The organism is Nonomuraea sp. NPDC049421 (genome assembly GCF_040677005.1).
GTDB lineage: Bacteria > Actinomycetota > Actinomycetes > Streptosporangiales > Streptosporangiaceae > Nonomuraea > Nonomuraea salmonea.
This window is the reverse complement of the sequence record NZ_JBFAQA010000036.1, coordinates 1-56,453: the sequence shown is the minus strand read 5'-3', so window position 1 is coordinate 56,453 and position 56,453 is coordinate 1. Positions and strand designations below refer to the sequence as shown.

The 56,453-nt window shown below is 68.5% G+C and carries 56 protein-coding genes and 1 pseudogene; 23 read left to right on the top strand and 34 right to left on the bottom strand.

What is annotated here, in order from left to right:
* Nucleotides 1-757: 757 nt before the first annotated feature.
* Entirely contained in the window at nt 758-1,255 is a 498-nt protein-coding gene (locus tag AB0K18_RS42340) for a DUF402 domain-containing protein (RefSeq protein ID WP_364926505.1), read from the top strand.
* Nucleotides 1,256-1,317: 62 nt separating this feature from the next.
* Here AB0K18_RS42340 and AB0K18_RS42335 read toward each other — a convergent pair whose 3' ends face one another.
* Nucleotides 1,318-1,959 (bottom strand): response regulator transcription factor, encoded by a 642-nt coding sequence (locus AB0K18_RS42335; protein ID WP_364926503.1) that lies wholly within the window; start codon nt 1,957-1,959, stop codon nt 1,318-1,320.
* Nucleotides 1,956-3,401 carry a histidine kinase gene (locus AB0K18_RS42330; RefSeq protein ID WP_364926501.1) on the bottom strand — a complete coding sequence of 482 codons (1,446 nt, stop codon included), beginning with the start codon at nt 3,399-3,401 and terminating at the stop codon, nt 1,956-1,958. Before AB0K18_RS42330 ends, AB0K18_RS42335 begins: the two co-directional genes overlap by 4 nt.
* Before the next feature lie 112 nt (nt 3,402-3,513).
* Here AB0K18_RS42330 and AB0K18_RS42325 point away from each other — a divergent pair.
* From AB0K18_RS42325 to AB0K18_RS42315, 3 genes and pseudogenes are all read left to right on the top strand, one after another.
* Nucleotides 3,514-4,152, top strand: a pseudogene (locus AB0K18_RS42325) (ATP-binding cassette domain-containing protein); the annotation flags it as partial.
* 77 nt (nt 4,153-4,229) lie between these two features.
* Nucleotides 4,230-4,994: an ABC transporter permease gene (locus AB0K18_RS42320; protein ID WP_364926499.1), complete on the top strand. Its 765-nt coding sequence runs from the start codon at nt 4,230-4,232 to the stop codon at nt 4,992-4,994.
* 393 nt (nt 4,995-5,387) lie between these two features.
* Nucleotides 5,388-6,164: an ABC transporter permease subunit gene (locus AB0K18_RS42315; RefSeq protein ID WP_364926497.1), complete on the top strand. Its 777-nt coding sequence runs from the start codon at nt 5,388-5,390 to the stop codon at nt 6,162-6,164.
* Between the two features lie 85 nt (nt 6,165-6,249).
* On the opposite strand, the gene AB0K18_RS42310 is transcribed toward AB0K18_RS42315, so the two are convergent.
* Together AB0K18_RS42310 and dapA are read right to left on the bottom strand one after the other, a co-directional pair.
* Complete coding sequence (locus AB0K18_RS42310; RefSeq protein ID WP_364926495.1) at nt 6,250-7,935, bottom strand: ribonuclease J; 1,686 nt, start codon at nt 7,933-7,935, stop codon at nt 6,250-6,252.
* A 54-nt stretch (nt 7,936-7,989) separates the two neighbouring features.
* Nucleotides 7,990-8,907: a 4-hydroxy-tetrahydrodipicolinate synthase gene (gene dapA, locus AB0K18_RS42305; RefSeq protein ID WP_364926493.1), complete on the bottom strand. Its 918-nt coding sequence runs from the start codon at nt 8,905-8,907 to the stop codon at nt 7,990-7,992.
* Between the two features lie 819 nt (nt 8,908-9,726).
* On the opposite strand from dapA, the gene AB0K18_RS42300 reads away from it, so the two are divergent.
* The 4 genes from AB0K18_RS42300 (at nt 9,727) to AB0K18_RS42285 (ending at nt 15,058) form a co-directional block, all read left to right on the top strand.
* Nucleotides 9,727-10,443, top strand: coding sequence for a GntR family transcriptional regulator (locus tag AB0K18_RS42300; protein WP_355430012.1), 717 nt, complete (start codon nt 9,727-9,729; stop codon nt 10,441-10,443).
* 1,685 nt (nt 10,444-12,128) lie between these two features.
* Nucleotides 12,129-12,785: a DNA repair protein RadC gene (radC, locus tag AB0K18_RS42295; protein ID WP_355430009.1), complete on the top strand. Its 657-nt coding sequence runs from the start codon at nt 12,129-12,131 to the stop codon at nt 12,783-12,785.
* Nucleotides 12,786-14,070: 1,285 nt separating this feature from the next.
* Nucleotides 14,071-14,526, top strand: coding sequence for a GntR family transcriptional regulator (locus AB0K18_RS42290; RefSeq protein ID WP_364926491.1), 456 nt, complete (start codon nt 14,071-14,073; stop codon nt 14,524-14,526).
* Between the two features lie 40 nt (nt 14,527-14,566).
* On the top strand, nt 14,567-15,058 hold the full coding sequence (locus AB0K18_RS42285; protein WP_364926489.1) for a winged helix-turn-helix domain-containing protein: 492 nt from the start codon (nt 14,567-14,569) through the stop codon (nt 15,056-15,058).
* 471 nt (nt 15,059-15,529) lie between these two features.
* Here the strand turns inward: AB0K18_RS42285 and AB0K18_RS42280 are convergent, their stop codons facing one another.
* Together AB0K18_RS42280 and AB0K18_RS42275 are read right to left on the bottom strand one after the other, a co-directional pair.
* The gene (locus AB0K18_RS42280) at nt 15,530-15,922 is read right to left on the bottom strand and encodes an ASCH domain-containing protein (protein ID WP_364926487.1); all 393 of its coding nucleotides are present in this window, start codon (nt 15,920-15,922) and stop codon (nt 15,530-15,532) included.
* Nucleotides 15,923-15,932: 10 nt separating this feature from the next.
* On the bottom strand, nt 15,933-16,955 hold the full coding sequence (locus AB0K18_RS42275) for a hypothetical protein (protein ID WP_364926485.1): 1,023 nt from the start codon (nt 16,953-16,955) through the stop codon (nt 15,933-15,935).
* Nucleotides 16,956-17,049: 94 nt separating this feature from the next.
* On the opposite strand from AB0K18_RS42275, the gene AB0K18_RS42270 reads away from it, so the two are divergent.
* Genes AB0K18_RS42270 through AB0K18_RS42250 form a run of 5 tightly spaced genes read left to right on the top strand, consistent with a single transcriptional unit; the run spans nt 17,050 to nt 20,877 of the window.
* Nucleotides 17,050-17,565: a CGNR zinc finger domain-containing protein gene (locus AB0K18_RS42270; protein WP_364926484.1), complete on the top strand. Its 516-nt coding sequence runs from the start codon at nt 17,050-17,052 to the stop codon at nt 17,563-17,565.
* Nucleotides 17,566-17,609: 44 nt separating this feature from the next.
* A complete protein-coding gene (locus AB0K18_RS42265) occupies nt 17,610-18,218 on the top strand; it encodes a GNAT family N-acetyltransferase (protein WP_364926482.1) in 609 nt (202 codons plus the stop codon).
* Between the two features lie 16 nt (nt 18,219-18,234).
* Nucleotides 18,235-19,110, top strand: coding sequence for a 1,4-dihydroxy-2-naphthoate polyprenyltransferase (locus AB0K18_RS42260; protein WP_364926480.1), 876 nt, complete (start codon nt 18,235-18,237; stop codon nt 19,108-19,110).
* Between the two features lie 9 nt (nt 19,111-19,119).
* On the top strand, nt 19,120-20,118 hold the full coding sequence (locus AB0K18_RS42255) for an adenosine deaminase (protein WP_364926478.1): 999 nt from the start codon (nt 19,120-19,122) through the stop codon (nt 20,116-20,118).
* 45 nt (nt 20,119-20,163) lie between these two features.
* Nucleotides 20,164-20,877 carry a GAF and ANTAR domain-containing protein gene (locus tag AB0K18_RS42250; RefSeq protein ID WP_364926477.1) on the top strand — a complete coding sequence of 238 codons (714 nt, stop codon included), beginning with the start codon at nt 20,164-20,166 and terminating at the stop codon, nt 20,875-20,877.
* A gap of 101 nt (nt 20,878-20,978) precedes the next feature.
* Here the strand turns inward: AB0K18_RS42250 and AB0K18_RS42245 are convergent, their stop codons facing one another.
* The 6 genes from AB0K18_RS42245 to AB0K18_RS42220 all read right to left on the bottom strand — a co-directional run bounded on the left by AB0K18_RS42245 (nt 20,979) and on the right by AB0K18_RS42220 (nt 27,717).
* On the bottom strand, nt 20,979-21,458 hold the full coding sequence (locus tag AB0K18_RS42245; protein WP_364926475.1) for a GNAT family N-acetyltransferase: 480 nt from the start codon (nt 21,456-21,458) through the stop codon (nt 20,979-20,981).
* Between the two features lie 146 nt (nt 21,459-21,604).
* Nucleotides 21,605-22,342: a 4-hydroxy-tetrahydrodipicolinate reductase gene (dapB, locus tag AB0K18_RS42240; RefSeq protein WP_364569233.1), complete on the bottom strand. Its 738-nt coding sequence runs from the start codon at nt 22,340-22,342 to the stop codon at nt 21,605-21,607.
* Between the two features lie 61 nt (nt 22,343-22,403).
* Nucleotides 22,404-23,714 carry a pitrilysin family protein gene (locus tag AB0K18_RS42235; RefSeq protein ID WP_364926473.1) on the bottom strand — a complete coding sequence of 437 codons (1,311 nt, stop codon included), beginning with the start codon at nt 23,712-23,714 and terminating at the stop codon, nt 22,404-22,406.
* Nucleotides 23,711-26,044: a polyribonucleotide nucleotidyltransferase gene (locus tag AB0K18_RS42230; RefSeq protein ID WP_364926471.1), complete on the bottom strand. Its 2,334-nt coding sequence runs from the start codon at nt 26,042-26,044 to the stop codon at nt 23,711-23,713. Before AB0K18_RS42230 ends, AB0K18_RS42235 begins: the two co-directional genes overlap by 4 nt.
* A 295-nt stretch (nt 26,045-26,339) precedes the next feature.
* The gene (gene rpsO / locus AB0K18_RS42225; protein WP_345398667.1) at nt 26,340-26,609 is read right to left on the bottom strand and encodes a 30S ribosomal protein S15; all 270 of its coding nucleotides are present in this window, start codon (nt 26,607-26,609) and stop codon (nt 26,340-26,342) included.
* Nucleotides 26,610-26,790: 181 nt separating this feature from the next.
* Nucleotides 26,791-27,717, bottom strand: a complete 927-nt coding sequence (locus tag AB0K18_RS42220; RefSeq protein WP_364926469.1) for a bifunctional riboflavin kinase/FAD synthetase — start codon at nt 27,715-27,717, stop codon at nt 26,791-26,793.
* An 82-nt stretch (nt 27,718-27,799) separates the two neighbouring features.
* On the opposite strand from AB0K18_RS42220, the gene AB0K18_RS42215 reads away from it, so the two are divergent.
* Nucleotides 27,800-28,819 (top strand): SAM-dependent methyltransferase, encoded by a 1,020-nt coding sequence (locus AB0K18_RS42215; RefSeq protein WP_364926467.1) that lies wholly within the window; start codon nt 27,800-27,802, stop codon nt 28,817-28,819.
* Nucleotides 28,820-28,826: 7 nt separating this feature from the next.
* On the opposite strand, the gene truB is transcribed toward AB0K18_RS42215, so the two are convergent.
* The 8 genes from truB to rimP form a co-directional block, all read right to left on the bottom strand.
* Entirely contained in the window at nt 28,827-29,702 is an 876-nt protein-coding gene (gene truB, locus AB0K18_RS42210) for a tRNA pseudouridine(55) synthase TruB (RefSeq protein WP_364926466.1), read from the bottom strand.
* Nucleotides 29,703-30,743, bottom strand: coding sequence for a DHH family phosphoesterase (locus AB0K18_RS42205; RefSeq protein ID WP_364926465.1), 1,041 nt, complete (start codon nt 30,741-30,743; stop codon nt 29,703-29,705).
* A complete protein-coding gene (gene rbfA / locus AB0K18_RS42200; RefSeq protein WP_364383058.1) occupies nt 30,740-31,237 on the bottom strand; it encodes a 30S ribosome-binding factor RbfA in 498 nt (165 codons plus the stop codon). The genes AB0K18_RS42205 and rbfA overlap by 4 nt, the downstream gene beginning before the upstream one ends.
* Nucleotides 31,238-31,276: 39 nt before the next feature.
* Nucleotides 31,277-31,573, bottom strand: coding sequence for a DUF503 domain-containing protein (locus AB0K18_RS42195; RefSeq protein WP_345398649.1), 297 nt, complete (start codon nt 31,571-31,573; stop codon nt 31,277-31,279).
* A 120-nt stretch (nt 31,574-31,693) separates the two neighbouring features.
* Nucleotides 31,694-34,807 (bottom strand): translation initiation factor IF-2, encoded by a 3,114-nt coding sequence (gene infB, locus AB0K18_RS42190; protein ID WP_364926464.1) that lies wholly within the window; start codon nt 34,805-34,807, stop codon nt 31,694-31,696.
* Nucleotides 34,808-34,919: 112 nt separating this feature from the next.
* Nucleotides 34,920-35,231 carry a YlxR family protein gene (locus AB0K18_RS42185; RefSeq protein ID WP_364926462.1) on the bottom strand — a complete coding sequence of 104 codons (312 nt, stop codon included), beginning with the start codon at nt 35,229-35,231 and terminating at the stop codon, nt 34,920-34,922.
* Nucleotides 35,215-36,207: a transcription termination factor NusA gene (nusA, locus tag AB0K18_RS42180; RefSeq protein WP_345409614.1), complete on the bottom strand. Its 993-nt coding sequence runs from the start codon at nt 36,205-36,207 to the stop codon at nt 35,215-35,217. The genes AB0K18_RS42185 and nusA overlap by 17 nt, the downstream gene beginning before the upstream one ends.
* Before the next feature lie 24 nt (nt 36,208-36,231).
* Nucleotides 36,232-36,717, bottom strand: a complete 486-nt coding sequence (gene rimP / locus AB0K18_RS42175) for a ribosome maturation factor RimP (protein WP_364926461.1) — start codon at nt 36,715-36,717, stop codon at nt 36,232-36,234.
* A gap of 244 nt (nt 36,718-36,961) precedes the next feature.
* Here rimP and AB0K18_RS42170 point away from each other — a divergent pair, with 244 nt between their 5' ends.
* On the top strand, nt 36,962-37,435 hold the full coding sequence (locus tag AB0K18_RS42170; protein ID WP_364926459.1) for a hypothetical protein: 474 nt from the start codon (nt 36,962-36,964) through the stop codon (nt 37,433-37,435).
* Complete coding sequence (locus tag AB0K18_RS42165) at nt 37,432-37,893, top strand: ferritin-like domain-containing protein (RefSeq protein WP_364926457.1); 462 nt, start codon at nt 37,432-37,434, stop codon at nt 37,891-37,893. Before AB0K18_RS42170 ends, AB0K18_RS42165 begins: the two co-directional genes overlap by 4 nt.
* Nucleotides 37,894-38,040: 147 nt before the next feature.
* Here the strand turns inward: AB0K18_RS42165 and AB0K18_RS42160 are convergent, their stop codons facing one another.
* Nucleotides 38,041-39,786, bottom strand: coding sequence for a proline--tRNA ligase (locus AB0K18_RS42160; protein WP_364926455.1), 1,746 nt, complete (start codon nt 39,784-39,786; stop codon nt 38,041-38,043).
* Between the two features lie 93 nt (nt 39,787-39,879).
* A complete protein-coding gene (locus AB0K18_RS42155) occupies nt 39,880-40,551 on the bottom strand; it encodes a hypothetical protein (protein ID WP_364926453.1) in 672 nt (223 codons plus the stop codon).
* A 133-nt stretch (nt 40,552-40,684) separates the two neighbouring features.
* On the opposite strand from AB0K18_RS42155, the gene AB0K18_RS42150 reads away from it, so the two are divergent.
* Nucleotides 40,685-41,626: an acyl-CoA dehydrogenase family protein gene (locus AB0K18_RS42150; protein ID WP_364926452.1), complete on the top strand. Its 942-nt coding sequence runs from the start codon at nt 40,685-40,687 to the stop codon at nt 41,624-41,626.
* Here AB0K18_RS42150 and AB0K18_RS42145 read toward each other — a convergent pair.
* The gene (locus AB0K18_RS42145) at nt 41,623-42,093 is read right to left on the bottom strand and encodes a hypothetical protein (RefSeq protein ID WP_364926450.1); all 471 of its coding nucleotides are present in this window, start codon (nt 42,091-42,093) and stop codon (nt 41,623-41,625) included. The two genes, AB0K18_RS42150 and AB0K18_RS42145, sit on opposite strands and share 4 nt — an antisense overlap.
* A 100-nt stretch (nt 42,094-42,193) precedes the next feature.
* Here AB0K18_RS42145 and AB0K18_RS42140 point away from each other — a divergent pair, with 100 nt between their 5' ends.
* The 5 genes from AB0K18_RS42140 to AB0K18_RS42120 all read left to right on the top strand — a co-directional run bounded on the left by AB0K18_RS42140 (nt 42,194) and on the right by AB0K18_RS42120 (nt 48,364).
* Entirely contained in the window at nt 42,194-43,261 is a 1,068-nt protein-coding gene (locus AB0K18_RS42140) for an LLM class flavin-dependent oxidoreductase (protein WP_364926448.1), read from the top strand.
* A gap of 52 nt (nt 43,262-43,313) precedes the next feature.
* Nucleotides 43,314-44,330 carry a hypothetical protein gene (locus tag AB0K18_RS42135; RefSeq protein WP_364926446.1) on the top strand — a complete coding sequence of 339 codons (1,017 nt, stop codon included), beginning with the start codon at nt 43,314-43,316 and terminating at the stop codon, nt 44,328-44,330.
* Between the two features lie 16 nt (nt 44,331-44,346).
* Nucleotides 44,347-45,846, top strand: a complete 1,500-nt coding sequence (locus AB0K18_RS42130; RefSeq protein ID WP_364926444.1) for an AMP-binding protein — start codon at nt 44,347-44,349, stop codon at nt 45,844-45,846.
* Nucleotides 45,847-45,933: 87 nt separating this feature from the next.
* Nucleotides 45,934-47,235, top strand: coding sequence for an FAD-dependent oxidoreductase (locus AB0K18_RS42125; protein ID WP_364926442.1), 1,302 nt, complete (start codon nt 45,934-45,936; stop codon nt 47,233-47,235).
* Between the two features lie 85 nt (nt 47,236-47,320).
* Nucleotides 47,321-48,364 carry an aldolase gene (locus tag AB0K18_RS42120; RefSeq protein WP_364926441.1) on the top strand — a complete coding sequence of 348 codons (1,044 nt, stop codon included), beginning with the start codon at nt 47,321-47,323 and terminating at the stop codon, nt 48,362-48,364.
* A gap of 10 nt (nt 48,365-48,374) precedes the next feature.
* Here AB0K18_RS42120 and AB0K18_RS42115 read toward each other — a convergent pair whose 3' ends face one another.
* From AB0K18_RS42115 to AB0K18_RS42085, 7 genes are all read right to left on the bottom strand, one after another.
* Nucleotides 48,375-49,055 carry a copper homeostasis protein CutC gene (locus tag AB0K18_RS42115; protein WP_364926440.1) on the bottom strand — a complete coding sequence of 227 codons (681 nt, stop codon included), beginning with the start codon at nt 49,053-49,055 and terminating at the stop codon, nt 48,375-48,377.
* A gap of 63 nt (nt 49,056-49,118) precedes the next feature.
* Nucleotides 49,119-49,841 carry a hypothetical protein gene (locus AB0K18_RS42110; RefSeq protein WP_364926438.1) on the bottom strand — a complete coding sequence of 241 codons (723 nt, stop codon included), beginning with the start codon at nt 49,839-49,841 and terminating at the stop codon, nt 49,119-49,121.
* 91 nt (nt 49,842-49,932) lie between these two features.
* A complete protein-coding gene (locus tag AB0K18_RS42105) occupies nt 49,933-50,286 on the bottom strand; it encodes a hypothetical protein (protein WP_364926436.1) in 354 nt (117 codons plus the stop codon).
* 336 nt (nt 50,287-50,622) lie between these two features.
* A complete protein-coding gene (locus AB0K18_RS42100; RefSeq protein WP_364926434.1) occupies nt 50,623-51,399 on the bottom strand; it encodes a barstar family protein in 777 nt (258 codons plus the stop codon).
* Nucleotides 51,392-51,853: an SUKH-3 domain-containing protein gene (locus tag AB0K18_RS42095; RefSeq protein WP_364926433.1), complete on the bottom strand. Its 462-nt coding sequence runs from the start codon at nt 51,851-51,853 to the stop codon at nt 51,392-51,394. The genes AB0K18_RS42100 and AB0K18_RS42095 overlap by 8 nt, the downstream gene beginning before the upstream one ends.
* A gap of 24 nt (nt 51,854-51,877) precedes the next feature.
* Nucleotides 51,878-52,210, bottom strand: coding sequence for a hypothetical protein (locus AB0K18_RS42090; RefSeq protein ID WP_364926431.1), 333 nt, complete (start codon nt 52,208-52,210; stop codon nt 51,878-51,880).
* Between the two features lie 62 nt (nt 52,211-52,272).
* Entirely contained in the window at nt 52,273-52,644 is a 372-nt protein-coding gene (locus tag AB0K18_RS42085; RefSeq protein WP_364926430.1) for a hypothetical protein, read from the bottom strand.
* Nucleotides 52,645-52,921: 277 nt separating this feature from the next.
* On the opposite strand from AB0K18_RS42085, the gene AB0K18_RS42080 reads away from it, so the two are divergent.
* A complete protein-coding gene (locus tag AB0K18_RS42080; RefSeq protein ID WP_364926429.1) occupies nt 52,922-53,401 on the top strand; it encodes a hypothetical protein in 480 nt (159 codons plus the stop codon).
* A 200-nt stretch (nt 53,402-53,601) separates the two neighbouring features.
* Here AB0K18_RS42080 and AB0K18_RS42075 read toward each other — a convergent pair whose 3' ends face one another.
* The 4 genes from AB0K18_RS42075 to AB0K18_RS42060 all read right to left on the bottom strand — a co-directional run.
* On the bottom strand, nt 53,602-54,090 hold the full coding sequence (locus tag AB0K18_RS42075; protein WP_364926427.1) for a hypothetical protein: 489 nt from the start codon (nt 54,088-54,090) through the stop codon (nt 53,602-53,604).
* Nucleotides 54,091-54,404: 314 nt separating this feature from the next.
* Nucleotides 54,405-54,557 (bottom strand): hypothetical protein, encoded by a 153-nt coding sequence (locus tag AB0K18_RS42070; protein WP_364926426.1) that lies wholly within the window; start codon nt 54,555-54,557, stop codon nt 54,405-54,407.
* Nucleotides 54,558-55,157: 600 nt separating this feature from the next.
* Entirely contained in the window at nt 55,158-55,577 is a 420-nt protein-coding gene (locus tag AB0K18_RS42065) for an SUKH-4 family immunity protein (RefSeq protein ID WP_364926425.1), read from the bottom strand.
* 129 nt (nt 55,578-55,706) lie between these two features.
* A partial coding sequence (locus AB0K18_RS42060) for a polymorphic toxin-type HINT domain-containing protein (protein ID WP_364926423.1) occupies nt 55,707-56,453 on the bottom strand: 747 nt, incomplete at its 5' end.

Below are 56,453 nucleotides of genomic sequence, written 5' to 3'. Positions count from 1 at the left end.
CCCGACCTAAGCACCGCCCCACGCACAGCCCTCGCCACCCCGACCTAAGCACCGCCCCACGCACAGCCCTCGCCACCCCGACCTAAGCACCGCCCTCGCCGCCCCGAACGCCACCTTCACCGCTGCCTCCCGCCCCCTCGCCACCGCACCTTGAACCCCGCCCCCGGGGGGCGCCCCCATGCGGAACGCAACCCCACGTGAGATGCAACCGCACGCGAATGCCGGTTCCCGCGATGCAACCGCACGCGGACGCCGGCCCCCGCGATGCAGCCTCACACGGACGCCGGCCCCCGCGATGCAGCCTCACACGGACGCCGGCCCCCGCGATGCAGCCTCACACGGAATGCAGCCTCTTGTGGGATGCCGGCCCTCGAGATGCAACCCCACCCTCACCGCCAATCGGCGCACCCTCACCGCCGCGTTCTCGCACGCGGGCCGACCCCGTACCGCCGCACTGTCCCCGACATCACCCTCGAACCACGATTCGGGCTGTGCAACCTTCCGCCAGCGGACAACCTCGGCGAGGAGCAGCCCCGCGTCCTCGCGTACTTTCCTGCATCCCACAACTTCTGCCGAGCAAAGGTCCGTCATCCCGCCTCACCTCCTCGCACACCGTTGGGGTCGGTACAATCGCCGCCTGTCCGAAGGAATGGCCAGTCCAGGCACCGTCGCGTTTTTGACCCCCCGTCGTGCCTGCTACGGCCCCAACACCGGAGATTCCGTGTGAGCCGCACTAGCTCCGGATACGTATCACCACATGAACGATGTGCGAATCGTCTTCAGGAAATACGGCGGCGCACTGCACTGGAACCACCCCGGCCGCGTGCTCGGCGAGGACGAGCACGGCGTCTGGGCGGACGTGCCCGGCGGGACGTTAGCCCGTAAAGGCGATGCCCCTCCTGTCACCTGGAAGACCCCGGTCACCATGCTCTTCCCCCGGAACGCCTGGTGGACTGCCTCATTTCACATCCCGCCCCACAAGAGCGACCTCTACATCGACGTCACCACGGTCCCGGAGTGGAGAGACGACGAGGTCACCATGCTCGACCTCGACCTGGACGTCATCAGATTGAGGAACGGACGTCTCGTTCTCGACGACGAAGACGAATTCGCCGAGCATCAGCTTCTCTTGAACTATCCCACCGAGTTGATCAAACGAGCGGAAGAATCAGCACGCTGGCTTCTCGACGCAGTCGCGAAAAGGCAGGGCCCGTTCGGTGGAGCGCACTTGGCCTGGCAAACAAAAGCATCATGAATGCATCGCACTGAGACCTGATCGAAAACTAAGGCGATCATCATCAACACCCTGATCACACATCACCCGGCGGCCGCAACCAGCCCACTTTCATAAGCCGCGATAACGAGCTGTGCCCGATCCCGGGCCTCCAGCTTGGCCAGCAACCGGGTGATGTGTGTCTTCACTGTCGCCAGGCTCACTTGCAGATGGGCAGCTATCTCGTTATTCGACAAGCCTCTCGCGATCAACATTAACACTTCCCTTTCCCGCTCGGTGACGCCGTTCAGCCCTTTCACCCTCGGCAGAACGGGAGCCCGCGTGAACTCCTCGATCAACCGCCGCGTCACCGCAGGCGCCAGCAGCGCTTCTCCCCGGGCGACCACGCGAACGGCGGCCAGCAGATCCGCAGGCGGCGTGTCCTTCAGGAGGAATCCGCTGGCCCCCGCTCGGAGCGCGTCATACACATAAGCGTCAAGGTCGAACATGGTCACGACGAGCACTCGGGAAACATCTTTGATACGGCGCGTGGCTTCGATGCCGTCCATTTCGGGCATCCGTACATCCATCAACACCACATCAGGCCGCTGCTCCAGCGCGACGGCAACGGCTTCCGCTCCAGTCGCCGCCTCGCCCACCACCGTAAGGTCAGGTTCAGAATCGACCAGTACGGTGAAACTCCCTCGAATAAGCGCCTGATCATCGGCGACGACCACGCGAATCACAAACCCTCCCCATAAGGCAATGTCGCGAAAACCCGGAACCCCCGCCCACGACGGCTCCCCGCCTCGAACGTACCGCCGTACATACTGACCCGCTCCCGCATGCCGATCAGGCCATGCCCCGCGCCATCGGACGGCAAGGTGCGTTTCCTCGGGCCATCATCAAGCACCTCAATCCGCACCTCCTTCTCATCCGCCACCACCGACACCCGGCACCGAGCAGGTGCGGCGTGCTTGACCACGTTCGTGAGCGCCTCCTGCACGATGCGGTAGACCGACAGCCCCACACCCTCAGGCAGCCGCGCCCAATCCCCGACATGACCAGCCGACGACCCACCATCCGCAGAACCACCGGCTGCAGAACCGCCAACCGCACGACCATCGACCGCATGACCGCCAGCCACAGGACCATCAACCATCGAGCTGCCCACCGCCGAACCACCAGCTACCGGGCCACCCACCGCAGAACCGCCGGCCGCAGAACCGTCGACCACCGAACTACCAACCGCAGATCCGCTGCCCCCAGAACCGCTGGCCCCAGAGTCGGCGGTCGCCGGGCCGCTAGCCGCCGAACCACCGGCAGCAGCATCCGGTGCGAAGTGGAGGTCGAGGTCCACGTCCACCCCCGCCAGCCTTACCTGCTCCGCCAGCCGCTCGATGCCGGCCGGCCCTGGCGCCGGCGCGCGGTCGGGAGTGTCCGACGATCTCAGCACGCCGAGCAGGTGACGCATTTCCACGAGCGCGCTCCGGCTGGCCGTCTCGATCACGCGCAAGGCGTCGTGCGCCTCCTGCGGTCTGGACGCGAGAACGTGATTGGCGACCCCCGCCTTGATGGCGATCAGTCCCACGCTGTGCGTGACCACGTCATGCAGCTCGCGAGCGAGCCGTAACCGCTCCTCCGTGACGGCCTGCGCCGCCAGCCGCTCGGCCTCACGCGCCGCGTACGACCTGCGCTCCTGCACCGCCCTGCCGATCGTCCACGCCCCGCCCAGCGCCCCGATGCCCAGCAGCGGCTGGTCGAGATGGACCATCCAGTCGGGCGCACCGACTCGCGACGTGCCGGCCACCGTCAGCCCCAGGACTGTGACCAGGCTCACCGCCGCGATGGCCGACGTCGGCACCACCGCGCCGAGTCTGTCGGACAGGGCGACGATGTACAACGCGTACGCGGGAGCCAGGTATGCATGGCCCACCGCGCCGACCAGCGCGGCATAGAGGGCGAGCACCAGCGTGAGGCAGAAGACGGGCATGGGCCACACCCTGCGCACGGCGAGCGGCAGCCCCAGCCCGAGCGGAAGGGCCAGCCGCATCCATGGCGGCATCGTGACGGCGTTGACCATGACCGTGAAGAGCAGGAACGCCAGGCACAGCCCCGCGACCAGGTCGAGCACGACCAGCTGGCGCCGGCTGAGGCGCCTGGCGAAGAAGGGATGCGTGTCGTTCACGCGTTGAACCGTAGCCGCTGCGGCGGCGTGGCACGTCAACCCAGGGTCTGACCTTGAAGTTCGAACCGTGGTCCGACGCGCCGGCCCGCCGCCGCCCAGCATTCTTTACGCCGTGATCGAACTTCAGCACCTGACGAAGCGCTACGGCTCCACCCTCGCCGTCGACGACCTGTCCTTCACGGTCGAGCCCGGTCACGTCACCGGCTTCCTCGGCCCCAACGGCGCCGGCAAGTCGACCACGATGCGCCTGATCCTCGGGCTCGACGCGCCGACCTCCGGCCAGGCCCTGGTCAACGGCCGCCGATATACATCGCTGCGCAGACCGATGCACGAGGTCGGCGCGCTCCTCGACGCGGGCGCGGTCCACGGCGGCCGCAGCGCCTACAACCACCTGCTCAGCCTCGCCCTCACCAACGACATCGGCCCCAAGCGCGTCTCCCAGGTGCTCGAGCAGGTCGGCCTCGCGGATGTGGCACGGAAACGCGTGGGCGGTTTCTCCCTGGGCATGAAACAGCGCCTCGGCATCGCCGCCGCGCTGCTCGGCGACCCCGGGGTGCTGATGTTCGACGAGCCGGTCAACGGTCTCGACCCCGACGGCGTGCGCTGGATCCGCGACCTCATGCGCGCGCTGGCCGCCGAAGGCCGCACGATCCTGCTCTCCAGCCACCTCATGAGCGAGATGGCCCTCACCGCTGAGCGCATCGTCATCGTGGGCCGGGGCAGGCTCATCGAGCAGGCCACGGTCGCCGAGCTGACGGCCCGCTACCCCTCGCTCGAAGACGCCTACCTCGCCCTGACGGCCGGCAGCGTGCAATACGGAGCCGCCCGATGAAGTCGGTCCTCGCTTCGGAGTGGGTGAAGCTCCGCTCGGTCCGCTCGACCTACCACGCGCTCGGCGCGGCAGCCCTCATGGTGGTCCTGGGCATCGGCTGGACGCTTTACGTGCGCGACTTGGCCGACGTCCGCGGCACGCTGAGCGCAGCCGCTCCCGAGCAGAGCATCCTGCCACTCCTGCAGATCAGCCTGGCCGTGCTGGGCGTGCTGACGATCACTTCCGAGTACGCCACCGGCCTGATCCGCACCAGTCTCGTCACGGTCCCCAAGCGGGGTGCCTTACTCCTGGCCAAGGCCGCAGTGGTGGGGCTGGCGACTTTGGTGATGGCCAACGCCGTACTCCTGGTCACCTTCGCCGTGAGCCGCCTGATCGCGAACGGCCGCCATCTCGGCTTCAACGAGGTTTCGTTCGCCGAGAGCTGGACCACTGTGCTCGCCTCTGGCCTGTCAGTGACCGCCCTGGCACTGGTGGGGCTCGGCTTCGGCGCCGCCATCCGCTCCACGGCGGGTGCCATCGCGTCGCTGGTCGCGCTGCTGTTCGTCGTGCCGGGGGTGGTCACCTACCTGCCGTCTCCGTGGAACGCGCGCATGGCCTCGGTCCTCCTGCCGAACCTCGCGCCCCAGATCGGCGGTCAGCGCGTGTCCTCGCAGTTAGGAGACGGCTACCTGCCGCCCTGGGCCGCGCTGGCCTTACTCGTCGCGTACCCGACCATCGCCCTCGTCCTCGGCTACTCCGCTCTCAAACGGAGAGACGCATGACCGGCGGCCCCACCGAACGAACGATCGTGTCCCCGCAAGTCCTCGCCTCGACCCTGACAACCGGCCCTCGCCTGACCCTGTGCTGCCCGACGCATACCCAGCCCTGTGACCGTACGGCCCAACGCACACCCGCACGCGCGACAACTCGACAGGCACCCGCACGTGACGACCCGCAACACCTCTGCACCTGACGACCGAACGCACGCCCGTACGGGACGACCCAACACACACCCGTTCGTGACGACCCGACATACGCCAACGCATGTCGGCCCCACGCATTACCTGCGCGTGCGCAAGGACCCGAAGACGGCCTGCCCCTGACGACCGACGTGCTCCCTGTTCCCTGATAACCCGGCAGATCCTGCCCCACCTTGACGACGGAGTGGATGCGAAATGAGCGTTCTGACCTCTGAATACGTGAAAATGCGGTCGGTCCGCTCGACCTACTTGACCGTCGGCCTGGCCCTCAGCACCATCCTCCTGGGCCTCGCGCTCGCCGTCACGGCCGCGGGCACGTACGACGCCGCCTCACCCGGACGGCAGGCCACCGCCAGGATCGCGTATCTGGAAGAGGTGTTCGTGATCGTCCCTCAGCTGGCGATGGGCGTCCTCGGCGTGCTGGCCATGACGTCCGAGTACACGACGGGCCTGATCAGAACGAGTTTCGCGATCGTGCCCCGCCGCTGGCCCCTGCTGGCAGCCAAGGCGGCGACCATCACGGTCCTGTCCCTGGTCGTCGGAGCAGTGGCGGTCTTCGGCACGTACGCGGCGGTAAGGAGTGCGGTCGGCGACCGATTCGCCGGCGCCTACGTCACCGCCTTCAGCGACCGGCTGCCGCTCCTGATCGCGCTCACCTTGACGGTGCCCGTGTTCGCGCTGCTCGGCCTCGGATTGGGGGCGCTCCTGCGCTCACCGGCGGCCGCGATCGCCGTCGTCGCAGGTCTCGTCTACGTGTTGCCGATCATCATCGGCAACCTCCCCGAGCCCTGGAGCGAGACCCTCGGGTCACTGATGATCGGCGCGTTGCCCCGCCAGCTCATCGGCGACAGCAACGCCTCCTCGGTCTACGGCTCATTGCTGTCCCCGCTGGGAGCAGCCGCCGTCATGATCGGCTACGCGGCCGTCCCGCTTCTCGCCGCCACCGCACTGGTACGCCGAAGGGACGTCTGACATGCGTAACCACAAGGCGACGCGCAGACCGCCGGCCACCGGGCGGGTACGGCAGGCGAAGCCACCTGCCGTACCGTCCGGAGGCTCACACCTCGAGCACCACCGGGATGATCATCGGCCGACGACGGTAGGTGTCGCTCACCCAGCGACCCACCGTACGCCGCACGACCCGGCGGATCTCCTGCGTGTCGATCACGCCGTCCGCGGCCTTCTCCTCCAGGGCCCGCTGGATCTGCGGGATGAACTCGTCGAACTGCGCCGGATCGATGCCGGACCCACGCGCGTGGATCTCCGGCCCCGCCGTGAGCTTGCCGGTGTTGGAGTCGACCACGACGACCACGGAGATGAACCCCTCGTCACCGAGGATCCTGCGATCCTTCAGGGACGTGTCGGTGATCTCACCCACGGACGAGCCGTCGACGTAGACGTATCCGGCGTGAACGGCACCCGCGATCCGCGCCCGCCCGTCGACCAGGTCCACCACGACGCCGTCCTCGGCGATCACGATGTGGTCCTCCGGCACGCCGGTGAGCTCGGCCAGCTTGGCGTGCGCCCGCAGGTGACGCCACTCGCCGTGCACGGGCATGAAGTTGGAGGGACGCGTCAGGTTGAGCACGTACAGCAACTCGCCCGCGGCCGCGTGACCGGAGACGTGCACCTTGGCGTTGCCCTTGTGCACGACGCGGGCGCCCCACCTGGTCAGGCCGTTGATGACCTTGTTGACCGCGGTCTCGTTGCCGGGTACCAGCGACGAGGCCAGCAGCACGGTGTCACCCGCGGCGATGCGGATCGGGTGATCGCGGTTGGCCATCCGCGACAGCGCCGCCATCGGCTCGCCCTGGGAGCCGGTGCAGATCAGCACCACGTCCTGGGGCGGCCATTCCTCGATGTCGCGGGAGTCGACGATCAGCTCCGGCGGCACCTTGAGGTAGCCGAGGTCGCGGGCCACGCCCATGTTGCGCACCATCGACCGTCCGACCAGCGCCACCTTGCGGCCGTGCTTGGCGGCGGCGTCCATGACCTGCTGGATGCGGTGCACGTGGGAGGCGAAGCTGGCGACGATGACGCGCTGCTCGGAGGTGCGGATCACCTCGTCGATGACGGGCGCGATCTCCCGTTCGCTGGTGACGAACCCCGGCACCTCGGCGTTGGTGGAGTCCGACATCAGCAGGTCGACGCCCTCGGAGCCGAGTCTGGCGAAGCCGCCGAGGTCGGTGAGACGGCCGTCGCTCGGCAACTGGTCCATGCGGAAGTCGCCGGTGTGCAGCACGATGCCGGCGGGCGTCCTGATGGCGACGGCCAGAGCGTCGGGGATGGAGTGGTTGACCGCGAGGAACTCGCAGTCGAAGGGCCCGAACACGTGCCGCTCGCCCTCGACGACCTCGCGTTTGACGGGCTGGATGCGGTGCTCGGTCAGCTTGGCCTCGATCAGCGCGAGGGTGAGCTTCGACCCGATGAGCGGAATGTCGCGCCGCTCGCGCAGCAGGTACGGCACCGCCCCGATGTGGTCCTCGTGGGCGTGCGTCAGCACCACGGCTTCGACGTCGTCGAGCCGGTCCCTGATGTATTCGAAGTCGGGCAGGATGAGGTCGACACCCGGCTGGTCAGGCTCGGGGAACAACACCCCGCAGTCGACGATCAGCAGGCGGCCCTCATACTCGAAGACGGCCATGTTCCTGCCGATCTCCCCCAACCCGCCGAGCGCGACGATGCGCAGGCCGCCCTCAGGCAGCGCCGGCGGGGGGCCAAGCTCAGGATGCGGATGGCTCATGCCCGGCCCCCATGGTCAGATCTTGTTCTCAAAACTCCCGGTTCCTCCCCGTTCCTAGGTATCTGTCAACTTCACCCCGCCGGCCACCAGGCAAGCACGCAGCTCGGCGATTTGCTTCTCCGTGGCGTCCACGAGCGGCAGCCGTACCGGACCGGCCGGCATCCCCACCAGGCTCAGTGCTGCCTTTGCCATGATCGCGCCGCCCGCGCGCAGCATGATCCCGTCCACGACGGGAGTCACCTGGTTGTGCACGGCCAGGGCCTGCGCGATGTCGCCGCTCTTGTGCAGCTCGATCATGCGAGCCAGCTCGGCCCCGACCACATGACCGACGACGCTCACGAAGCCGGCCGCCCCGAGGGAGAGCCAGGCCAGGTTGAGCAGGTCGTCGCCGGAGTAGAACTTGAGGTCGGTCGAGATCATCACCTGGCTGGCTGCGAACAGGTCGCCCTTGGCGTCCTTCACGGCCACGATGCGCGGGTGCTGCGCCAGGCGCAGCAAAGTCTCAAGCTTGATCGGTACGCCACTGCGTCCCGGAATGTCGTACAGCATCACCGGCAGGTCGGTCGCGTCGGCGACGGCGGTGAAGTGCTGGTAAAGCCCCTCTTGCGGCGGCTTGTTGTAATACGGCGTCACCACGAGCAGGCCGTGGGCGCCTGCGCGCGCCGCCTGCTTGGCGAGCTCGACGCTGTGACGGGTGTCGTTGGTCCCCGCCCCCGCGACCACGGTCGCGCGGTCGCCGACCGCGTCCAGCACAGCGCTCACGATGCGCTGCTTCTCCTCGTCGGAGGTGGTGGGCGACTCACCGGTCGTCCCGTTGACGATCAAACCGTCGTTTCGCTGCTCGTCCACCAGATAGGTGGCAAGACGTCGCACAGCCGCGTAATCGACCTCACCGTCGGGGGTGAACGGCGTGACCATCGCGGTCAGCATACGGCCGAAGGGCGCGTCGGTGGTTCCAGTTGGCGATGCCATAGTGCGAACGCTACCCGGATTCAGAAATCCATTGGACGTCGCCACCCCGCTTCGCCTGCCCGGAGCCGTGTTTTGCCCCTTCCGCCAGCATCTGTACGCCTCAGCGCACGACACCGGACGACCCAGCCGACCGTCACGACACATCGCCGTGGCCGGTCGCACTCCCTCATCGCAGGGTACCCGGCACCCAGACCACCTACGCCACCGCGGCACTCGCCCACAATCCCCAGCGCATGTGCGCTTCCCTCTCGCGAAACGGTCGAACCAGCCTGCATCGCCATGAAGCCAGCCCCTTAAGGGTGCGCTCCAGCGGAAACCGGCGTAGAGCTCGCTACTCGGGACCCCGCATCCGGAGCCGGTGCAGCGCCACGCGAAGCAATCTTCTTGGACATGACCGCGCAAGTCAGTGATCACTCAGGCATACGCATCCCCTGGCGCACGAAAGGGAACAAGGCGGCGCGGACGTACTGGGACAGGCCTCGACATGACGGACGGCCGATGCGGCCGGGCTGAGCGGAAGGTCAAGAAGACCTTGGCTTCGAACCAAGAAAAGGTGGTCCCACCTGGCCGTACGTCACTAAGGTAGGCGGCGGTCAGGCAAGGCCGACATGGAAGAGGTCGCCGATATGTGCTCGGGGGTACACACATCGACGACCTCTATCGGAGAATCGGCCGCCCTTACACCGGCGTTACAGGGTTTCTCCGATAATTTTCCGCCATCGCAAAGTTGGGGCTCCAGCGTCCTTCGATGACGGTCGGTTACCTGCCGAATACGGCAACATGGGGCAACGCCTCACACGAACCCCCAGGGATGGACTAGTGGCCACCTCAGATCCGGTCTACCTGCGTGTCGTCGAAGACATCCGGCGACAGATCACCGACGGCACCCTTCCCCCCGGCGCGCCCATTCCTTCGCGGGCGCAGCTGACCCGCAAATATCAGGTCGGCGAGACCGCCGCCCGTCATGCGTTGCGCGTACTCGCGGGCGAGGGCCTCATCATCGGCCGCGTGGGCTCGGGACATTACGTCCGAGAACGTCCCGACCTGACCGCGCTGCATCGATGGCGTTTCCTCGATCATCCAGCCCCCTTCGCGGCCGACCTGCAATCGCAGGGCAGACGCGTGACATGGGACTGGCACAGCGAACTCACCGAAGCCGGCCCCGACATCGCCCGGCGGCTCCGGTTGCCCGAGACGGCGACGCTGACCAGGACCCGCTATGTCTTCCGTGGCGACGGTCGGCCGCTCCAGCTCGCCACGTCGTACGAGATGCGGGAGTTCGCCTCCCACAGCGACGAGGACCGGCGGGGCTTCGTCACACGGATGTACGCGCACGGCATAAAGATCACGGAGATCGTCGAAAGCGTGCACACCCGCATCCCGCGGCCGGTGGAGAGCGATGTTCTCGACCTGGCGGCCGGCGTGCACGTGCTGCACGTGGAGCGTACGCATTGGGCGGGCGACCGGCCGGTGGAGACGAGCGACATCGTCATCCCGGGCGACCGATTCCGGGTCATGTACAGCATGCCCGTCTAGAACGGTGAGCTCCGGGCGAGCACCTTCTCTCTCGCCCGGAGCTCCCCACCTCGGTACTCATCCACGCGATACTCCCCATGCCGCCACCCAAACGGCTTTTGAAACACCCTGCCACGCCACCCTCCGAACCCTCTTCGGGAACGCACCGGGACACACTGGGCGTAGCGGCTCCAAGGTCCTGCTTCAGGCAACACCGAGAGACGCTTTGTCGCCCGTCGGGCTGAAATACCCCGTCGCACCGGTCCCTGGCCGGGCCATGACCTCGCATGGCCACGACCCTCCGCATGCACACATAGGCCCTTGCGGACCTTTCCAAGCGTGCGCCTCGCTAGCCATGCTCCGCCGCCGGCTGCACTTAATCAGGGGGCTTGGCGGCCATGCGGATCCCTGCTCCGAGCCGCCCTGACCAGCCGGGCGCCTTCGTGCAGAGCCCAGCCCTCCGTTACATGTCCTCAGCCGGGACACCTATCTCCCCGGCAACGCCCACTTCTTCGCGGCTGCCCTCTGAGCCGCAGCGCGGCCCATCCCTCCTGGCGAATGTCCGAGTTCGAGCGGCGGCGCGGCTGACTTGGGACCGATGGACCGCGGAGGCAGTCGTGGGATACGTGACGCGAGGTGCGCAGTGGCGCGGAGATGACCGAAGCGGGGCCTGCCGCTAACCCTGTACCGAGGAAGTACCTGTGGTTCAGCTTGGGCATCTGGACCTCGCCGCGAGCGGGCGGACACAACCCCGCACGACCAGGCACGCCCGGCGCGGGACGGACACCACCGCACGCGGAAGCGGGCGAGCAGAGCGCCGAAAGCACGCGAGGATGCGCGGCGCAAACGTGCACAGCGCAAGGGTGCGCGGCGCAAGGGTGCGCGGTGCAGTACAAGGAGGTTACGTCCACGGAAGCGGCGCAAGGGTCTGACCTGCTTACAGGCACGGCGCCGGGAAATGGTGACGGCCATCGCGTGATCCTCCGAAGGCGCAATTAAAGATCGAAGGGAACCACGTGATGGCCGCGACAACAGTGTGCCGCCTGACCTCCGGCTGGCGCAGCAAATCGGGACCGGGGACCCCGGCTTGTTGCGGTTCACGGTGAAGACCATGACCGAGACATTGACCTCGACCGAGTCCTACTACCTGTGCGGCGCCGACTACGGCAGCGGCGCGAAGGTGCGCGGCGCGCGGGGAGCGGCGCGCGGGGTGCAGGGTGCGCGGGGAGTGGCGCGCGGGGTGCGGGGTGCGCGGGGAGTGGCGCGCGGGGTGCGGGGTGCGGCGCGCGGGGTGCGCCCGCCGTCGACAGACGCTCGGTCCTCTCGTCCCCTCACACCACCGCCCCCTCATGTCCGCGAGCCCCCACCCTCCGGTGTCCTCGCACCCCGGACGTCCTCGCACCCCAGCGCCCGGTCTCCCTGCCCTCAGGCGCCAAGCCCTCGGGCCGCGCGCTCTCGGCGTGTCCCCGCCTATGCGGGCCACAACTCTTTGCTGCACGTTCTCAAGTGACGCCGAGTCCTTTGGATCGTGTGCTCCTTGAAGGACTCGATCAGTGAGATGCGCCCCAGGCAGCGGGTGTCCACGGCGGCCTGGAGGACGGGGTTTCGGTGGGTGGGGTGGGAAGGTGCCGATAGTCGGAATTGGGGCGTTTGCGCAGGTCAGAGATTGTCGGTGGGCGTTGATAGAACGGGGGCGGAGGTTGTCGATGCGAGTCAAAGACCTGTCCAAGGGTGATCGGCCGCGCGAACGGCTCATGGCCAGTGGGGCCGCCGCGCTGGCCGATCGTGAATTGCTGGCCGTGCTGCTCGGTTCCGGGTTTCGGGGAGCCAGCGCGCTCGACCTGGCCAGCCAGGTGATCGAGCACTGTGGGGATCTCGATGGGCTCAGCCGTTCGGATCCGCACCGGTTAATCACGTTGCCCGGGATCGGGCCGGCCAAGGCGGCGCGGGTGACGGCGGCCTTTCATCTCGTACGCCGAGCGGAGGCGTGGCCCGAGCGCGAACGCATCACCAGCACGTCCGACCTCGCCCACGCCTGCGCGCCGCTGCTCCACGACCGCACCCAGGAGCGGCTGGTCATGGTGGCGTGCGACACCGGTGGGCGGGTGCTCAAGCGGGCGGTGCTGACCGAGGGCGGCAGCGATCACACGGTCATGCCCATACGCGAGGTGATCAGGGAGGTGCTGACGGCGGGCGGCGCGGTGTTCGGGCTCGCTCACAACCATCCGGGCGGGTCGCTCGATCCGAGTCCGGAAGATCTGGAGGCCACGGCCCGGCTGCTCGAGGCGGCGGACACGGTCGGATTGCGGCTTCTCGACCACGTGATCATCTCAGGTGGGGCTTGGAGGCGCATTCCGCTATAAATCAAATTCCCATCGGACGATGGAGGCAGGTTTCCGCAAACGGCATGATCCCGCGTATAGCGTCGAACGGCAGTTTTCCAAGGGATGACCATGAGAATCTAATCGCGCGGGTAGGCCGTTATGGACGTCAGCCGGCCGATACTCGCCGTGGACATGGCGTCATGCCCCCTTGAAGTCGCACGGGGCCATGTCCATGGTCCTGCGTGTGATCCCGGGTGAAGCCCGTTCCTCGTGAGTGAGGTCTGGGCAGGCGCGTTGCCCGGGATCATGCGCGGACACGCGGGGTGCGTGGGCGACGGCTGCTGTGGGCGTGTCATAGTCAGCGGTCTCCGGTGCACAGTGCTGGGCCATGGCGCGTACCAGGCACCCACTGCACCCTGGTCACCGGGCGGGCGGCGACCCCGTCCGGTGACACTGCGTCCTTCGACCTTCCTCACAAGGTCCGCAACAGAAAGTCGGAGCCACCGGTCGGAAAGCTCTTCACCGGAGGCCGTTCAGAGGGCAAACTGTTGTCCGCGGCCATCGCGCTCGATGTCCTTCGAACTGCGTCTTCGGAGGATCGCGATGGCCGTCACCATTTTTCCGGTTTTCTGCACCGCCTGTGCGTAATCATGATGTGTACGCATGTGCCTGAGTAGTGGATATACGTTCCACTCCGTCCGCTGACTGCCAGACAGTGATGTCCGTGAACACTGCTGTCCGTGAACGCCCCATCGGCGCGGTCGGCGGCAATTCTTCCGGTACGCACCACGCGGTTCGGCGCTCACCACATGTTTTTATTCCAGGTTCGCGGATCTCCTGCGCCGACGCCAATCAACAGTCACACTAGTGATCGCGGCCACCGTCATTCTCCCTCACCGTGAATCGTTGCTTACGCAGGGGTTTGTGCGGTGGCCGCGCTACTGTGCGATTACCACCTCGGCAGCATCTGCCCCCTAGGACGTCTGCATCTGGACGGCGGTCGTTGGGGGTCGGCCAGGTACGCCGCAACCGCCCGTCTTCCGTGGGGTGCGCGGAGACGCATCGCCGACCAGGGCAAGGGTGCTGGGCGGCCGAATCACTGACCGAGACGGGCGCACGCAGCCGAACCACCGACTGAGACGAACGCGGGCAGCCGAACCACCGACTGAGGCAGAGGCGCGGGCGGCCGAACCACTGGCCAAGGCAGGGGCGTCGTCTTAGCGACGGGCAGTGTCCGGTTCGGTGCTTGGTGGGCGGAGGTGCCGGGTGAGGGCGATTGTAAAATCCCCGGTGTGCTGGATCGCGGGGTCGTGTTCCCCTCTACGTGCAGGTTGCTGACCTGCTTCGCGATCGGATCGAGCGTGGCGAGCTCAAGGCCGGCGAGCCCGTGCCCAGTGAGGCCGCGCTCCAGAAGGATTACCTCATCGCTCATACCACCGCTCGGCGGGTGGCGCGGGAGTTGCGGGCGCGGGGGCTGGTGTTCACGGTCAGTGGGGAAGGGACGTTCGTCGGGCGGCCTGGGACGCCTCGGGCGTTCGTACATATGCCGATTTATCGGAGGATCGCTGCCGATATTGTCGAGGGGATCGAGCGCGGGGATATTGCGCCCAGACGGGCTATTCCCGGGGAGCGGGCATTGATCCGGCGATATGGGGTGGCGAAGGTCACCGTACGGCAGGCTGTGGCGTATCTGCGAGAACATGGCTGGGTGGTCACTGTGCCATATCGGGGCAGCTACGTGACTACCCCTGAGAAATGGCCCATACGTCCTGGTTCTTGATTGGGCTTCCCGCTGCCTCGCCGTTGGATATTCTTGGGGCGTGCTGAATCGCGAGGGCGACAGGTATCTTTATCTCCAGATCAGCGAGGTCATCAGGTCGCGCATCATCGCCGAACTGTCGCCTGGAGATGTGGTTATCAGCGAGGCGGGGATCCAGCGGGAATTCAACGTCGCGCGTACGACTGCGCGCAGGGCCATTCGCGTGCTGCGTAATCAAGGGTTGGTTCATACCCGGCAAGGTCAGGGGACGTTTGTCAGCGTTCCGGGTGAACTTCGGCCTGTGGGGCGGGAAAAGCCGCTTTATCGGCATATAGCCGGGGAGATTCGGGAACGGATCAAGGCCGGTGATCTGGCCGCCAGGCAGCAGATTCCCAGCGAGGTCACGTTGGTGCGGTCGTACGAGGCTGCTCGTGAGACCGTGCGGCGGGCCATTGCGCTGCTGCGCGACGAGGGGTGGGTGTACAGCGTTCCGCACCGTGGGACTTACGTCTCCCCCGAGGAGCAATGGCCGTCGACGACGACCGGCAAGTGACGTTCAGGGAAGGTCAGGGACGGCCAGGGACGGTCAAGGACGCGACCATCGGAGCACCGCGTCCAGGGCTGGTGAGGCGGCAGGTGAGCCGGGCTGTTGCGGCGCCAGGCTCGGCTCACTTGAGCAGAGCGGGCGCACAGCCTAGAGCCTGAGCCAGAGGCGGCATGAGGCTCTGGGGCCCGCGCTAAGCACAGCATGGTGCATCGTGCGGGGGCGGGTGGAGAGAGGCGACACCGTGCAGGACCGTGCGAAAGCGCTGAACGCAGCGCGGGGCGGCAACCCGGGGCGGCGGGCCGGGGCGGCAGCGCGGGACGGCAGCGCGGCGCGGCAGCGCGAGACGGCAGCGCGGCAGCGTGAGACGGCGGGGAGAGGGGGTGAGCCGCAGGGCGGGTGTGGTGAGGGGATTTTATGTGAATGGTGGGGGCGGGGGTGAGCTACAAGGGCCTTTCGGGTGTGTTCGGGGAGGGCTGGTCAGAGTAGGCGGAACCAGAGGCAGACCACGGGGGTCGAGTCGGTGACCTCCACGCCGTACGAGCGCCAGAACCCCACATGCGACTCCCCCCACTCGGCCACGGACGCGTAGCCTTCGCCTTCGGCGTTCGCGAACTCCCAGCTCACCTCACCGAAAGGCACCACCTCGACCCGGGTGATCTCGATCTCCCCCACGCGCTCCCCCGAGTCGCCGACGAGGGCGAGGCGTTCGCCGACATGCTCGATCTCCTCCCCCTCAGCCTCGTAGTCGAGGGTCAGGAGCCCGGCGGTCGCGGTCTTGTGACCGGACAGCACGAGGTCGGTCAACCGGGTACGAAGTTCGCCGGGCGTACCAAGCTCAAGGACCCGCAGTCCGTCCATCCGTGGCCACATGACCTCGATGTTAGAAGACGGGGATGACGTCCTCGGGATCGACGACGTCCACCTGCACCCCTTCGAGGTCGAGTTCGGGGATGGCGGGGAAGGCGATGCCCCAGCGTTCGACGATGGCGCGGACGCGGGCCATGGCCAGGCGCCAGTTCTCGGCCTGCTCCTCGTACGACAGCACCCCCAGCCCCGCCTGCCTGGCATGGTCGATGAGAACGCGGTGGTTGGCCAGGAAGTACGGCGGCAGCTCCCAGAACCCCTCGGGCGGCTCCCAGAGGATCATGCTGAGGAAGACGAACCCGGCTCTGAGCTGCCGGGTGATCAGGCCCCGGGTGTCGTCGGTGAGGCCGGGCCACTCGTTCTCCAGGATGGTCATGCAGATCTGGAGGTGGCGGGACTCGTCGCGCCCGATGCGCTGGAACATCTCGCCGAAGACGGGGTGCCGGGTGCCGGAGGCCATGCCGCGGAAGAGCGTCGAGGCGGCCATCTCGCCCATCATGAAGCTGGTGAACAGCACCGGCAGCGAATATCGGCCGACGGCGGCGGTGTAGCCGTTCCAGTAGCGGCCGCCGTTGTGGTAGAGCCAGCCGATGTTGTTGTGGGCGGCGGCTTCGAGGGCGTCGGACGGCGTCCAGTCGAGGGGACCGCCGGGCCACAGGCGGGCGATGGTGCGCTGGCAGCACTCCTCGTGGTTCATCTCGTCACGGGTGATCGAGAAGAAGCACTTCCTGACCGGGTCCTCCTCGTGCTTCTCGAACGCCTGGATGGTGGCGCGGGCGAAGACGGCGGGCCCTGAGGCGTCGAAGTTGGCGAGCACGGCGAACCAGTACATGATGCCCAGCCGCTGCTCGCGGGTGAACGCGGCGGGGTCGAGGGCGTCCCAGGGCAGGTCGGCGGGGTTCCAGACGACGCGCTTGGACTTCTCATAGATGGCGGCGAGCTTCTCGGTCTCGACCCGCCACTCCATCGGGTAGATATTGGGCTGCGGGATGTCCGGCGCCGGCCAGAAGCCGCCTTCCGGGATCGTGAGGTCGGCCATGGTTGTGACACCTCCTCTTCCATCGTGCGCCGAGCCGTCACGCCAGGCAAGGACCCAGTGATCATCAGGGTGGCGCGCGCAGTAGAGTGACCGCATGCCGTTCTCCACGGAGCTCGTACGCGACTTCGTGAACACCTTCGACGTCGAAACCCGGACGGACGAGCTGTCCTCCCCGGCGGAGCTGGCCCTGTGGCTGCGCGAGCGCGACCTGGCCGGCCCCCACGACCGAGCGACCGACGACGACCTGCGGACCGCGCACGAGTTGCGTGAGGGCCTGCGGGCGGCGCTCAGGCGCGAGGCGGCCGACCTGCCAGGGCTCCCCCTGCGGGTGGTGGTGACTCCGGAGGAGGGTCCTGGGCTGGCGCCGGTGGCGGACGGTGTTCTGGGCGGGCTGGCACGGATCGCCGCGGCGGCCGTGACGGCGTCGTGGGACCGGCTCAAGGTGTGCGCGGAGGGAACCTGTCAGTGGGCGTTCATCGACTCGTCGAAGAACCGTTCCCGCTCGTGGTGTTCCATGCGGGTTTGCGGCAACCGCACTAAGACACGCGCTTACCGGGCGAGGAAGCGGGGTTCGCGTCGTCCTCAAGGGTCAAACACCGATACGGTGTAACTCGTGCCTTGTGGCATGAACGGCAGGCGAAGGAGCGGGCCGAGATGGCAGACGTAGGCGTCCGGGCGGCCCGGCGCGAGGATGTGCTCCAGGTTGCGAATACTCAGATCCGCGCCTGGCGCTACGGCTATCGGGATTTCCTCCCGGAAGGTCCACTCGAGCAGATGACCGGCGCGGCGGCGGAGAAGATGTGGCTGCGCCAGTGGGACGAGGCGATCGTCGCCCCGCCCAGCCCCATGCACCGGGTGCTGGTCGCGGTGGAGACCATCCTCGACACCGAGGGTTTCCCCGCCCTCGGCGCGGGGGGCAGCGCCGCTCTGGTCACTCCTCGTGGTGGTGAGCGCGTGGTGGGTCTGGCCTCCCATGCGCCTGCCGAGGATCCCGACCTCGATCCCGGCGTGACGGCCGAGATGCTGACGCTGCTGGTCGATCCCGACTTCGTACGCCGAGGTCACGGCAGCCGCCTGCTCAACGCCACCGTCGACTACCTGCGCGAAGACGGTTTCCGGCAGATCGTCACCTGGGTGTTCGCCGATAATTACGCTGTGCTCGGCTTCCTGGAGTCGGCCGGTTGGGGCGAGGACATGGCAGAGCGCGTCCTCGACATGGGCCGCCCGATCAGGATGGTCAGGCTCAGGACCGACATCAGTTAGAGGTTTGAGGACAAAGATGGCAACCCCCGGCCAGTGGATCGCCGGCGCCCGTCCCCGTACGCTCCCCAATGCCATCGTGCCCGTCATGGTGGGCACCGGCGTGGCGATCGGCGAGGGCGGCTTCGTGTGGTGGCGGGCCGTCCTGGCGCTGCTCGTGGCGCTGGCCCTGCAGATCGGCGTCAACTACGCCAACGACTACAGCGACGGCATCCGCGGCACCGATGACCAGCGCGTCGGCCCGATGCGGCTGGTCGGCTCGCGGGTGGCGCCACCCAGGCAGGTGCTGGCGGCGGCGCTCGGCTGTTTCGCCGTCGCGGCCGTGCTGGGGCTGGGGCTGGTGCTGGTGACGCAGGCGTGGTGGGTGCTGCTGGTGGGCGCGGCGGCGATCGCGGCCGCGTGGTTCTACACCGGCGGCAAGCGCCCGTACGGCTACCGCGGGCTCGGCGAGGTGGCCGTGTTCGTGTTCTTCGGCATCGTGCCGGTGGTCGGCACGGCGTACGTGCAGACGGAGCAGCTGAGCTGGGCGGCGCTGATCGCGTCGATCCCGGTGGGCCTGCTGTCGTGCTCGATGCTGGTGGTCAACAACCTGCGCGACGTCGGCACCGACGGTGAGTCGGGCAAGCGCACGCTCGCCGTACGGCTGGGCGCCGAGCGTACCCGCGCCCTCTACGTCGCCTGCCAGGTCGTCCCCTACTTCGTGGCGCTGACGATCGTGCCGGTCACGCCGTGGGCGGCGCTGGTGCTGCTGAGCGCGCCGCTGGCGGTGCTGCCGGTCAGGGCGGTGATGGGCAAGGCGGTGGGTCCCGCGCTCATCACGGTGCTGCAGCAGACGGGCAAGCTGCAGATGGCGTACGGGGCCCTGTTCGCGGTGGGGCTGGCTCTGGTCTTTTAGGGTGGGACGGTGAAGGATTTCATCGCCGGTCTGCCGAAGTGCGAGCTGCACCTGCACATCGAGGGCACACTGGAGCCCGAGCTGAAGTTCGAGCTGGCCAGGCGTAACGGCCTGGAGCTGCCGTACGCGTCGGTCGAGGAGATGCGGGCGGCCTACACCTTCGACAGCCTGCCGTCGTTCCTGACGATCTACTACGAGGGCATGCGGGTGCTGCGCACCGAGCCCGACTTCTACGACCTGGCCATGGCCTACCTGCGCAAGGCGGCGAGCCAGAACGTCCGCTACGCGGAGATCTTCTTCGACCCGCAGGCGCACACCTCGCGCGGTGTGCCGTTCGACGTGGTGATCAGGGGGCTGCGCAGGGCGCTGCTCGACGCCTACGCGCAGCTCGGGCTGCGGGCCCAGCTCATCATGTGCTTCCTGCGCGACTTCCAGGCCGAGTACGCGATGGCGACGCTGCTGGAGTCGCTGCCGTACAAGGAGTGGATCGCCGGCGTGGGCCTCGACTCCGACGAGAAGGGCAACCCGCCGCGCAAGTTCGCGGCCGTCTACGAGCGGGCCAGGCACGAGGGCTACCTGCTGACCATGCACTGCGACGTCGACCAGGACGACGCGCCCGAGCACATCAGGCAGGCGATCGAGGACATCGGGGTCGACCGCATCGACCACGGCGTCAACATCCTGGAGGACCAGCGGCTGGTCGAGAAGGTGCTGGCCAGGGGCATGGGGCTGACGTGCTGCCCGGTCTCCAACGGCTACGTGACGGACTCGATGAAGGCCGAGGGCATCCGCAAGCTGATGGACCTCGGGGTGCGCGTGACGATCAACTCCGACGATCCGGCGTACTTCTCCGCGTACGTGACGGAGAACCTCCTGGCCCTGCAGGACGCGCTCCAGCTCACCCGTGAGGAGCTGGCCGGGCTGCAGCGCAACGCGTTCGAGATCACCTGGCTGCCCCGCCACCTCAAGGACGCCTACCTCGCCGAGGTGGACGCCTACCTCTCGTGAGCTAGCCTTAAGCTCACCGAGCACCGCCGACGAGTGCGAGGGATCATGGCCGAACGGGCCGGCGTGCCCACCGACATCGCGGAGTTCGAGCAGGCACTCGCCGAGTGCGTCGCCATCGCGGGGCGGGCGATGCCCGACTCCCCCATGCTGAGCATCGTGCTGTGCCGCGACCGCGAGATCCCCACGGTGGCCTGCTCTGACGGGGTCGCCGAGCTGCTCGACGGCCTGCAGCGGGCCACGGGGCAGGGGCCGGTGCTCGACGTGATCAGGGACGGCGGTCCCGTGACGTCCGACGATCTGCGGGCGGAATCGCGCTGGCCACGCTTCTCGGCGGCGGCCGGGCAGGTGCGCGGAGTGCACTGCGAGCCGCTGGAGTCGGCGGGTGTGCTGCTCGGCGTGCTGACGCTCTACGCGAGCCGTCCCGGCGGGTTCGCCGACGAGACGTGGACGGCGATGCGGGTGACGGCGGCGCACGTGGGGGTGCTGTTCCGTGCGGCGCTCGACGTGGCGCGCATGCGGGAGGTGGCGGGGCAGCTCAAGGAGGCGCTGACCACGCGCGGGGTGATCGACCAGGCGCTCGGCATCGTCATGGCGCAGCGCCGGTGCACCGCGCGGCAGGCGTTCGAGCTGTTACGGCAGATCTCGCAGGACCGCAACGTCAAGGTGCACCAGATCGCCGCCTCGATCGTGGAGAAGGTGAGCGGCGAGCCGGCCCGCCGCTCCCGCTTCGAAGAACCCCCGCAGAAGACATCAGGCTGACCACACGGCGCACCACCTCACGACGCGTGCCGCATCACAACAAGCGCCACATCACAACAAGCACCGCCTCACAACAAGCACTCCGCACAACAAGCGCCGCATCACAACAAGCGCCGCATCACGACGCGGGGCGCGAGCTCGATGCCCAGCTCCCGCTCGTGCGCGACCAGGGCCCGCAGTTCGGGCCCCCACGCGCTCTCGGGCAGCACGGAGAAGCCGTGACGGGCGTACCAGGGGCCGTTCCACGGCACGTCCCTGAACGTCGTCAGCGTCACGCCGGGCGCCCCGCAGGCCCGCGCGTGGTCGATCACCGCCGTGACGAGCCGCCCGCCGATGCCCTGGCGCATGCGCTCGGGACGTACGGCGAGCTGGTCGAGATGCACGCACCCGTCGACCTCGCCGACGAGCGCGAACCCGTCGGGCGGCGCCCCCTCGACCAGCACCGACCCCGGGCCGGCGACCTCTTCGATCATCGTCGTGCCCGGCGGGAACACGATGCCCACCTGCTCGAACAGCCGGTCGGCGGCCAGCTCGATCGGCACCAATCCGGCCAGCTCGTCCGCCTCGGCCCATCGCACCATGGCGACACGATCTCATGTTCGGAGCGTAGCTCGCCGCTCATATTAGGGTTGAAGATCGTAGGCCCGGCTGTGCGGAGCTGGGACCCTCTCCTCACGGCGTGCCCACGTCCGCGTGTGCGAGGCGTGGGCACGTCGTGTGCACCTGGCTAGAGGTCGAGGAGGCGCTCCAGGCCCACCGTGAGGCCGGGCAGCTCGCGCACCCGCCGCACGCCGAGCAGCACGCCGGGGGTGAACGCGGCGCGGCTCATCGTGTCGTGGCGGATGGTCAGCGTCTCGCCGTCGCCGCCGAGCAGCACCTCCTGGTGGGCGATGAGCCCCGACAGGCGCACGGCGTGGACGTGGACGCCGCCGACGTCGGCGCCGCGGGCGCCGTCGAGCGCGGTGCTGGTGGCGTCGGGCATCGACCCGAGCCCGGCCTTGGAACGGGCCTCGGAGATCAGCTCGGCGGTGCGCCGGGCCGTGCCGGACGGCGCGTCGGCCTTGTTGGGGTGGTGCAGCTCGACGATCTCGGCCGACTCGAAGTAGCGGGCGGCCTGCTGCGCGAAGTGCATCATGAGCACGGCCGCGATGCCGAAGTTGGGGGCGATGAGGCAATTGGTGCCGGGGTTGGCGGCCAGCCAGCCCCGCACGGTCTCGAGCCGCCCCTCGTCGAAGCCGGTGGTGCCCACCACCGGGTGGACGCCGTGGCCGATCGCCCATTCGAGGTTGCCCATCACCACGTCGGGGTGGGTGAAGTCGACCACCACCTCGGCGCCGGCGAGCCCCTCGATGGAGTCGTCCTTGTCGAGCGCGGCCACCAGCTCCATGTCGGCTGCCGCCTCGACCGCCTTGCACACCTCGACGCCCACACGTCCCTGGGCGCCCAGCACACCTACCCTGATCACAGGGCGAGCCTATCGTGCCGCCACCCCGCCGATGCCGGACCGGGGGGCGGCGGCGCGCGTCTCAGCGGATCGCGTCGCTGAAGTCCTTGTCGCCGTACGGGCCGATGACGGCCAGCGTGAGCGGCCGGTTGAGCACGTCGGCGGCGATCTCGGAGATCTCGTCGGGGGTGACGGACTCGATGCGCGCGAGCACCTCGTCCACCGACATGAGCTCGTCGTAGACGAGCTCGTTCTTGCCGATGCGGGACATGCGCGAGCCGGTGTCCTCCAGGCCGAGCACGAGCCCGCCGCGCATCTGGCCCTTGCCGCGCATGATCTCGTCGGCGGTGAGCCCCTCGGCCACCACCCTGGACACCTCGTCGCGGCAGATCTTCAGCACGTCGTCGATCTTCGAGGGCAGGCAGCCCACGTAGATGCCGAACTGGCCGGTGTCGGCGTAGGCCGAGGTGTAGCTGTAGGCGGAGTAGGCCAGGCCGCGCTTCTCCCTGATCTCCTGGAAGAGCCGCGACGACATGCCGCCGCCGAGCGCCGCGTTGAGCACGCCGAGCGCGAACCTGCGGTCGTCGGTGCGGGACAGGCCGGTCGTGCCGAGCACCAGGTTGGCCTGCTCGGTGGGCCGGTCGAGGACCGCGACGCCGGACCGCGACGCGGCGCCGGGGCCGCTGGTGCGCGGCGGCTCGAACTCGGCGGAGCCGCTCAGCGCCCCCGCCCGCTCGTACGCCCTGGCGACCAGCTCGACGACCTCTTCGTGCCTGACGTTGCCCGCCACCGACACGACGGTGCGGCGCGGCAGGTAGAAGCGGTGGTAGTACTCGGCGATGCGCTCGCGCCCGAGCGCGTTGATGGAGTCGACCGTACCCAGGATGGGCCGGCCGATCGGCGAGTCGCCGTAGAGGGTGGCGGCGAACTGCTCGTGCACCACGTCGGAGGGGTCGTCGTCGTGCATGGCGATCTCTTCGAGGATCACGCCACGCTCGGACTCGACGTCGTCCTCGGTCACCAGCGAACTGGTCACCACGTCGGCGAGCACGTCGACCGCGACCGGCAGGTCCTCGTCGAGGACCCGCGCGTAGTAGCAGGTGTACTCCTTGGCGGTGAAGGCGTTGATCTCACCGCCGATGCCCTCGATGGAGGCGGAGATCTCCATGGCGTCGCGCGTCGGAGTGCCCTTGAACAGCAGGTGCTCAAGGAAGTGGGTGGCCCCCATGTGCTCGGGAGCCTCGTCGCGCGAGCCGATGCCGACCCACATGCCGACCGCGACGCTCCGCACGGTCGGCATGGTCTCGGTCACCACGCGCAGCCCACCCGGGAGAACGGTGCGCCTTACCACCCCGGCTCCGTCCTTGCCGGGGTGCAGCGTGGTCGTGGTCACGAGTTCCGGTCGTCTCCCTCGGAGGAGCCGCGGGAGCTGCGCACGCGGGTGCGGGTGCGGCGCGGGCGCTCGGACTTGTCGTCGGCGGCCGGGGCGGCGGGCGCCTCGGACTGCTCGGGAGCACCACCGTCGGCGGCCTTGGCCTCCTTCTCGGCGGCCTCCTTCTCGATGACCTCGACCGGCACCAGCGAGAGCTTGCCGCGCCCGTCGATCTCGGCGATCTCGACCTGGATCTTCTCGCCGACGGCCATGACGTCCTCGACGTTCTCGATGCGCTTGCCGCCGTGCAGCTTGCGGATCTGGGAGACGTGGAGCAGGCCGTCCTTGCCCGGCATGAGCGAGATGAACGCGCCGAAGGCGGCGATCTTGACGACCGTGCCCAGGTAGCGCTCGCCCACCTCGGGCATGTGCGGGTTGGCGATGGCGTTGATCGCCGAACGGGCGGCCTCGGCGGACGGCCCGTCGGTGGCGCCGATGTAGATCGTGCCGTCGTCCTCGATGGTGATCTCGGCGCCGGTGTCGTCCTGGATCTGGTTGATCATCTTGCCCTTGGGGCCGATGACCTCGCCGATCTTGTCGACCGGGACCTTGATGGTGATGATGCGCGGCGCGGTCGGGTTCATCTCCGCCGGGGAGTCGATCGCCTCCTGCATCACGTCGAGGATCGCCAGGCGGGCGCCCTTGGCCTGCTTGAGCGCGCCGGCGAGGACGCTCGCGGGGATGCCGTCGAGCTTGGTGTCGAGCTGCAGGGCGGTGATGACGTCCTTGGTGCCGGCGACCTTGAAGTCCATGTCGCCCATGGCGTCTTCGGCGCCCAGGATGTCGGTCAGCGTGACGTAGGTGTCGCCCTCGCCGATCAGGCCCATCGCGATGCCGGCGACCATCTCCTTGAGCGGCACACCGGCGTCGAGCAGCGCCATGGTGGAGGCGCAGACCGAGCCCATCGAGGTCGAGCCGTTGGAGCCGAGCGCCTCCGACACCTGCCTGATCGCGTAGGGGAACTCCTCACGCGTGGGCAGCACCGGGATCAGCGCCCGCTCGGCCAGCGCGCCGTGACCGATCTCGCGGCGCTTGGGCGAGCCCACCCGGCCGGTCTCACCGGTGGAGTAGGGCGGGAAGTTGTAGTTGTGCATGTAGCGCTTGGTCCGCTCGGGGTTGAGCGTGTCGATGACCTGCTCCATGCGCAGCATGTTGAGCGTCGTGATGCCGAGGATCTGGGTCTCGCCGCGCTCGAACAGCGCCGAGCCGTGCACCCGGGGGACCACGTGGACCTCGGCCGACAGCGCGCGGATGTCCTTCGTGCCGCGGCCGTCGATGCGCACGCCCTCCTTGACGACGCGCTCGCGCATGAGCTTCTTCATCACCGCGCGGAACGCGGCGGAGATCTCCTTCTCGCGGCCCTCGAACTCGGGCAGGAGCTTCTCGGCGGCCAGCGCCTTGACCTTCTCCAGCTCGTTCTCGCGCTCCTGCTTGCCGGCGATGGTCAGCGCGGCGGCCAGCTCGGTCTTGATCGCGGCCTCGACGGCGGTGTAGACGTCGTCCTGGTAGTCGAGGAAGATCGGGTATTCGGCGGTCTCCTTGGCGGCGACCTGCGCGATGCGGGACTGCGCCTCGCACAGCACCTTGATGAACGGCTTGGCCGCCTCGAGGCCCTGCGCGACGGTCTCCTCGGTCGGGGCGACCGCGCCGTCGGCGACGAGCTTGAGCGTGTCCTTCGTGGACTCCGCCTCGACCATCATGATCGCGACGTCGCCGTCGTCGAGCACCCGCCCGGCCACGACCATGTCGAACGTGGCCCGCTCAAGCTCGTGGTGGGTCGGGAAGGCCACCCACTGGCCGTCGATGAGCGCCACCCGGACGCCGCCGATGGGGCCCGAGAAGGGCAGCCCGGCGAGCTGGGTGGACAGCGACGCGGCGTTGATGGCGACCACGTCGTAGAGGTGGTCGGGGTTGAGCGCCATGACGGTGGCGACGACCTGGACCTCGTTGCGCAGGCCCTTGACGAACGACGGGCGCAGCGGCCGGTCGATCAGCCGGCAGGTGAGGATCGCGTCCTCGGACGGACGGCCCTCGCGGCGGAAGAACGAGCCGGGGATGCGGCCCGCGGCGTACATGCGCTCTTCGACGTCGACCGTCAGCGGGAAGAAGTCGAACTGCTCCTTCGCCGTCTTGGACGCGGTCGTCGCCGAGAGCACCATCGTGTCGTTGTCGAGATAGGCGACGGCGGAACCCGCCGCCTGGCGCGCGAGCCGACCGGTCTCGAACCGGATCGTACGCGTGCCGAATGAGCCGTTGTCTATGACGGCTTCAGCAGTGTGGACACCCTCCACGGGGGACCTCCTTGTGGTCGGTCACCCGCGCCCTTTTCTCACCGGCACCCTCGTTAGGTGCAGCGCCGGTCTTCGATCGAAGCGCCCGGTCAAGTGCGTTCTTACCGGAAGCCACTACCGAGGACCGGCCCGCAGGCGTCGCGGGTCGCATGGTGCTGAGCGGACGCGGGGGCTGTGTGTCTCGGATCTTCAGTTGTACGCCAGGCGCGGGGCGGTTTTCACGCCGCCACGCGCCCTGCGATGGGTCCTACCCCATATGAGAAGGGAGCGGCGCGCAGGCCGCTCCCTCGTCATGTTATCGGCGCAGACCGAGCCGCTCGATGAGCGAACGGTAGCGCTGGATGTCGACCTTCTGCAGGTACTTCAGCAGGCGGCGCCGGCGACCCACGAGCAGCAGCAGACCACGACGGCTGTGGTGGTCGTGCTTGTGCGTCTTGAGGTGCTCGGTCAGCTCGCTGATGCGCTTGCTGAGCAGCGCGATCTGCACCTCGGGCGACCCGGTGTCGCCCTCGGTCGTCGCGTACTCGTCGATGATGGACTTCTTGGCAGCGGTGTCGAGGGACACGGCTCTCCTTCGATCTACGGACACGCGCGAATGAGATGGAAGCGCGAACGACCGTGCGTGCCTACAGTCGCCGCGTGAAGGCCGTCATGGGCAGCGCGCAGCGCCGCCGGTATAGAGCCGACATGCAAGGTTACCACCCCGGGTCCGGTGCACGGGGCGGTCGTGTCCGAGCCGAGACCGGCTAGCTCGTCAGGCGTCGCGTGTCCTCCACGTCGGCGTGGATCTGGGCGATGAGCGCCTCGATCGAGTCGAAGCGGGTGTTGCCGCGCAGCCGGGCGGCGAACTCCACCGCGACGTGCGCGCCGTACAGCTCGAGGTCGTCGCGGTCCAGCGCGTACGCCTCCACCGTGCGCGGCACCCCCTCGAACGTCGGGTTGGTGCCGACCGAGATGGCCGCGGGCCAGCGCTCGCCGTCGTAGAGCGCGGGCAGGTTGGCCACCGGGACGCACTGCAGCCAGCCCGCGTAGACGCCGTCGGCCGGGATCGCGGTGTACTGCGGGGTCTCGACGTTGGCCGTGGGGAAGCCGAGCTGGCGGCCGCGCTGGTAGCCGCGTACGACGACGCCTTCGACCCGGTGGGGGCGGCCCAGCTCGGCCGCCGCGCCCGCCACGTCGCCGGCGGTGAGCCGCTCGCGGATGGAGGTCGAGGAGATGTCGTCGAGCCGGGGCACGGACTCGACCTCGAAGTCGTATTTGTCGCCCAGGGTGCGCAAGGTCTCGACGTCACCCGCGGCGTCCTGGCCGAACGTGAAGTCGGCGCCCACCACCACGACCGCCGCCCGCAGCCGCTCGGCGAGCACCTTCTGGGCGAACTCGGCCGGCGTCCACTGCGACAGCCCGTAGGAGAACTCCACGGTGTCGATGGTGTCCACGCCCAGCCCGGCCAGCAGCTCGGCCCGCCGCCGCGCGCTGGTCAGCCGGTGGGGATGCGAGCCGGGGCGGACGACCTCGTCGGGATGCGGCTCGAACGTGACCGCCACGCTGCGCAGGCCCCGCTCCCGGGCGACGGCGACGGCCCGCCCGACCACCCGCTGGTGCCCGAGGTGGACCCCGTCGTACACGCCGACGGTCACCACAGACCTTTCCGAACCCTGCACGCCAGGCCCCATTCACTCGTCCCCGGAACAACCCGTACAAGCGTGCCACGCGGCGCGGCATTCCCTCCAATCGAGGCGGCTATCATCGGGCATCATGCCTCGCTACGCGCTCCTGATCCTGCCTGCCTTCAACCGGGTCTACGGAGAGAGCTCCGTCCGCCTCACCCGCAACGAGCTGGCCGTCTTCAGCGCGCGCGCCCTTGAGGGCGAGGTGCTGGCCAGCGAGGAGACCCGCATCGGCGGCGTCCCCTACGTGACGTTCGACACCGCAGGGCCGCTGTCCGACGGCGACGTGCGGCTGCTGTCCGACCTGTCGTCCGTCTACGCCGTCTTCGGCGTCGAGGGCGACCTGCTCAGGCCGCTCGCCATGCGGCCGCGCGACCGGCTCAGCAGCGACCTGCTCACCATCCAGAAATACGCCGGCAAGACCAACGAGCACTTCACCAAGCTGCTGCTCAACGTCACGGCGCTGGCCAGCGACAAGGGGCTGGGCGACGGGCTCTCGGTGTTCGACCCGATGTGCGGCCGCGGCACCACGCTCAACCAGGCCCTCATGTACGGCTACGACGCCTACGGCCTCGACGTCGACGGCAAGGACTTCGAGGCCTACGCCGGCTTCATCAAGACGTGGCTGCGCAACAAGCGGCTCAAGCACACCGCCGAGACCGTACCGGTGCGCCGCGACCGTGCTCTCGTCGGGCGGCGGCTCAACGTCGCCTTCGGGCTGTCGAAGGAGGCGTTCAAGGCCGGCGACGTGCAGCGCCTGGCCGTGGTCAACGCCGACACGCTCAAGAGCCGCGAGTTCTTCAAGCCGCGCTCGTTCGACGTGCTGGCCACCGACGCCCCCTACGGCGTGCAGCACGGCAGCAAGGGCGGCGCGGGCCTGTCGCGCAGCCCGCTGGAGCTGCTGGGCCGGGCGGTGCCGGTCTGGGCCGAGCTGCTGCGGCCCGGCGGGGCGATGGGCATCGCCTGGAACACCTACGGCGGCAAGAGCGACGAGCTGGCCCGCATCCTGACCGGGGCGGGCCTCGACGTGATGGACTACCCCGACTTCGAGCACTGGGTGGACCAGGCGATCGTCCGCGACATCATCGTGGCCCGCAAGCCGGGCTGAGGCGGGGTCAGCCGGCGAAGACCGCCAGGGGCCGCGCGGTGCGGCCCTGCTCCTCCACCAGCGCCAGCAGCTCACCCTCCGGGCCGAACACGCCGATCGGGCCAGGGCCGAGCCCGGCGGCCGGCAGCCGTCCGCCGTGGGCGACGACGCGGGCCTCATCGGCGGTGACGTCGCGGCGCGGGAAGGCCGCGGCGACCGCCTCGCCGATGGGCAGCACCACGCACTCCTCGGTGAGCTGCTCGATGGTCTTGGCGAGCGACAGGTCGTACGGGCCCACGCGGGTGCGGCGCAGCGCCGTCAGGTGCCCGCCGACCCCGCCGAGCGCGGCGCCGAGGTCGCGGGCCAGCGAGCGGATGTAGGTGCCGCTCGAACAGACCACGACGGCGTCGACGTCGATGACGTCACCGGCCGGCCGGATGTCGAGCACCTCGAACGAGCTCACCGTGACGGGCCTGGCCGCCAGCTCGACCTCCTCGCCCGCCCGTGCCATCTTGTAGGCCCGCTGGCCGTTCACCTTGATGGCGCTGACCTGCGGCGGGACCTGCATGATGGCGCCGGTGAGCGCTTCGACGCCCTTGCGGATCTCGCCCTCGCCCACCTCGGCGGCCGACGTGGTGGCGGTGACCTCGCCCTCGGCGTCGTCGGTGTTGGTGCTCACGCCGAGCCGGATCGTCGCGCGGTATTCCTTCTCGGTCAGCATCAGGTGACCGAGCAGCCTGGTCGCCTTCTCCACACCGATCACCAGCACGCCCGTCGCCATCGGGTCGAGCGTGCCCGCGTGCCCCACCCGGCGGGTGCCGGCGATGCGCCGCATCTTGGCCACCACGTCGTGGGAGGTCCACTCGCCCGGCTTGTCGACGATGATCAGACCGCTCTCGGCCATTCAGGTAACCTTCCGCAGCTCGCGACGGAACTTCGTCATGGTCTCCTCGACGGTGTCGTAGGAGGTGAACCCGGCCGCGTTGTGATGGCCGCCGCCGCCGAGCGCCGCGCACACCGCCGCGACGTCGACGGTGCCCTTGGACCGGGTGGACACCTGCCAGTCGCCGTAGTCGTCCTCCTTGAGCACGACGGCGACCTGCGCCTCGTCGGTGCGGCGGACGATGTCGATGATGCCTTCGAGTTCGGAGTACGGCAGCCCGTACGCGGCCCGGTCGACCCGGGTCACGTACGTCCAGGCCATGCCGTCCTCCAGCGCCACCCGGTCCAGCGCGTTGCCCAGCACCTTGAGGTAGCCGAACGGGGAACGGTCCCACAGCTCGCGGGCGATCTCGTCGACCCGCAGCCCGGTGGCGACCAGCCTGGCCGCCATCTGGTGCACGGCGGGCGTGGTCGAGGAGTAGCGGAAGGAGCCGGTGTCGGTGACGAGGCCGGCGTACAGGCAGGTGGCGATGTCGCGGTCGAGCCGCCCGCCGAGCCGGTAGACGAGCTGCTCGGCGAGCATGGCGGTGGCCGCGGCCTTGGCGTCGATGAGGTCGAGCGAGCCGAACCCCGAGTTGGACGGGTGGTGGTCGACCACGATCACCTCGCGCGCCGATGCGGCGTTGGCGCCGAGCAGCCCGACCCGCTCGAACGTCGAGCAGTCGAAGACGATCATCAGGTCGGGCGCGGCCGGGTAGTCGTCCGGCGGCACCAGCATCTCCTGGCCGGGCAGGAAGCGCAGCAGCCGCGGCACCGCGAAGTGGCGGTCGCCGAACGAGGCGACCACCCGCTTGCCCATCGAGCGCAGCACGAACGCGACCGCCAGCATCGAGCCGAGCGCGTCGCCGTCGGGCGTCACGTGGCAGGCCAGCGCGACCTCGTCGGCCTGCCCGATCAGCCGCAGCGCGCGGTCCCACGACTCCTCGGGGATGGGACAGTCCTCGGAAGGACGCCGCTCGACGCGAGGCGGACGCTCTGCCCTGTCGCGCACGTCGGGCGTCACGCCTGGTCGTCCCTGCCGCTCAGGCTCTGCGAGCCGGCCTCAGCGCCCGTCTCGGCGTCGGTGTCGAAGTCCTCGTCGTCGGGCTTGCGGTAGGGGTCGGCCTCGCCGGCGTAGGAGGCGGTCTGGGCCTGCTTGGCCACCTCGGCGTCCCGCGCGCGGGCGGCGCTGATCAGGTCGTCGAGGTGACGCGCGCTGTCGGGCAGCGGGTCGTGCTTGAACGTCAGCGTCGGCGCGAACCGGACCCCGGTCTGGCGGCCCACCTCGGAGCGGATGATGCCCTTGGCGCTCTCGAGAGCCGCGGCGCTGTCGGCCCGCTCGGCGTCGGAGCCGAACACCGTGTAGAACACCGTCGCGTCGCGCAGGTCGGCGGTGACGCGCGTGTCGGTCACGGTCACGAAGCCCAGACGCGGATCCTTGATCCGACGCTCCAGCATCTCGGCGACGATCTGCTGGATGCGGTCGGCGAGCTTGCGCGCTCGTGCGGCATCCACCATGTTCGCTCCCCCTCACGCACGACCTGGCCGTGCAGTCGTTCAATCTTCGTCGGTGTAGAGCCGCTGCCGGGCCGACAGCAGCTCGATCTCGGGGCGGAAGGCCACCATGCGTTCGCAGGCGTCCAGCAGCTCCTTGCAGTTACCCGCGGAAGCGGAAACCACCGCAACGCCGACCTCCGCTCTGCGGTGCAGGTCGAGATGACCGGTCTCAGCCACCGCGATGCTGGGGTAACGGCGCTGCAGCTCGGCGATGAGCGGACGGACGACAGAGCGCTTCTGCTTCAGCGACCGCACGTCGCCGAGCAGGATGTCCAGGGTCAGGGCACCCACATACATCACTGGTAACCACCGCTTGGCCTTGTGTGGTCAGCGCACGACCGGCCTGCTGCGGTGGGGACCAGGCCAGGGCGTGCGAGAGGCGCCCGGCGGATGTCCCGCCGGGCGCCCGGCCGCGCATCACACGCGCGGCTTCTCCCGCATTTCGAACGTCTCGATCACGTCGTCGATCCTGATGTCGTTGTAGCCGACACCGATACCGCACTCGAAGCCCTCGCGGACCTCGGTCGCGTCATCCTTGAAGCGACGCAGGGACGAGACGGTCAGGTTGTCCGCGATGACGACGCCGTCGCGGATGACCCTGGCCTTGCTGTTGCGGACGATCACGCCGGAGCGGACCAGAGCACCGGCGATGTTGCCGATCTTCGGCACCTTGAAGACCTCGCGGACCTCCGCCGAGCCCATCTGGACCTCTTCGAACTCGGGCTTGAGCATGCCCTTGAGCGCCGCTTCGATCTCCTCGATCGCCTGGTAGATGACCGAGTAGTAGCGGATGTCGACGCCCTCGCGCTCGGCCAGGTCGCGCGCCCGAGGCTCGGGGCGGACGTTGAAGCCGATGATGACCGCGTTGTCGTCGGCGACGGCCAGGTTGACGTCGTACTCGGTGATGGCGCCGACCGCGCGGTGCAGGACTCGAAGCCTGACCTCGTCGCCGACGTCGATCTTGAGCAGGGCGTCTTCCAGGGCCTCCACCGAACCGGACACGTCACCCTTGATGATGAGCTTGAGCTCGTCGACGCGACCCTTCTCGAGGTCGCTGAACAGCTCTTCGAGGGTGCGGCGCCGGCTCGACTTCGCCATGTCGGCGCTGCGCTTGCGCGCCGCGCGCTGCTGGGCGATCTGCCGGGCCATCCGGTCGTCGGTGACGACGATGAAGTTGTCACCGGCGCTCGGCACGGCCGTCAGACCCATCACGAGGACGGGACGCGACGGCGTGGCCTCCTCGACCTGGTCGCCGTTGTCGTCGAGCATCGCGCGGACGCGGCCGAAGGCCTCGCCGCACACGATGGAGTCGCCGACGCGCAGCGTGCCGCGCTGGACCAGGACGGTCGCGACGGGGCCGCGGCCCTTGTCGAGGTGGGCCTCGATCGCGATGCCCTGAGCGTCCATCGTCGGGTTGGCGCGCAGGTCGAGCTCGGCGTCGGCGGTCAGCAGGATGGCCTCGAGGAGGTTGTCGATGCCGGTGCCGTTCTTCGCCGAGATGTCGACGAACAGGGTCGAGCCACCGTATTCCTCGGCCACCAGGCCGTATTCGGTGAGCTGGGCCCTGACCTTGTTGGGGTCGGCGCCCTCCTTGTCGACCTTGTTGACCGCGACCACGACCGGGACCTCGGCGGCCTGGGCGTGGTTGAGCGCCTCGATCGTCTGCGGCTTGACGCCGTCGTCGGCCGCGACCACCAGCACCGCGATGTCGGTGGACTTCGCGCCTCGGGCACGCATGGCGGTGAACGCCTCGTGACCCGGGGTGTCGATGAAGGTGACCTTGCGGTCTTCGCCCTCGTGCGTGGTGGACACCTGGTAAGCGCCGATGTGCTGGGTGATGCCACCCGCCTCGCGCGCCACCACGTTGGTCTTGCGGATGGCGTCGAGCAGCTTGGTCTTACCGTGGTCGACGTGACCCATGACGGTCACCACCGGCGGGCGCGCGGCCAGGTCGGCCTCGTCGCCCTCGTCCTCGCCGAACTCGATGTCGAAGGCCTCGAGCAGCTCGCGGTCCTCCTCCTCGGGGCTGACGACCTGGATGTTGTAGTCCAGCTCGGCTCCGAGCAGCTGCAGCGTCTCCTCGTTGACCGACTGCGTCGCGGTCACCATCTCGCCGAGGTGCAGCATGATCTGCACGAGCGAGGCGGGGTTGGCCCCGATGCGGTCGGCGAAGTCGGACAGCGACGCACCGCGCGGCAGGCGGATCGTCGCGCCGTTGCCGCGAGCGACCTGCACGCCGCCGATCGCCGGCGCCGACATGTTGTCGAACTCCTGGCGCCTCTGACGCTTGGACTTGCGGCCACGCGCGGGACGGCCGCCGGGACGCCCGAAGGCTCCCGCGGTGCCGCCGCCACGACCACGGCCGCCGCCACCCGGGCGACCGCCGAAGCCGCCGCCGGGAGCGCCCGTGCGCTGACCGGTGCCGCCGCCACCCGGGCGACCGGCGAAACCGCCGCCGCCACCGCCGGGACGACCACCGCCACCACCGGGACGACCACCGCCGCCACCGCCGGGACGACCACCGCCACCGCCACCGGGACGGCCACCGCCGCCACCGCCGGGACCGGCGGGACGGCCCTGCGGCATCATCATCGGGTTGGGACGCGGGCCACCAGGACGGGGACCGCCCGCACCGGCGCCGGGACCGGGACGCGGACCGCCGGGCGGCGGGCCGGGACGCGGGCCTGGCGTGGGCCTGTCGCCGCCACGGCCCTGCGGCGGACGCGGCATCGCGCCGTCGCGCGGCGGACCGTCACGACGTTCACGCTGGCCGGGACCGCCACCGTCGCGGTTGCCACCCTGGCGCGGCGGCCTGGACTGACCCATGCCGCTGGCGTTGGACGAGAACGGGTTGTTACCGGGACGCGGGCCGCGCGGGCCCGGCTTGGGGCCGGGACCGGGACGGGGACCGCCACCGGAGGGCGCGCCGGAACGCGGCGCCTGCGCGGAGCCGCCGCCACCCCCACCGCCGGGGCCAGGACGCGGACCCGGCTTGGGCCCGGGACGGGCGCCGGGGCCGGGACGCGGGCCAGGCGTGGGACGAGCGGGCGCGCCGCTCTCGAAACGTGCCTGCGGAGCCCCAGAGGTCTCGCCGCGCGCCGCCTCGGGCTGCTGCGGCTGCTGGTGGGGCATGGGCACCGGCGGGCGCGGCTGGCCGCCGCCCTGACCGCCCTGTCCGCCGCCCTGTCCACCACTGGGACCACCGGCCGCGGGACCTGGCCGCGGGCCGGGCTTGGGCCCGGGACGCGGCGGAGCGGGAACAGGCGCCTGCCCGGCACCGTTACCGGCCTGGCTGTCCGCCGGCCGGGGCGCAGCCCTTGGCGGCTGCGGCTTGTTGGACGGCTGACCGCCGCCACGAGAGGGGCCACCCTTGGATGCCCCCAGCGCTTCGGTGAGCCTGCGGACCACCGGCGCCTCGATGGTCGAGGACGCCGAACGGACGAACTCTCCCATCTCTTGGAGCTTGGCCATGACGACCTTGCTCTCTACGCCGAACTCCTTAGCGAGCTCGTATACCCGGACCTTCGCCACTGCACTCCCTTACTCGGCCCGGGAGGCTGGCTATGCCGTCCGGACCGTCGCTACCTTGACGTCTTCATCGCCGCGTGCTCATCAGGCGCTCATAGCAATCTGACTCCGCCCATCAACTCGGCGTCCTACATGACATTTCGTGGTCTCCCTCCAAGTGCGCCCGAACGGGCGACACGTCAAGCGGCCCCGGCACGCGGAACGCGCGCGGGAACGCTCGGCGCCGCTCGGCGAGCTCCAGACAACTCAAGGACGGATGCAGTGATGCACCGCGACCAGGGAGCCGTCCTCGCAGGTCAGGGACCACATGATCCTCGACCAGCACCAGGCGGAGCAGCTCGGACTTAGCCGTGCGAACCCTGCAGCCCACACAGGTGCGCTGTGGAACCGCTTGGCCACCATATTCCAGCTTACCGCGTTGACGCATCTACGGAACCGGCGGCATCCTCGGCTTGGGTGTCGGGCCTGATGTCGATCCGCCAGCCCGTGAGCCGGGCGGCGAGCCGGGCATTCTGCCCTTCTTTCCCGATGGCCAGCGAGAGCTGGTAGTCGGGCACGGTGACCCGCGCCACCCGCCCGTCAAGGTCGAGGACCTCAACGTGGGAAACACGGGCAGGAGACAGGGCATTCCCGACGAACTCGCCGGGATCCTCTGACCAGTCGATGATGTCGATCTTCTCGCCGTGCAGCTCGGTCATCACGTTGCGGACGCGTGAGCCCATGGGGCCGATGCACGCGCCCTTGGCGTTGACGCCGGGCTTGCGCGACCTGACAGCGATCTTCGTACGGTGGCCCGCCTCGCGCGCCACCGCCGCGATCTCGACGGTGCCGTCGGCGATCTCCGGCACCTCGAGCGCGAACAACTTCTTCACCAGCCCCGGGTGGGTGCGCGACAGCGTGACCGAGGGGCCCTTGTGGCCCTTCTTCACCTGCACCACGTAGGCGCGGATGCGCTCACCGTGCACGTATTCCTCGCCGGGCACCTGCTCGGCGTGCGGCAGCACGGCCTCGATCTTGCCGAGGTCGACCAGCACCACACGCGGGTCCTTGCCCTGCTGGATCACGCCGGAGACCAGCTCGCCCTCGCGGCTGGCGAACTCGCCGAAGTTGATCTCGTCTTCTGCGTCGCGCAACTGCTGCAGGATGACCTGCTTGGCGGTGGTGGCGGCGATGCGGCTGAAGTTGGAAGGAGTGTCGTCGTACTCCCTGACGACCTCGCCGTCCTCGCCGAGCTCCGCCGCCCAGATCGTGACGTGGCCGCTGGCCCTGTCGAGCTCCGCCCGCGCCTTGGCGGCGGCGCCGTCGGTGCGGAAGTACGCGATGAGCAGCGCGTCCTCGATCGCCTTGACGACCAGGTCGAAGGAGATGTCCTTCTCCCGCTCAAGGCTGCGCAGGACGCTCATGTCGATGTCCACGACGGCTCCCCCTTAGCCTTCGTCGCCGTCGACGTCGTCGATCCGGCGGAACTCCACCTGCACCCGTCCGCGGGTCAGGTCCTCAAAATCGAGCCTGCGCGGCTCGCCTGCGACGTCGAGGTCGACGCCGCTCTCGTCGGCGGCCTTGACGCGGCCCTCGACCACGGTGCCGTCCTTCAGCTCCGCCTTCACCAGCCGCTTGGCCGCACGCCGCCAGTGGCGCGGCTCTGTCAGCGGGCGGTCGACGCCCGGCGAGGAGACCTCGAGCGTGTAAGCCGCCTGGCCCATCGCGTCGGTGTCGTCGAGCGCCGTGGAGACGGCCTGGCTGACGTCGGCCACGTCGTCGAGGCTCACGCCGCCGTCGCGATCGACGATCACGCGCAGCAGCCGCCGCTTGCCCGCCTGGGTGACCGTGATGTCCTCCAGGTCGAGGCCCTCCGCGCTGACCACGGGCTCCAGGAGCTTCATCAGGTGGTCGCGGGGTGATGCGCTGCCCATATCGACCTCCCCTATTGTCATGTCTCAGCCGGGCGGACCTCGCCACTGGCTCTCCCGCCGTCTGACCTCTCAGCCAGCGACGACAGTTGACACCCTATCCGTATGAGGGCACGGAGAGAGCGCCACTCGTCGTGGTCGAATGGCGGAGCGTCGCCGGACGGCGAGCGCGGGCACTGGCCGTACGATGCTACCGAGGCCGGTAGCCAGGCCCTGCCAGGTAGGTGACAAGTGGAGGTTGGAGTTCGTGCGCCCGCGTCAGCTCTCCCGGCGAACCGTGCTGGCGGGCGGGGCGGCCGCTCTGACCGCCTGCAGCGCCTCAGGTCCGCCTCCGCCGCCCTCTCCGGCGCCCGACTCTCCCGAGGTCGTGCTGCTGAAGTCGCTCATCGCGGAGAAGGAACGTACCATCGCGCTCTATTCGGCGCTGATCGCCGACGGGGGCGGCAAGCTGGTGCCGTTTCGTGACCGTCACCAGGCCCATCTGAACGAGCTGCGCAAGCACGTCCCGGCCGTCTCCCTTACCGCGGCCACCTCAGCCGCGCCCTCATCCTCGCCGACCACGCGCAAGCCGTCGCTGAAACGGCTGCGCGACCTGGAGCGCAAGGCGGCCGCCGCGCGCGCCCGCCAGCTCGACGCGGTCTCGCCCGGCATCGCCCAGCTCATCGCCAGCATCGGGGCCTGCGAGGCCGTCCATGCGATCGCCCTGCCGAGGTCGCTGTGACGGCCGCGGGCGACGACGTGGAGAAGCTGGGCAAGGCGCTGGCGGCCGAGCACGCCGTGTTGTTCGCGTACGGGCTGCTCGGGGCGCGCACGTCGGGCAGGCTGCGCGACCGCATGAGCGCCGCCTACGACGCCCACCGGGCGCGGCGCGACCAGCTCCGCTCCTCCATCACCTCGCGAGGCGGGCGGCCGGTCGAGCCGGAGGCGTCCTATCAGCTGCCGTTCATCCCCTCCGACGCCACGCTGGCCACCGATCTGGCGGTGCAGCTGGAGGCGGGGGTGACGGCGGCGTACCTGGAGCTGGCCGCCGCGCAGGACGTCAAGCTGCGCCGCTACGCCGCGCTCGCCATGCAGGAGTCGGTCACCCGCTCCTACGCCTTCCGCGCCGCCCAGCCGGCGGCCTTCCCCGGCATGCCGCAGCCGGCCACCCCGCCCGCCTCACCTCCCCCGGGCGGCTGACCCCGCTCAGCGGTAGGGGGATTCTTCGGTGTTCGTGACCCGGCCGGTGTTTCTGGTGGGCCCGGTGGTCGTGCGCCGGCGTACGAAGGCGGCGCTGCCCGTGGCGTGAGTGGAGCCCGCTCGGCCTGAGCGGGCTCCACGCCTGTCTTAAGCGCCGGCGGCGGCCACGATGCGGTCGGCGGCCTCGGCGAGCGGGATCTCCGACTTCTCGCCCGAGACGCGGTCGCGCAGCTCCACGACGCCCTGCGACAGCCCGCGGCCGACGACGACGATCGTGGGGACGCCGAGCAGCTCGGAGTCCTTGAACTTGACGCCGGGCGAGACCTGCGGCCGGTCGTCGACCAGCACTCGCAGGCCGCGCGACTCCAGCTCGGCCCCCAGCTCAAGGGCGGCCTCGACCTGGTTCTCCTTGCCGGTGCCGACGATGTGGACGTCGGCGGGCGCGACCTCGCGCGGCCACACCAGGCCCAGCTCGTCGTGGGCCTGCTCGGCGATCACGGCCACCGCGCGGGAGACGCCGATGCCGTAGGAGCCCATGGTGATGCGGATCGGCTTGCCGTCGGGGCCGAGCGCGTCGAGGCCGGCCGCGTCGGCGTATTTGCGGCCGAGCTGGAAGATGTGGCCGATCTCGATGCCGCGGTCGATGGACAGCTCGGAGCCGCAGCGCGGGCAGGGGTCGCCGGCGCGGACCTCGGCGGCCTCGATGGTGCCGTCGGGGACGAAGTCGCGCCCCGCCACCACATTGGCGGCGTGCTTGCCGGGCTCGTTGGCGCCGGTGACCCAGGCGGTGCCGGTGACGACGCGCGGGTCGACGAGGTAGCGGATGCCGAGCTCGCGCAGGACCTGCGGGCCGATGTAGCCGCGGACCAGGCCCGGGTGCTTGGCGAAGTCCTCGGCCTCGAAGATCGCGGGCTCGCCGGGCGACAGCGCCGCCTCCAGGCGCTTGAAGTCGACCTCGCGGTCGCCGGGCACGCCGATGACCAGCGTCTCGACCTTGTCGGAGCCGGGGGTGACGACCTTGACGACGACGTTCTTGAGCGTGTCGGCGGCGGTGATGGACAGGCCGTGGTGCTCGTTGACGTGGGACACCAGCGACTCGATGGTCGGCGTGTCGGGGGTGTCCATGACCGTGAGCGCCGGCGCGTCGTCGAGGGACTTGGCGGGCGGCGCGGTGGTGACGACGGCTTCTGCGTTGGCGGCATAGCCGCAGGAGTGGCAGGCGACGAAGGTGTCCTCGCCGGTGGGCGTGGGGGCCAGGAACTCCTCGGAGGCCGAGCCGCCCATGGCGCCCGACTGCGCGAAGACGATCTTGTAGTCGATGCCGAGGCGGTCGAAGGTCCTGATGTAGGTCTCGCGGTGCTGCTCGTAGGAGCGCTTGAGGCCGTCGTCGTCGAGGTCGAAGGAGTAGGAGTCCTTCATGACGAACTCGCGGCCGCGCAGGATGCCCGCCCTGGGCCGCGCCTCGTCGCGATATTTGGTCTGGATCTGGTAGAGCGTGACCGGATAGTCCTTGTAGGAGGAGTATTCGCCCTTGACCAGGTCGGTGAAGAGCTCCTCGTGGGTGGGGCCGAGAAGATAGTCGGCGCCTTTCCGGTCGTGCAGGCGGAAGAGCAGATCACCGTATTCGGTCCAGCGACCGGTCGCCTCGTAGTATTCGCGCGGCAGCAGGGCGGGGAAGAGCACTTCCTGGCCGCCCATGCGGTTCATTTCCTCGCGGACGATCTTGGCGACGTTTTCCAGCACCATCTTTCCGAGCGGGAGCCAGGAGTAGATGCCGGGGGCGACGCGGCGGACGTAGCCGGCACGGACCAGGAGCTTGTGGCTCGGCACTTCCGCGTCTGCCGGGTCGTCCCGCAGGGTGCGAAGAAACAACGACGACATGCGCAGCAACACGGCTACTCCTTGCTCGAAGCTGGATGTGAAGGACTACAGGCTATCGAGTCGGAGGAGCGATGCGCTCGCGCTTATCCACAGCTCGGGCCGCGCTCAGCCGGCGAGGGGGAACCAGCCGGCCATGGCGGCCGTCATGCCGGCCGTGACCAGCCCGGCCAGCGTGGCCGACAGCGCGAGCGCGCGCACCCGTCCGCGGACGTTCCTGCGCAGGACGAGCACCGCGGCCACGGTGAGCACCCCGATCACCACCGCGGGGCCGGGCCAGAACGACTGCTCGCTCTCCACGACGCCCGGGGCCGCCCTGGCCACCACGTCGGCGATCAGCGCCGCGCCGACCGCGCCCGCCGCGACGTCGCCCCAGACGTCGTCCCTGCGGGTGGCGTAGGCGAGCAAACCGAGGCAGACGAGCAGCGCGAGCGTCCAGTTGAGCCCGGCGGCGCCTGGGCCGGTGAGGTGGAAGGGGTCGGCGCCGCGCAGCGCGCTCGCGCCGATGGCGGCGACCAGCGTGGACAGCGAGGCGAGGAACGTGGTCAGCAGCGCCCAGGCGAATCCCGACGCGGTGGCGCCGACGACCAGGGACAGGGCGAGGTAGGCGTAAGGGTCGTAGATCTGGCCGGCCCAGTGGGGGCCGTTGCCGGAAAGGAGCATGCCGAGCATGCCGACGGCGAGGCCGCCGAAGAAGGCGCCCAGCAAATGATGTTCGATGGCGCGCTGGCGCCGGTCGTATTCGGCGAAGTCGGCGTACTCGATCGTGGTGTTGTTCATGTCCATTCCCTGGTCAACCCCTCCCCCCGATGCGTATGGGGATGACCAGCTCCAGATTATGCATACGTCCCGAAAAGGCAAATTTCGGTCATATCCCTACCAAAGCTAGCAAGCGCTTGGTTACGATATTCGCGTGGCACTCGCCGATGACCTTCGCGCCGCCGTCCGCGACCATCTCGCCGGCCGCCCGGGCGCGTCGTGGCAGGAGTGCGCGCGCGAGCTCGGGCTCGCGGGCCTGATGGTCCCCGAGCGGTACGGCGGCGCCGGCTGCGGCCCCCTTGAGATGGCCGCCGTCGCCGAAGAGCTGGGCCGCGTCCTGTCACCCCACCCGTTCCTCCAATCCGCCGTCATGGCGGTCGCGGCGCTGCGCGAGTGCGACGCGGGCGACGAGCTGGCGGCGCTCGCCGAAGGCGGGACGAGCGCGACCGTGGTGCTGCCCGGCGACGGTGACCTGCGGCTCGACGGTGACCTGCTGACCGGCGAGGTGCCGTACGCGCCGGCCGGCGACCTGGTGCTCGCCTACGTGGACGGGTTGCTGGTGACGGCGGAGCCGGCGGAGCGCGAGACGTACGTGACGATGGACGAGAGCCGCCCGCTGCAGCGGCTGCGCTTCGAGCGGACCCGCGCCAGGCGGCTCGGGGGCGGGTCGTGGGCCCGCGTCCGCGACCTCGGCATCACGGCACTGGCGGCCGAGCAGGTCGGCGGGGCGGCCCGGTGCCTGGAGATGGCGGTGGAGCACGCCGGGCGGCGGCACCAGTTCGGGCGGCCGATCGGGTCGTTCCAGGCGATCAAGCACAAGCTGGCCGACGTGCTGCTGCTGGTCGAGTCGGCCCGCTCGGCGGCCCTGGGCGCGGCGGCGGACGTGGGCGAGGTGAGCGCGGCGATCGCGGGGTCGTACTGCACGGAGGCGTATCTGACGGCGGCGGGCGAGAACATCCAGGTGCACGGCGGCATCGGCATCACCTGGGAGCATCCGGCGCACCGCTACTTCAAGCGGGCCACCTCCGACGCCCAGCTCTTCGGCCCGCCGCAGGCGCACCGCGCCCGCCTGGGCGCGCACGTCTTCGGGGACTAACCGCCGAGCAGCTCTTCCCAGGGGTGGCGGGTGTTGGTGCGGCGGGTGGTGTCGAGCGCCTCGGCCAGCCGCCAGAGGCCGGGGCGGGCGCGTACGGTGGCGCGGCCCATGGGGTCGATGGCGCGCAGTTCGAACCGCACGCCCATCACGTCGAGCACCGCCGAGCCGGGCCGGCCGGGACCCGCCTGGGTGACCAGGGAGCCGTCGCGGCCGCGTACCTGCTCGGCGAGTAGCGCGGCCACCTCCGACGCGTAAGGACCGTCGCGCCACTCGATGTGCCAGCTGTGGTCGGCGCCGCGCCACCAGGTGAGGTCGCGGCAGGACTCGATGAAGTCGGCCTCGGTCGCGAGCGCGGCCATCACCCGGCCGAACGCTTCGTACCTGCGGGCGCCGGTGAGCGAGAGTTCGTCGCCTGAGGAGGCGGACGTGCCGCTCTTGGTCCGCCGCAGCGCGTGCTTTCGCTTCACGAACACCCACTCTGATCGTCGCCGCGCCCTTCCCGCAAGTCTTTGCCGCTGATACGCTCTACCAAGCGAGCGCTTGGTTTTCTACTTCTCCGGAGGCGCGATGACGTCCCTACGGATCAGCCTGGGGTACGAGCTGGAGGTGCGCGGGCGCTCCAGGGACGTGGAGCGGCAGGCGTTCGAGAACGTGGTGGACCAGGTCGTGCTGGGTGACCGGCTCGGCTTCGAGGCCGCCTGGTTCGTCGAGCACCACTTCACCCGGGGTTTCTCCCACTCCTCGGCCCCCGACCTGGTCCTGGCCGCCATCTCGCAGCGCACCGAGCGCATCAGGCTCGGGCTCGGGGTGGTGCTGCTGCCGTTCCAGTCCCCCATCCGCACGGCCGAGCGCGTCGCCACGCTGGACGTGCTGAGCGGCGGCCGGGTGGAGTTCGGCACGGGGCGGGGCGCCTCGCCGCTGGAGTACCAGGCCTTCCGCCGGCCGTTCGAGCGGTCTCGGCAGATCTGGGAGGACTCGCTGGAGGCCACGCTGGCCATCTGGCAGGCCGACGGCGAGCCGGTCAGCCGCTCGAACGAGTTCTTCGAGATCCCTGACGTCGCCGTCTACCCGCGCCCGGTGCAGCGGCCCCATCCGCCGGTCTGGGTCGCCTCCACCTCGCTGGAGGGCTACCTGGCCGCCGCGCGGCACGGCTACAACCTGCTCGGCATGACGATGCTCAAGGGCATCGACGACGTCGCCGCCGACATCGCGGCCTACCGCGCCTGCCTGGCCGAGCACGGCCTCGACCCCGCCTCCCGCCGCGTCGCGCTGATGATCCCCTGGTACGTCGCCCCCACCCGCGACGAGGCCATCACCACCGCCGCCGACCCCGTGCTGTGGTACATCCGCCGCCAGGTCAACCTCGTCACCCCGCCCGGCTACTACGACGCCCGCCACGCCACCCACCGCGTGCTCGGCCAGCTCGCGGCCGGGCTGCCGCCCGACGAGTCGATGGCCACGCTGCGCGAGCACCTGATGGTGGTGGTGGACGACGTGGAGGGCTCGCGCAAGGCCCTGGCCAGGATCGCCGAGGCCGGCGCGACGGACCTGATCATCCAGGCGCAGGTGGGCGGCCTCGCGCACGAGCACGTGTGCGCGTCGATGACGCTCTTCATGAAGGACGTGATCCGCTGATGGGGCGCCGGCCGACCCGGGACGGTCTCAGGCTGAAGGACGTGATGCGCTGATGGGCCGTTGGCCGACCCGGGACGACCTCGGGGCCGCCGCCGGCTCCGTCTCCGGGCTGCTGCTCGTCTCCCCCGACGGCACGACCGCCGTCCCGCTCGGCCCCGACGACCACGCCCGTACGGCGCGGGCGCTGCGCGCGGCGGGCGTCGGCGAGCGTGACCGGGTCGTGGTGGCGCTGGCCGAGCCGGCGGGCTCGCTGTGGGCCGCGGCGGCGGCCGAGGTCGCCGAGGCGGGCGCCGCCGTCGGGCCGCGCGGCCGGATGCGGCTGCACCACGCGCTGACCGCGCTCAGGGCCACCACGCTGGTCGCCACCCCGACGGGCGCGATGGACTTCCTGGCCCGCCTGCACCTGGAGTTCCTCCTGGACCCGCTGGATCTCGGGCTCAGGACCATCGTGCTGACCGGCGAGATCGCCTCCAAGCGGACGATGGGCCATCTGGCGCACGAGTTCGGGGCGCGGGTGACGGAGGTGCTGGCGAGCCCGTTCGGCGGGGCCGCGCTGGCCTGGCGAGCCGCCGAACAGGACCCGCTGACGCCGCTCGCGGACGATCTGCTGGCTCTGGCGTCGCCCGCCGAGGACGTGCTGATCGAGTCAGGCCCGGCCGAGCTCGTCCTCACCACGCCCGACGCCGTGCTCAGGACGGGTCTCGTCGCCCTCGCCCCTGGCGCCTTTCCCGCGCACACCGTCGGGGAGCACGTGCTGGTCAGGGGCCTGTGGCTGGCATTGCCCCGGCTGGAGAAGGCGCTGTCGCGCATCGACGGCGTGACGGGGTGGGAGCTGGCCGTCAGCAGGCAGGGGACGTTGGACACGGCGGCGCTGACGGTGACGTTCGGGCGCGAGAGCCTGATCGGCAACCCCATGTGGAAGGCGCGCATCGAGGAGTCCGTACGCGCGCTCACCCCGATCTCCGTGGCCGTCGAGATCGCGCCCAAGGTCTCCGAGGCCCCCGCGCCGGGCACCGTGAACGACCTGCGCGGCCACCACCTCGGAAGGGACAGGTCACTCATCACCTGAGAGCAAGGGGCAGCCCATGGGATCCTGGGAAACGCTTCCCCGCATGCTGCGCGACCAGGCCGAACGGCATCCCGACGACGTCGTGATCGCCGAACCCGGCGGCCCGCGCCTCACTCTGGCGCGGCTGCGGGCGGCGGCGTCCGAGGTGGCCAGGGGGCTGCTCGCGCTGGGCGTCGCGCCCGGCGACCGGGTGGCTCTCTGGGGGGTGAACTCCGCCTCGTGGGTGGTCCACGCGTTCGGGATCTGGGACGCGGGCGCGGTGATCGTGCCGCTCTCGCCCCGCTACAAGGGCATCGAGGCGGGCGAGCTCGTCGCCAGGACCGGTGCGGAGGTGGTGATCGCGGGGCCGGGGGCTTCCCCGGATCTGCTGCCGGGGACGCGCGTGGTTTTCATGGGAGGGCTCGCCGCGCGGGTGCCGGCGCGGGAGGCCGAGGAGCGGGCGCTGGCCGTACGGGACTCCGATCTGTGCGAGATCATGGCCACCTCCGGCACCACCGGCACCCCGAAGGGGGTCATGCTCGACCACGCGCAGATTCTGCGCGGCTATCTCGACTGGTCGGAGATCGTCACGCTCGGCCCGCACGACCGCTATCCGGTGATCGCCCCCTTCAGCCATGGTTTCGGGCTGAACGCCGGGCTCATCGCCTGTGTGCTGCGCCGCGCCACCATGCTGCCGATCGCGTCGTTCGCGCCGGGCGCGCTGATGTCGCTCATCGCGGGTGAGCGGGTGAGCGTGCTGGCCGGGCCGCCCACGCTCTTCTCCCGGGTGCTGGACGAACTGGAGCGCGGCTCCTGGGACGTCTCGTCGCTGCGGGTGGCGATCTGCGGGGCGGCGGCCGTACCGGCCAGCCTGATCACCCGCCTGGTCGGCGAGGTGGGTCTCGAACGGATGATCAACGCGTACGGGCTGATGGAAGGCACGGTCGTCTCCATGACCAGGGCCGGCGACCCCATCGACGTCGTCGCGAACACCACCGGCAGGCCCGTCCCCGGCATCGAGGTCAAGGTCGTGGACGACGACGGCAAGGAGGTCGCGCCCGGCGAGCGCGGCGAGATCCTGCAGCGCGGCTACGGCGTGATGCGCGGCTACTGGGGCGAGCCCGAGCGCACGGCCGAGGTGGTGGACTCCGGCGGCTGGCTGCACACCGGGGACGTCGGCGTGCTGGACGAGGCGGGCAACCTCGCCATCGTGGACCGCAAGAAGGAGCTCTACATCGTCAACGGGTTCAACGTCTCGCCCGCCGAGGTGGAGTCGCTGCTGCTGCGGGAGGGCTCGCTGGCGCAGGCGGCGGTGATCGGGATGCCCGACCCCGTCTCGGGTGAGGCGGGGGTGGCGTACGTGGTGGGCAGGCCGGGCGTGCGTCCCGATCCTGCGGCGCTGATCGCCTGGGCCAAAGCCAACATGTCCGGCTACAAGGTGCCGAAGCGGGTCATCGTGGTCGACGCCCTGCCCGTGAACGTCAACGGCAAAGTGGACAAGCTCGCGTTACGGCATGATCGGCCGGTCGGCGAGTAGCCTGGGGATGCGGGTTCAGCCGTGGCGGCAAACGGGGATACATCGGTCACATCCCGGGCGCACGCACAACCGGCATAGGGAGGCAGCGTGACGTTGCACGTGGCGGTCATCGGGTCGGGCCCCGCCGGGATCTACACGGCCGAGGCGCTGGTCAAGCAGGCGGCCGAGCCTGTCCAGGTCGATGTGCTCGAGCGGCTGCCGACGCCGTACGGGCTGGTCCGCTACGGTGTCGCGCCCGACCACACGTCCATCAAGTCGATCGCCAACTACCTGCGCAGGGTGCTGGAGCTGCCGCAGGTGCGCTTCTTCGGCGGCGTCACGCTCGGCTCCCACCTGTCGGTCGGCGACCTGCTCGGCGTCTACGACGCCGTCGTCTACTGCACCGGCGCGATGGTCGACAGGAAGCTCGGCATCCCCGGCGAGGACCTGCCGGGCAGCGTGGCCGCCACCGACTTCGTCAACTGGTACTGCGGGCACCCCGACGTCGATCCCGCACGTTTCACGCTCGACACCTCCGAGGTCGCCGTCATCGGGGTCGGCAACGTGGCGGTCGACGTCGTCCGCGTGCTGGCCAAGACCGCCGAGGAGCTGCGCGCCACCGACGTGCCCCACGAGGTTCTCGAACGGCTCGGCGAGAGCCAGGTCAAGGCCATCCACATGATCGGGCGGCGCGGGCCCGAGCACGCCAAGTTCACCCTCAAGGAGCTGCGGGAGCTGGGCGAGCTGGCCAACGCCGACGTGTGCGTGCGGCCCGATGAGGCCGTCGTGCTCGGCGCCGACTTCCCGCGTCAGGTGCAGGGCAACATCAAAGTGCTGCAGGAGTGGGCGGCGCGCGAGCCCGTCGGGCGGGCGCGCCGGCTCGACGTGCGGTTCTGGCTGCGGCCCGTCGAGATCCTCGGCACCTCGCGGGTCGAGGGGCTCCGTCTTGAACGCACCCGCCTGTCGGAGGAGGGGCGGGTGGTCGGCACCGGCGAGTACGAGACGCTGCCCGTCGGGATGGTGTTGCGGTCGGTCGGGTATCAGAGTGTACCGCTGCCCGGGGTGCCGTTCTCCGAGTCCAGCATGACGGTGCCCAATGTGGCGGGGCGGGTGCGGGAGCGGGAGTACGTCGCCGGGTGGCTCAAACGGGGGCCTACCGGGGTGATCGGCACCAACAAGTCGGATGCCGCTGAAACCGTCCGTACGTTGCTTTCCGACCTCTCCGGGTCGCCTCGGTCCGGGTCCGGGTCCATCGAGGCGCTGCTGGCCGGTCGGGGCGTCCAGCCCGTCACGTACGAGGAGTGGCTGGGCATCGAGGCGGCCGAGACCGAGCTGGCCCGTTCTCTGGGCCGGGGCGAGAGGGTGAAGCTCGTGGGCTTGGAGGCCATGCTCCGTGCGTGCCGTCCCTGAGGGGTTCTCGGAGGCTTATCGGGTGCAGCAGGCCCGTTATCCCTCCCCTTCCGAGCCTGCCTGGCAGCCTGTCCATACCGTCTACGTGCCCGCTGACCGGTTCTCCGCCGGGACGGTCGCCGACTGGGGTGATTCCGCGTCTTCGCTGGTGAAGGCGCATCTTTCCGGCCCTGCCGAGGTGGCTTCCGTCTTCGACGTGCCCGGGGCTCTGGCGTCCGCCGTGCATGACAAGGTGCTGCGTAAGCTCGCCACCGAGCCCGTCGAGGATCTGCGGATCGACTTCGAGGACGGATACGGGGTGCGTGGGGATGCCGTCGAGGATGCCCACGCTGCCCAAGCCGCCGAGGCGGTCGCCGCCCTGCATGCCTCCGGGGCCTTGCCTCGGCGGTGGGGGGTGCGGGTGAAGTCCTTCGCCGATGGGGATCCTGCTCGGTCGGTGGAGACGTTGCGGGTCTTCTTGGCCGGGGTGGTGGGGGCGGTCGCGGAGGTGCCCCCCGGATTCATCGTGACATTTCCCAAGGTGTTGATGGAAGCGTACCTTGGGCAGTTTGTCGGGGTTTGTGGTGAATTGGAGGGTGAGTTCGGGACGCGGCTGCGCTTCGAGATGCAGGTGGAGGCGCCGCAGACGCTGCCGTTCCTGCGCGGCGACCTCAACGAGTCGCTGGGCGGGCGGCTGGCCGCCGCGCACTTCGGGGTCTTCGACTACACCGCCGCGATCGGGCTGCCGCCGCATGAGCAGCGGCTCGACCATCCGGCCTGCGATCACGCCCGGCACGTGATGCAGACGGCGTTCGCGGGCACGGGGGTCGAGCTGTCCGACGGCTCACTGGCCGCCTCCCCCGCCTCGGACCGGACGGCCGACGTCCACGCGCTGTGGCGGCGGCACGCCGAGCTCGTCCGCCACTCGTTGCGGCACGGCTACTACCAGGGCTGGGACATGCACCCGTCCCACCTGGTGAGCCGCTTCGCCACCGTGTACGCCTTCCACCTGGCCCGGTATGACGCGTACCGGGAGCGGGTGCTGGCCTGGCAGGAGCGGCGGGATGCCGGGGGCGGCGTGATGGACGAACCCGCCACCATCCGCACCCTGGCCGCCGCCCTCCGCCGCGCCGACCAGGCCCTCCCCTGATCGGGGCTTGTCAGTCGCGCTCGACCAGGGACCGCCATTGGCGTACGAGCCGCCACTCCACCGGATCGGACCAGCTCGCCCGTACGGCGGACCCGACATGAAAGGCCCTGACGCCATAGTCCAGCAGCGCCGGCACATGAGCCGGCCGCAACCCACCACCCGCGAGCACGATCGACGCGTCACCGGCGTCGGCCCGCGCCTTGAGCACGGGCAGCCCGTCCGCCACCCCGGTCGGCGCCCCGGACGTCAGCACGGTGGCGAGATTCGGCAGCAGCCGCACGGCCCGCCACGCCGCATGCACATCGGCCGCATGGTCGACGGCCCGGTGAAAAGTCCACGGCAACGGCGAGACGGCATGAATCAGCGCCTCGGTTGCCGCCAGATCCACCGCCCCACCACCATCAAGGAACCCGAACACGAACCCGGCCGCACCCGCCTGAGCGAGCGCCTTGGCATCCCGCCTGAGCCGGTCGAGCACGTCGGGATCGGCCGCGAAGTGGGCATCGCAGCGCAACATCACCATCTGGGGGAGGGGGCATTCTGCGGCGATCGCGGCGACCGTCTCCGGGGAGGGAGTCAGCCCATCGGCCGCCATGTCGGCCACGACCTCCAGGCGGTCGGCGCCGCCCTGTTCCGCGGCCACGGCGTCGCGCACGTTGAGCGCGATCACCTCAAGCAGGGATCCGGTCATGGAGGAGAGGTTATAGGGCTATCTGTCCCTTTGTGCCACTATGGCCACCCCGCTGTCGGCCGATCACCGCTGATCATCGGACGGCCCCCTCACCCCTGAAGCCCTCTCCGCCGCAAGCTCGACCGCCACTTCCAAGGCATCACTCGCCACTTGCCGCCGCTCACCGGTGGACGTCGAAACCTCCTGCTCGAGGATCGCTCTGACTTCAGGGCTGTACTCGCCCATGCCGCCGAAAAGCAACATGCAGTAGAAGAAGGTGTTCCCGGCCAATCCCGCAATCGACCGGCCGATGAGATCTACCTCACCGAGAATCTTTCTCCGACAATATACCTCGATGTCATACTCCCCATCGGGAGCACATACCCTGCGGCCGTACGAAGCGCCGCGGAAGATCTCATGAAGAATGAGCCACGCGTACTCAGGTAGCGATCCTTGTGTTTTCAACGTCGCTAAGATCCTGTCCACAACCGGCGCAGCCGCCGCGTACAGATCCCCTTGGTTCACGACGCCCCCATAGATGCTGCCGAACGCTCTGTCGCGCTGCGGCTCATCACCTTCAAGCAGGTCATCGAGAAGCGGCAACAGTTCCGCCGCCTTCCCCGTAGCGGTCGACACGGAACTCCAATCCCATCCGCCCGTCACAGGCAGTCCGAAGAACCGATGAACGGCAATACGCTGCTCCTCAACAGAAGCCACCTGCGACGCTTCAGCCGGCTCGAATATGTCAACGATCCCACCCGAGTAAGTCCGCCACTCCCCGTCCGCAACACGCATCCTCAGCGCCACCTCTCCCCCGTCTTCGAGGATCTCCAGGAGGACCGGGACGACCGAGGATGTGCGCTCTACTGCCGTCAGTTGAACTCGTCCACGGCTTCACTCAGCCGCATGGGCCCCGGCGTGTCCACGGAACTGTGCGAACCGTCGACAACTCGTGCTTGAGGACCTGCTCCTCCACAGTGGCCGCCAAACCTTCTACATCCAGCATCCTGCGGGCCAGCCACTCCAACCAATTCTCCGTTCCATCCCACCCCCAAGGGGCTTCCGCCTTCGACCAGTCGGCAGCAACCCTTGTTGCTGCTTGGAGGCTTTCGCTGGCGAGCTCATCATCACCAGCAACCGCCGGAACAAGCACGCAGTCCTCCAGCTCCGGAATCGCATTCGGGATACGTGCACGCTGCACGTCCATCGCATAGCTCTGGTACCGCTGGATAACCTGCTCCAGGGTAGGCACTGCCTCCAGAGGAAGTGGACTCTGAGCCTTCAAACGGCACGCGGCGTCCACGAACTTCTCGCCATGCCGTTCAAAGGGGTCCCCTCCGGCGCTCCCGACAGCTTCACCAGCCTCTGAGTGAGCGTGAGAGAGATATCCGGAAAATCGCGAGTCAGAGCATGCACGTGGGCATGCGGATAGTAAGCATCCCCAGAGGTAGAACGATCCAGCGTAATTCCTAGGACGACAGGACCTACCCGCCGCATGAGCCGCAGCGGCTTCCACACGGTGAACTCAGGATAGAGCGCCGACCAGTCTGAGGCGATCTTCCGCAGAGCAGCCGCATTGAGCTTCATGTCACTCAAGCACCACACGAGTGCCGGCAGCAGACAGGTAGCCCATGATGATGTCGATCCATCGCATCGGACCTTCCTCTAAGTCAACGGAGTGCGACAGGTGCTCTTCCGCTACGGCGTAATCCTGCCAGTGCAGCAGTATGGAAGGCCTGCAGCGCAGGCAGTCGTGAAGCGCCATGAAGTTCGACCCAAAATATCCTCCAGGGCCGTGCACGGCCTCCCCTATCGCGCAGAAGAAACTGGCCAGGTCAACCACACCTCGGCCGTCAAGCACGATCTCTTCGCGATGAGGACGTTTAGCGATCATGCTGTGCTGAGCGACCTCCACCCACCCCTCCCGCTGCCCAACGGGAATGTCCCACCACTGGTTGAGCTGCACCGGCGGGCCGACTCGCCATGCCTCCCACACAGGCTTCGCCCAGGCATGTGGCGGCAGACTCACAGTCGCCTGCATTTCCCCGACATCCCCATCAGGAGAAGCGAGAGTGATCTCCACACTCATCAGATCATATTCACCGATACTCCTGCCGGATCGGTCCCAGATCTCGAGTTGGACATCACCCGCAATACGCCATGGCTCATCCCATCTTCCCCGCCACCCATGCGAGACCTGGGCCGCGCGCAAAGGAACAGAAAGTCGGTGACCCGGCGTCTCGTCTGGGCACTCATAGTCCTCATAGAACGAGCGATCACCGATGAAAAAGCCGTCCATGTCGGCCATGGTAAGGATGCACCCGGATGTCCTGAACTCACGAAGCGCGTACTTGACGTCAGTCACCGCCGACATCCTCCACAGTCCGTTCCACGCGCTCCGCCTTGACTCCAGTGACGAGCCGCTCTATCCCGCTGGTGACGTCTCCCAGGTAGAAAACCCACGAGATTACCAGGTAAAGATACCCCTGCTCATCGATGGCCAGAAAGAACTCTCCACCCGTACCCACTGCTCCAACGGGAAAGAACCTCCGCCGGAAGTCACGGGAGAGCTCCGCAAATCTGTCTTCCTCACCCACCGCCAATTCAGGGTCGAACTCGAACGGTTCCCGAGCGGTCGTTATGCCTGGGCCTCGCACGTCCACAGAGATGTCCCCGAACTCACGGAGAAATCTTTCAACCTCATCATGCCAATCGAACAGTGCCAACGACGCTTTCCACGCCTCGATATCAACCTGTCTACCCGGAAACCAGCCGGCACGACGTAACATTCGCTCCACCTCGGACGAGAACCGCCTCACCACATGCCACCTTCCGACAGCCGGTCATCTCCTGGCCACGCCGATGAGAACCCCCGCCTCGCCGCTTCTGTCAGCAAGACGCGCCGCCGTCCTGATCTCCTCATCGGACATCGAGCGAGCCAGCATTATCGCCTCATGGACGCCGTCACCGTCACCGAAGTCAAGCAACTTCAGGAACCAACGGACTGCCTGCACCTTGTCCACCGGCCCACCCACCCCATCCCGACACCACTCCGCCAGCCTGAAGATGACCCCGGACACCCCACCCCCTGCCGGCACGTCATACCGGGCGCGCGCCTCCACGAGATCCCGCCGCGCCGCGAACTGATCACCCAGAACGGCGTTGGCGACCGGCAACCCTCCGTCGGCAGCGCGCCGCAACAATTCCGCCCCTTGGAGTCGTCCTGCTCAACACCGACTCACTTGAGGTACATTATCGCCAGGTTGAACAGAGCGAACAGATCACCCGACAGGGCCGCAGACTCGAACAGCTCGCGAGCCGCATCGAGATCCCGCTCCACACCTATACGGTTGGCCAGCATCGAGCCCAGCCCACGCTGCCCCGCCGGATGGCCGGCATCGGCCGAGGCGGTGAAAAGGTAGTACGCCTTCTCCGGTTCCTTGAGCCGCTCCAAGTAGAGCCCGGCGAGCAAAGCCCGAACCTCCGGCCGCCCCTCCGAGGCCATCTCCTCAAGCTGAGGCAGCATACCGATCAGCTGCTTACCAGCCCCGGAATCCCCCCCGCACCAACGCTTCATGAAGTCGCTCCGCCAACGCGAAAGGATCGCCATCGGCTGCACTTGCCAGCATAAGGGAACTCCGCCCATTCCGACGTACCCGAAGCAGCTCAGTCACCGGTCAAGAACAGCCCTCGCCGCCGCGACAACGGAGATAGCCTTACCGGCCGACCAGGGCACGCGTCTCACCCGTGTCAGGCATATGATGCCTCATCCCCTCACCACGTCCCAACCGCCAACAGGACTCGACATCTTGAACGCCCATCAAGAAAACCTTCGAGCCCGATTCCGCAACGCTCCACTTCGGCCGCCGCCGACACCATGGCGCCCCTTGCCACCCTTACCCGTCGGCGGCCTGACCGGCGTCGGATTCGCCCCACACCCGGACTCGGGCGAAGACATCATCCTCGTGACCTCTCATCAGGCACGCGGCGTCATCGACTGCGTCACCGGCCAGCGCATGGCACGCGACCCCGACCCAGACAAAGCATGGCCCGACGACTGCACCCTCACCTGCGAAGGAATAGGCCCTCTGGCCGGCACCGCCATCCAGATCTCCGGCCTCCTGGGCGGCGGCTTGCACACGACCACCACCCACGGATGGTCCATTGACATCGTCACGCCCAACTGGCCCAACGAAAACATCCTGCTGTCGTACGAGGGCGATCCGTACCGCGACGCACCCGGATCAACCTGGTGGCACATTCACCGCGAAGAAGCATGCGAGATCCGCGCAGCGGGATTCTCCCCAACGGGCCGCACCCTCGCCATCGCGTCCAGCTGCACGCCCACCCTCTTCGCCCACCCCTGACAAGCTCGGCCCGAACACTCTCAACGGACCAGGAAACGTTGACGAGCCCCGCACCGGCCGACCGGCGCACCCGAACGTCCTTCTTCTCCCACGCACAATCAATACTGCCCGTTGCGAAGACCGCCCTGCCGGGACCTTTCAGGTCGTCCCATCGCGAGCCTTGCGCTCGTCAGAAAGATCAAACGCAATCTCCAATCCAGTCAGGGCGGAGTCAAGCCGAGAACCACCGGAGTTCGCCACCTCACGCTCCAGAATAGGGATGCCTGATCACTATCCTCTCCGATGTCGCCCAATAAGAAGGCGGCATACGCGAAGTCCTCGCCATCCAGTGGCCTCATCGCTTCATCAATGACAGGCAAAGCCTCAAGAATCAACCGGCGACAATGATCCCCGACGTCGCGTGGCTCACCATCGACGACTATCGAACGACCGTAGGAGCTACCGCGATATATCTCATGCAGCATCAACCAGGCGTCTTCGTGGATGTACTTCTTCAGGCGCAGCTCAGCCAAGATGACTTCGGTCACCCCCACAGCCGAGCCGAAGAGATCACCTTGGTTCACGACCCTGCCCTCCAGTCCCCGAAACGCCTCCTCCCGCTCGCTTCTGGAGCCGTGGAGAAGCTTGTCGAGCACCGGCGGAACACCGGTGGCATCGCCAGTCATCACTTCGAACTGCTGCCAGTCCACGCCCTCAGAGACGCCGAAAAATTCACGCCCATCATCCTAGGTCTCTGGGGCTCCACACCCGTGCAGGATATCCATGATCGGAGTTTGACAGACAGACGCCAGCCATTCATCGAAGGTCAGTTCAGCACCCGGAAGCCACCAGGCGGAATGGTTCCCGACGGCTTCTAGCTCGTCGTCCAATGGATACCTGAAGCCGAACTCGACCTGGACGTAGCCAACGTGCCCTCCGCACGGATCGGCGAGCTCGAATTGGCGGAGCAGGCTGATGACGAAGGTCGGCTCTGAGAGCCAGTTCTCCCCGCCGTACTGGAAAGCTACCCGTCCGCATCAGAGGTGTCGGGTACGTCGAACTTGATCGCCGAGTAACGGCGCATCAGCAAGGGAAGCTGTGTGACCTGCGGGGCGGATGAAGAGTCCTCGTCGAGGAGCCCTCTGGCGAGGTCCAGGGCTTCCTCGACCTGATGCACGAGGACCTCCATGTCAGCGTCAATCGCATCAAAGGCCGATGCTCTGCTGGCCGGTCCATACTGAGGCGTACTCCACCGTCAAGGGCTCAACGTACGATGCCCCGCACACGAAGAGCGCCCACCAAAGCTCCTCGCACGGGATGTGACCCTCGCCCACCGTATCGATCCAGACGCACACCCCCCTACGGTTGTCGACGGTGACATCCCACCAGGCGCCGACACCCACGCCCAATTCCACCTTCAACACCGCGCCCTCGAACATATGGACAACGCGAGCAAAAGGAAGCTGCCACTCGTCGATCGTATGTGGCTATGAGGATTGTTGCAGGAGCCGCCGAGTGCTCGCCTGTCAATCTGGTGGACATGTTAGGCAGCAGTGCAGTGCTCGATTGCGGCGATCGAAATTTAGGCACCGGTTGAGGCTATCCATCGCCTGCTGCAGCGCAGCAGACATTCATCTAATTGCCGATGACGTACGACTTGCAGGAACGACGCCACCTCCTCCGCATACACACTTGACGACCAGCTTACAAATGCACCTTTCGCCAACAATTGCTCATCATTCCACAACAGGTCAACCGGCTAAAAATTCGATATATTCTATTCCTCAAGCACTTCTTCAGTGGCGTAGTCTCCAATCTCAACATCGTCGATGAAGGTACTCCAAAAACTATCCTGATAAACTGCGAATGAATCTATCGCACGAATCAGCTCCGTCAGATCGTTCGCAACGATAACCCTGCTATCAAGATCGCTTCCGACCGAGTAGAACGGGAATCTGTCGAGGACCGCCTTGACTGATTCGATGAACAAATGAATGTTCGTGTTAGCCAAGCGGGCACAGTCTCTCTTTTGTCCAATGACTTCAAGCACTTCCCCCGTGCTCGGATCTATACAGATATCCCCATTTTTGGTTTCGCCAAAACGGATCAGACCTCCCCGCCCCGGCACCTCCATGAGAGTCAAATGCTCTGCCGCCTCGTATTCGCCGCCAAGCATACCTGAAGGAATTCCGGTCACCGAGAATAGCCTAATAAGATTAGGCGGAAGGCCGTCGATTGGCGGCATGGTAATCCATGCTGGACTTGGCCTACCGTTGGCGTTCGACTTAATCACACTCCTGACGCATCGGACTGCCCGAGCAGCACCTTATCCCCTATTGTTGAACAAGCCCTTGAGCATCTCCTTGAGGTCGGCGTTTGACTTTGAGCGATCAACTCCATTCCAGGGCACCGCCCAGGATGGGTTCATGCCCCTAGTCAATTCCTCGCACTTATTGGCACATGGCTCTCGCTCGGAGAACAACTCGAGGATTTCCCTACCATTAGCCTGGTTCATGAGATCTTGCTCAGCATGTCTCCGCTTGTTCGATCGTCCAGTGATGACCTCCCCGTCGTCAAGTAGAGCCGCTCCATAGTTGTTTCCCGTTTTATTGTTATCAGCGGCCCGCCGGTCCAAGACAGCTCGACAAAGAGGATTATCCTCACTATACGGAATCTGATCGTTGTGAACGAGGATGGCCTGGCTGCCGGCCACCACATGGTAGGTGTGGAGGTCCTGGACGGTCAGGTTGTGGACGCGTTGGGTGGCGGTGCGGTGGGCGATTGCGGTGATCTGGACGTACGTGCCGGCTGAGGTTTGCAGCCACATGCCGGGCTGCAGGGCGCCGGCGGTCAGCCAGGCCTTGCGCTTCGGGACCCAGAACGGGTGGTTGTCCGTCGCTGTGATGACGTCCTTGGCGCCGTCCACCGTGACGGTGATGTCGACCAGCTTCTTGACGCCCTTGCTGCTGATCAACGCGAGGACCGGGCGGGCTTCCGTGCGGCCGGTCGCCTGGTCGGTGGCCACTACCTCGTCGCCGGTCTCCACCTTTTCGATCGGCTTGGTCGAGCCGTC

Coding starts and splice junctions, on each gene's coding strand:
- AB0K18_RS42310 (WP_364926495.1), bottom strand. CDS start 7,935: ATGAGCCATCCGCATCCTGAGCTTGGCCCCCCGCCGGCGCTGCCTGAG.
- AB0K18_RS42185 (WP_364926462.1), bottom strand. CDS start 35,231: ATGCGTCAACGCGGTAAGCTGGAATATGGTGGCCAAGCGGTTCCACAG.
- AB0K18_RS42155 (WP_364926453.1), bottom strand. CDS start 40,551: ATGAACAACACCACGATCGAGTACGCCGACTTCGCCGAATACGACCGG.
- rimP (WP_364926461.1), bottom strand. CDS start 36,717: ATGGGCAGCGCATCACCCCGCGACCACCTGATGAAGCTCCTGGAGCCC.
- AB0K18_RS42085 (WP_364926430.1), bottom strand. CDS start 52,644: ATGGCGATCCTTTCGCGTTGGCGGAGCGACTTCATGAAGCGTTGGTGC.
- truB (WP_364926466.1), bottom strand. CDS start 29,702: ATGGCCGAGAGCGGTCTGATCATCGTCGACAAGCCGGGCGAGTGGACC.
- AB0K18_RS42215 (WP_364926467.1), top strand. CDS start 27,800: ATGCCTCGCTACGCGCTCCTGATCCTGCCTGCCTTCAACCGGGTCTAC.
- AB0K18_RS42250 (WP_364926477.1), top strand. CDS start 20,164: ATGGCCGAACGGGCCGGCGTGCCCACCGACATCGCGGAGTTCGAGCAG.
- AB0K18_RS42270 (WP_364926484.1), top strand. CDS start 17,050: ATGCCGTTCTCCACGGAGCTCGTACGCGACTTCGTGAACACCTTCGAC.
- AB0K18_RS42260 (WP_364926480.1), top strand. CDS start 18,235: ATGGCAACCCCCGGCCAGTGGATCGCCGGCGCCCGTCCCCGTACGCTC.
- AB0K18_RS42245 (WP_364926475.1), bottom strand. CDS start 21,458: ATGGTGCGATGGGCCGAGGCGGACGAGCTGGCCGGATTGGTGCCGATC.
- radC (WP_355430009.1), top strand. CDS start 12,129: ATGCGAGTCAAAGACCTGTCCAAGGGTGATCGGCCGCGCGAACGGCTC.
- AB0K18_RS42220 (WP_364926469.1), bottom strand. CDS start 27,717: ATGGGGCCTGGCGTGCAGGGTTCGGAAAGGTCTGTGGTGACCGTCGGC.
- AB0K18_RS42320 (WP_364926499.1), top strand. CDS start 4,230: ATGAAGTCGGTCCTCGCTTCGGAGTGGGTGAAGCTCCGCTCGGTCCGC.
- AB0K18_RS42280 (WP_364926487.1), bottom strand. CDS start 15,922: ATGTGGCCACGGATGGACGGACTGCGGGTCCTTGAGCTTGGTACGCCC.
- AB0K18_RS42315 (WP_364926497.1), top strand. CDS start 5,388: ATGAGCGTTCTGACCTCTGAATACGTGAAAATGCGGTCGGTCCGCTCG.
- dapA (WP_364926493.1), bottom strand. CDS start 8,907: ATGGCATCGCCAACTGGAACCACCGACGCGCCCTTCGGCCGTATGCTG.
- AB0K18_RS42195 (WP_345398649.1), bottom strand. CDS start 31,573: ATGTATGTGGGTGCCCTGACCCTGGACATCCTGCTCGGCGACGTGCGG.
- AB0K18_RS42275 (WP_364926485.1), bottom strand. CDS start 16,955: ATGGCCGACCTCACGATCCCGGAAGGCGGCTTCTGGCCGGCGCCGGAC.
- AB0K18_RS42130 (WP_364926444.1), top strand. CDS start 44,347: ATGGGATCCTGGGAAACGCTTCCCCGCATGCTGCGCGACCAGGCCGAA.
- AB0K18_RS42115 (WP_364926440.1), bottom strand. CDS start 49,055: ATGACCGGATCCCTGCTTGAGGTGATCGCGCTCAACGTGCGCGACGCC.
- AB0K18_RS42265 (WP_364926482.1), top strand. CDS start 17,610: ATGGCAGACGTAGGCGTCCGGGCGGCCCGGCGCGAGGATGTGCTCCAG.
- AB0K18_RS42140 (WP_364926448.1), top strand. CDS start 42,194: ATGACGTCCCTACGGATCAGCCTGGGGTACGAGCTGGAGGTGCGCGGG.
- rbfA (WP_364383058.1), bottom strand. CDS start 31,237: ATGGTGGATGCCGCACGAGCGCGCAAGCTCGCCGACCGCATCCAGCAG.
- AB0K18_RS42135 (WP_364926446.1), top strand. CDS start 43,314: ATGGGCCGTTGGCCGACCCGGGACGACCTCGGGGCCGCCGCCGGCTCC.
- AB0K18_RS42340 (WP_364926505.1), top strand. CDS start 758: ATGAACGATGTGCGAATCGTCTTCAGGAAATACGGCGGCGCACTGCAC.
- nusA (WP_345409614.1), bottom strand. CDS start 36,207: ATGAGCGTCCTGCGCAGCCTTGAGCGGGAGAAGGACATCTCCTTCGAC.